The following is a 57671-nucleotide window of genomic DNA, read 5'->3' on the forward strand; positions in this document are numbered from 1 at the left end:
ACAACCTTTCTTCTATATAGTGTAACAAATCTATAGAAACTTAACTAAGTTGTGTCCATGAAACTATACTAGCATCACTAATGGACTTATAATACGTTATTACCATTAATATTAACCATTTAGTAATAATCCAATTTACTTCCTTTTCTATAGGTGTTAGGATATATAAAGTTAACTTAAAATTGTGAGGAGGGAAACAATGGAAAAAAAAGAACAAAGAATGGTCCATTTTTTTGAACAGTTAAGTACAGAAAATAAACAATTAATGCTTTCAAAAGGAACGAAAATTAAGGTGCAGTCAGGTTTTGTTCTTTTTTCCGAAGGGGATTCCCCAAAATACATGTATTTAGTGTTGTCAGGCTTGGTTCGATTAAGTAAGATGACTTCAGAGGGAAAGGAATTCTCCTTGAGCCTTCTTCAAAGAGATGAATTAGTGGGTGAGGCAGGCTTATTTAATGAATTATCTGTTGCTGTAACAGCAACAGTAGAAGAAGATGCTGAATTGATACGTTACGATCGTTCGATAATCGAGAAGTTATTTATTGAGAATGGAGAACTAGCTGTAGCGTTTATGAAGTGGTCAGCCATCCAAAATCAATCAACACAGTCAAAGTTTCGTGATCTTATTTTGTGTGGTAAAAAGGGTGGTTTGTACTCAACGCTCATCCGTTTTAGTAACTCTTATGGAGTAGAGCATGATGAAGGTGTCTTAATCAATGTAAATTTAACTAATATTGAAATTGCCAATTATATCGGTACTACCCGTGAAGGGGTAAACCGCATGATGAATGAGTTAAAAAAAGAAGAAATCATTTTTTATGAGAACAATCACATTGTTATCCGTGATATTCAGTATTTAAAAGACTTTTTGCAATGTGGCGATTGCCCAGTTGAAATTTGTACGATTTAGAGAAGCAGTTAGTTAGGGTTACCTTGCTAACTGTTTTTTCTATTATATAAACTTCGGATTCGGAAAAAAACTATAAAAGGATTGCTTTTATGTGTGTTATAGAAGTTAACATACGTATTAAACTTCTCTATAAATTAAAAATCAAACCCTAGAAAGAACAAGCTTTATACGGTTTTAAATTGGTATTAAGTTAATAACTCCAAATTAAATAGTTTGTAATAATATCTGACAATATAATAGATAATTTAGAATTTTTAAACTAGACTTTACTCTATGCTAATCATAAACATATAAATCAAATATTTCTTTAAACAGCTAGAGGAGGGTTTTAGGTGCAAGCTCGTGGACAAACAGCTGCATTAGTATTATCAACCGTTGCAATGGTGATTTCATTTGCCGTTTGGTCGGTATTTTCACCAATTGCTTCGACTTTACAAGAACAATATCAATTAACCGAGACCCAAAGAAGTTTTATTATTGTCATACCAATTTTATTAGGATCTGTTATGCGTATTCCAATGGGAATTATTGCAGATAAATACGGGGCAAGAAAAGTATATACGTTAACAATGCTTTTTAGTGTGCTTCCGATGTTTGCTGCTGGCTTTGCAAACTCCTATGGTGCTTTACTCTTTTGGGCGTTTTTAATCGGGATGGCAGGTACAACTTTTACAATAGCGATAACGTATGTGACAAAATGGTTTCCAGCTGAGAAACAGGGATTGGTTTTAGGGATTATTGGTATTGGTAATTTAGGAACTGCCGTTGCATCCTTTACAGTTCCTTCAATCGTGAATCTTTTTGGATTACAATGGGCATTTTGGGGACTGGCGTTTGCCCTTAGTATCATGACCGTCGTTTTTTGGCTAGGAACAAAAGAATTACCAAAACCAAAAGAAGTCAAGACATTAAAAGATGCACTTTCTGTTACAAAATATAAGGCTACTTGGGTATTATCCTTATATTACTTTTTAACTTTTGGTGGTTTTGTCGCATTTAGTTTTTATTTACCTACTTTATTGCAAGAAACATTTCATTTTTCACCAGTAGATGCGGGTTTAAATGTAGCTGTGTTTGTGGTTGCAGCTACCCTTATCAGACCAATAGGTGGGTATTTGGCGGATAAATTAGGAGCTAATCAAGTCATCATTTTTCTCTTTAGCGGAATCATTCTAAGTGCCTCTATCATGGCAATTAACTTGGATAATTTCTCTGTTTTTAGTATCAGCTGTATAGTGATGGCTCTTTTATTGGGAGCAGGGAATGGTGCAGTTTTCAAACTTGTTCCGGCTGTTTCTCCTAATAACACAGGAGCTGTCACTGGAATTATTAGTGCGATCGGTGGGATTGGAGGTTTTTTTCCGCCACTTGTTATGGGGATGGTAAAAGAAGTGACGGGAACATATAGTTCAGGTTTTATCTTGTTAGCTCTTTTTGCAGCAGGTTGTTTACTGATTAATGTTTTTTCTATTATTCGTACAAGTACGACTACTTTTCGAGCGAACAACGTAAATGAAAACTAGTCGATTTAGAGGGCACTGGTAATAACCTTTCTAGTGCCCTCTTTTCAATATAAAGTTGAGAAATAACTTAACAGCTAGAATCAAGATAATGCTGCTTCCTTCATCCATTGAATTTAAGTTTGATGAGTAGTCCCTTCATCTTTTGGCGTTTCTACAATAAAGGGGATATTAGTTAGCAAGCTTGATGTGAGAAGTTCACGAAGTTGCTCGACTTTTATTTGGCCAGATAATAGGTTTGCGTGTCGATCCTTTCGAGAAGAGAAAGAGTATTTTGAGTTATTAAAGTGAATGGCTTTTAAATGTGGGAAGTATTCTAAATCCATTCCCTTTTTCTCGAGTTCTTTCCAATTATCCCCGTTCCATATCCCACTTGCATATGCATGGCATGTATCAAAACAGAACCCTATCTTTTCTGGATATTCAGTTAGCTTCCGAACTTGAGTTAACTCCTCTAGCGTGATTCCCATATCGGTACCAGCCCCAGCGTTATTTTCTATAAGCAACTGTGCGTCTCCACTAAAATGCGATAGCACTTGATTAAGTATATCAATCTTTTTCTTGTAACCCTCTAAGGGTGGTAGCGTTTTTGTCGTACCAAAATGAACAACTACTCCAATGGAACCACAGGCTGCAGCTATTTCTAAATCGTTAATCAATGATAAAATAATCAGCTTTTCTAGTTCTTGATCTTCGGGTATCAGTTTAGTCGGATAAGGAGTATGTATAATAGACTTTATGTTATGCTTAGAACAAAAAGTTGCACACTGATGTGCATCGTCTTTATCATAGTCTTTAACGGTAATGCTCCGTGGATTTTTAGGGAAAAATTGAAAGGCCGTGGCTCCAAGACTATGAGCGGTTTTTGCAGCAGAATAATAACCATTTCGAATACTGACATGACTTCCAAAGTACATAACTTCTCACCTGCTTACTAACAATAGATTCATTTAGTATGAGAGGAACAATGTACATTCATTCATAAAACAAAGGAAAATGAGGTGTAAAGATGAACGAAGGTCAATTTTCTCGAAACGCTCCTATTGTTGAAACCATAACTCTTGGAATGGGTTGATTTTGGGGACCTGATGCTCGGTTCGGGCATCTTTCAGGCGTCATTCAAACACGTGTTGGTTATGCAGGAGGAACGAAAAATAACCCAACGTACAGACAAATGGGCGACCACACAGAAACTGTTGAAATAGACTTTGACCCTGCTTTGGTAAGCTTTGAACAATTATTAGATGTATTTTGGAGTCACCACCGTCCGAGGAAAGATGGGTATGGGGGACGTCAATACATGTCTCTTGTATTGTATCGGAACGAAAAACAAAAAAACCAAGCGACTTTTGTGAAAAATAGGATCGAGGAACGTCTCAAAACAGAAATAGAGACAGAGTTGAAACCCTTTGATCAATTTTTTCTTGCGGAGGAAAAACATCAAAAATATTACCTGAAACGTTATAAACAAGCTTATGAATCCGTTCTTCAATTATTTCAATCGCATGATGCATTCGTAAAATCAACCATTGCTGCTCGCCTAAATGGGTTTGTTCGTGAATTTGGAACATTAGGAGAACTAAATGAAGAGATTCAATATTGGGGTCTTGATGATCATGATATTGGATTATTAAAAGAAACCATCAATAAATTAAAGTGGTAAAGGTGAAAATTGTATGGAAGAATGTGCAATATTTGCAGGGGGACACTTTGGGTTTATGATGCAGCCTTTTGCTGAGTTGCCGGGAGTCGCGGAAATAACAGCAGGATATTCTGGAGGAGAGACAGAAGATCCATCTTATAACGACGTGATGTCAGGAGAAGCTGGTCACAGGCTTGTTGTTCGCATTTATTTTGATAAGGAAGTCCTACCGTATTCTAAATTACTAGATGTATTTTGGAGGGCTATTGATCCTACAGATGCGACTGGGCAATTCAAGGATCGAGGAAAACCATTTCAAACAGCTATTTTTTACCATAACCTAAAACAAAAAACACAAGCTCAACAGTCTAAAGAAAAATTAAAAAATAGCGATATATTCGATAAACCCATTGTGACCTGTTTGTTGGAAGCTAAACCGTTCTATCGTGCTGAAGAAAAGCATCAGTTTTATTATAAAAAGATACCATTTCACTATCATCACCTTTACAAATGCTCTGGCAGAAATGCTTTTTTCACCCGATATTGGCAAGTGAAAAAAGAAGATCCTCGTCTTAAAAAATTAACACCTATTCAGTATGACGTTACACAAAAAAATGCTACGGAATCTCCGTTTGAAAACAAGTATGACCAGTTTAAAAAAGATGGGATCTTCGTTGATATTATTTCAGGTGAACCACTGTTTTCTTCAACGGATAAGTATGACTGTGGGTGCGGTTGGCCAACATTTTCCAAACCGCTTGCATCTTTTCATTTAATAGAACGGCTAGATCAGTCACACAGAATGATCAGGACCGAAGTAAGAAGCAAAATAGGGAACTCGCACCTTGGGCATGTGTTTGAGGACGGACCAAAAGAACTAGGGGGAAGAAGATATTGTATTAATTCTGCAGCCTTGCGTTTTATAGCAAAGGAAAATTTTAAAAATGAGGGGTATGGAGAATATACGGTTCTATTTATCTCAAACTGACATATTTTCGAACATGAAAGAGGGAGTCTCAAAAGGTCAAAATCAGACCTTTGAGACTCCGCTTTGTTTCTTATGCTGCATTTTGTTTCACGTTTTTTCTAAAATACCATTTTAAAAATGGGGGGACGAACGTAATAATGAGGAGGATTCTAACAAGTTGAAAGGCACTGACAATGGCCGGATCTGCTCCTACAATGGATGCAGTTAACACCATTTCAATTAACCCTCCTGGAGCAATGCTTAATATCGCTGTCGCAAGATCTAAAGATGTCAATTGAGCTAATAAGATACCTAATCCAAAAGATATAGTAATCAGACTGATAGACACCCCAAAATAAACAAGGCTATATTTACCGCCCATTTTTAAATCAGAAAAGGAGATGTTTTTACCAAGGCCGATTCCTACAGCCATTTGAGCAAGGATTAAAAAGGTGTTAGGAACAGATGGTAAGTCAATCGTACTTATATTTAGAATTGCAGTTAATGCAAGGGGACCTATTACGATTCCAGCTGGAATTTTATTTCGGCATAACCATCCAGCAAGAACAGGAAGGATAAACCAAGCATAGCTCCAACCACCAACCGCAGGTTCGGTTGATTCGAAGAGGCCTGAAGCAGATGACCCAACTTGAGTAAAATAGAAAATAATCGTTGTTGGAACAACAAATAAGACCGTAATCAAACGTACGGTTTGAAAAATAACAACTAATGAAGATCTTGCATTCAGGGATTCACTAGCAATAACCATTTCGGTTAAACCCCCAGGAATAGAGCCGAATGCGCTAGTTACTTTATCAACATCGATCCACTTTGTAATAACAGAACTAATAAAGATACTTGCAGCGATAAGAGCAACGGTTAACACAACAAAGGTTACCAGATAAGGACCTATAGATGAGAAAGTTTGGACAGTAAAGTACATTCCAAAATAAATACCAAGAACAATTAATCCACTATTTTTAACTGTACTTGGCCAATAGGCTTGCCGTTTTGTGAACCCTTGCCAAAGCATAACAAAGGTTAATGGCCCTAACACCCAAGGCAGAGGGAGATTACCTAGATTAAATAAGTAGCCGCCTATAAGACCGATAAAAAATGTTTCCATTAAACGTAAAAACTTTGTTGTATACATATAAAAACCCCTTTATAAACAAACAAGGATATACAAATTATACCATACTCTCAGCCATTTCGCCTTTCGAAATAATCGGTTTTTTGTTAATCGGTATAGAGTCGAGTATATCCAAAGCATGATTATTGCATCTGTACCAGTTGTTCGTTAAAATATAGTTTGGTAAATAAATGAAAAGCAGGAAGAAGGAATTAGTATGATTAATCGTACCGTTTTAGTGAAATTTGGAGACGCAACAACTCCAGAGCAATTACAAGAAGTAGTAGACCGTTTTAAAGCGTTAAAGAACCATTTAACAGGGATTGTCGACCTTCAAGCTGGGCTAAATATTGCTGAGAAAAGCAAGGAATATCAAGTTGTGCTCACTGTTCGATTTGAGGACAAAGCTGCACTTGATGCATATGTGGAAAACGCCGAACACCAAGCTGTAGCAGCCTTTATTAGAGAAGTTGGAAGAGTGGACAGCATTGGCGTTGATTTCGAAATATAACTAGTACATACGTTACGCCAGCTATGAATGTTTCTCATAGCTGGCGTTTTCCATAATATCAACTCTCACATCATGACTTAAATGGCAACCAAGGAAAGAATAATCAAAGAACTGAAGCAAAGACTATAAAAGCTAACCTTAAACAGGTAAATCATACGGCAAAAGATAAAGTTTTTTAAAGGAGATATAATGACAGATACAGCGAATAATTCAAACAATGAAACAGGATGGAATTTAGATAATAGTTATGCTCAGCTTCCTAAAGTGTTTTTTTCTACAATTGATTTAAACCCAGTACGTTCCCCAGAATTAGTGATTTTTAACGAACGTTTAGCGGAATCGTTAGGAATGAACAGCAAGGACCTTCGGAGTGATACGGGTGTCGAAGTTTTCGCTGGCAATCAGGCTCCAAATCATTCTATTCCACTCGCCCAAGCTTATGGAGGGCATCAATTTGGGCATTTTACCATGTTAGGTGATGGTAGAGCTCTCTTAATAGGTGAACAAATGACTCCTCAAGGGGCGCGTTTTGATATCCAACTAAAGGGTTCAGGAAGAACGCCTTACTCTCGCGGAGGTGATGGACGAGCGACTTTAGGACCGATGCTTCGGGAATATATTATGAGTGAAGCGATGCACGCATTAGGCATTCCTACAACTCGGAGCCTAGCGGTAGTGACAACTGGTGAGTCTGTATATCGGGAAACCGAACTCCCTGGTGCCATTCTTACTCGTGTCGGAGCGAGTCACATTCGTATTGGTACGTTTCAATATGCCGCAAAATGGGGCTCCGTCGATGAACTAAAAACGTTAGCCGATTATACACTACAACGGCACTTTCCAGACGTTGAAATGGATGATAACCGTTATCTTTCTCTTTTGAAGGAGGTAATAAAACTTCAGGCTTCACTTATTGCTAAATGGCAGCTCGTTGGCTTTATTCACGGGGTGATGAACACAGATAACATGACAATAAGCGGTGAGACGATTGACTATGGCCCTTGTGCTTTCATGGATACGTATGATCCGGAAACCGTATTTAGTTCGATAGATATTCACGGCCGTTATGCGTATGGCAATCAATCCAAAATAGGTGCATGGAATTTGGCAAGATTTGCTGAATCATTATTACCGTTGTTACATGACGATCAAGAGCGGGCTGTCGAAATAGCTCAAGATGCCATTTCAGAATTTGCTAATTTGTATCGCACTCATTGGCTCAATGGAATGAGAGCAAAACTGGGGCTATTTACTGAAGAGGAACAGGATGAGTCTCTAATTGATGAACTCCTTAGCATCATGGATACGTATCGCGTTGACTATACGAATACATTTGTTGCTTTAACTTTTGAAAAGTTCGGGGATTCGATTCTATCTGGAAAAGAGGAATTTAATGAATGGTATAACAGACTGCAGGAAAGACGAAGCAGACAAGAGGAATCAAAAGAAGATTCTCAACAATTGATGAAACGAAGCAACCCTGCGATCATTCCTAGAAACCACCGAGTAGAAGAAGCACTAGATGCCGCGGTGGAAAAAAGAGATTATGGTGTAATGGAGAGACTTCTTAATGTTCTTTCAGATCCGTATGCTCACTCCCCTGAACAAGTTGAATATTCAAAGCTGCCTGAGCCTTCAAATCGGCCTTACCGTACGTTTTGTGGTACATGAAAAATAGTTTGTAATGAAATAAGACTCCGTCTGTTCTCTATTTCCTTTTGAGAGAAGAAACCAATTCCTTTCATTGATTGTCCTAAAAGGAAACTACGTCTTTTAGGACAATCCCTATTCCTTTTTGTAAGATAGTTGAAACTTTTCTTTTGCTTGTACGTAAAAAAGAAATATGAATCTACGATAACTTCAAAATAATGGTAGAATTGCTATAGCTATTAATGGGAAAGGATTGGGTAAGGATGACTTTATTATTAAAAAACGTCACAAAACGATTTGGCACCTTCACCGCAGTGAATGATTTATCACTTGAAGTACCAGCCAAAGAGATGTTTGGTTTCTTAGGTGCAAATGGTGCCGGAAAGACCACTACATTTCGTATGATATTAGGTTTGTTAGATCAGACTGAGGGGAAGATTACGTGGGATGGGAAAGAAATTAATTATTCCACAACACCAGAGATCGGTTATCTCCCTGAAGAACGCGGATTATATCCAAAAATGAAAGTAATTGACCAAATTATTTATCTTGCTCGCTTACGAGGAATGAAAAAACAAGAGATAGTAAAAGAGTTGGACCTTTGGCTAGAGCGTTTTAATGTACCGGAATACAAGAACAAAAAAGTTGAAGAACTTTCAAAAGGGAATCAGCAAAAAATTCAATTTATTGCAGCCGTTATACATAAACCAAAACTTCTCATTTTAGATGAACCATTCAGTGGCTTAGATCCTGTTAATGTAGAACTATTAAAAGAAGCGGTAAAAGAAATAAAAGAAAGTGGAACGACAATTGTTTTCTCAAGTCATCGAATGGAGCATGTTGAAGAATTATGTGAAAACCTTTGTATTATGCATCACGGTGTACCTGTTGTTCATGGCGAATTAAGGTCTATTAAACGTTCATTTGGGAAGAAAAATATTTCTATCCATGCTGATTTCGACTTATCCATGTTAGAGGCAATACCTGGTGTCTTAAAGTCGAAAAAAACAACAGAAGGTATCCACTTACAAGTTGAATCAGAATCTATAGCAGAAGATGTGTTTAAAAAAGTCGTTTCAAAAGGCTTTGTCAGGAAGTTTGAACTAGAGGAACCTTCTTTGCATGATATTTTCATTGAAAAGGTGGGGACTTCTTATGAGTAATTTTTGGATCATGCTTGGACATGCGTATCTTTCTAAACTAAAGGCTAAATCTTTCATTGTGACAACGATATTATTAGCGGTAGGAATCGCTATTATGGCGAATATTGGATTAATCATAGATTCATTTCAGGGTGAAGACAGAACGGATCAAGTTGCCATTATTGATGAAACGGGTCAATTATTTCCAGTTCTTGAAGATGAAATGAATATGTTAAATGAGAATATAGATTTGGTATTAACAACAGCTTCACGAGTAGAATTAGAAACGGAAGTAGAAGCAGGAACGTATGCAGGACTTTTAATCTTATCGTTTGGTTCAGATCAATTACCAACAGCGGTCTATATATCTCCTTCATTATCTGGAAATCTAATTACTTCTACTCTCCAAGCTGCACTTGGGCATATCCAATCAACTATTGCCGCTTCGCAACTGGATCTTTCAATGGAGGAATTAGCGCTTCTTAATGCTCCTGTAATGTTTACCCAAGAGTCACTCAATGAAGGAGCTAGGTCAGCAGAGGAATTAAATCAGGCAAGAGGGATTGTATACATTCTATTATTCTTTATTTATTTCTCAGTCATCATGTACGCAAACATGATTGCTACTGAAGTTGCTACGGAAAAATCTTCACGAGTCATGGAAATCTTGATTTCAAGTGTCTCACCTGTTAAGCAAATGTTTGCAAAAATTATTGGGATTGGTTTTGTTGGGTTAACACAGTTAACGGTATTGCTTCTAGTTGGCTACTTATCCATAATGAGAAACCAAGAAGCACTTGTTGGAGGATTCTTTGATGTGTTTGGATTCGGTGATCTATCAGCTGCGATTATAATTTATGCTATTGTCTTCTTTTTGTTGGGATATTTTCTATATGCTACTCTTGCAGCATTATTAGGCTCACTTGTTAGTCGAATTGAAGATGTACAGCAAATGATTTTACCGATGACGTTCTTAGTTATGATTGGATTCTTTATCGCCATGTTTGGATTAGGTATGCCTGAGTCGACATTCGTTACAGTTACCTCTTATATACCATTCTTTACACCAATGGTTATGTTCCTTCGGGTTGGCATGTTAAACATTCCTCCTGTTGAACCAATTTTAGGCATTGTTGTGTTGCTTGTATCAATCGTCATCCTTGCTATTTTCGGTGCCAGAATCTATCGTGGCGGGGTATTAATGTATGGAAAATCAAATTCATTTAAAGATATTAAAAAAGCAATTGAATTAACGAAAAAATAAAGCTTATAAAGAACGAATATTAGTAAGAGCGGTGGAATAAGTTCATATTTCCATTGCTCTTTTTTCAAAAGGAAAGGAAGAGAAAAGATGCAACCATTTACTGAGCGTGTACTTGACATAATCGTGCACATTCCAAAAGGTAAAGTGATGACATATGGGCAAATTGCCAAACTAGCTGGTAATCCAAGAGCAGCTAGACAGGTTGCTCGCATTCTTCATTCAATGAGTAAGAAGTATAAACTGCCATGGCACAGGGTGATAAACGCAAAAGGAGAAATAAGCCTTCTAGATGAAGAGTTACAAATAAATCAAACGATGGCACTAGAAGGAGAAGGGGTTCCGGTTATTAACAACAAGGTCGATTTAAATCAATTTCAATATAACCAAAAATAGATCAAAAAGGCCAAGCTATGCACCTTTTTGATCTGGCATGTTAAAGTTCCCTACGAAATTTTTCGATAAAACGAGTTGGATATTCTGAAGGTAAGGCACTCACTTCATTAAGTTCATTAAAATGTTCTTCTGAAAGCCTCCATCCGGTTGCACCAATATTTTCTTTATATTGTTCAAGTGTACGAGCACCAAATATTGGAGACGTAACACCTTCTTTCATTAATAGCCAATTTAACGAGACTTGTGCTGGCGTTTTTCCTATTTGTTTTGCAATTTCTTTTACTTTGTTAACAATATGAAAGTTACGAGCAAGTCCTTTGTTTTCCCAGCTTGATTCCCCTTGGAGCCCTTGCGACAATCGACCAAATGTTGGAGTTTCCAACCCTTCGTATTTTCCTGATAAAAAGCCACTTCCAAGAGGTCCCCACGGAAGAACACCAATGCCTTCTTCAATACATAATGACATGACTTCTCGATCCATTTCGCGATTGACTAGGCTATATTGCGGCTGTATGGAGATGAATTTAGCAAAGCCTTTTTGTTCACTGACAGACAAAGATTTCATTAGTTGCCAAGCTAAGAAGTTAGAACAACCAATATACCGTACTTTTCCAGATGAAATTAAATCATCAAGTGTTCGCAATGTTTCTTCAATAGGCGTTAATTGATCCCAAACATGAAGCTGGTACAAGTCGACATAATCTGTTTGTAATCGTTTTAAACTTGCTTCAATTCCATCCATTACTCGTTTACGTGAATAACCAACGTCATTAGGACGGTCTCCTACTTTCATACGTACTTTTGTAGCTAATATAACATCATGGCGCTTTTCTTTAATTGCCTTACCGACGATCTCTTCAGATGTTCCACCAACATAAACATCCGCTGTATCAATGAAGTTCCCGCCATCTTCTAGAAATTGATCAATCATTGTAATAGACTCATCTTCCGGTGTAGCTTTTCCGAATGTCATAGTACCAAGACATAATTCGGATACAACTAACCCACTTTTTCCAACCGTTTTATATTGCATGCGTCACCACTCCCTCAGAAAAGGTATGTATCGTTCATATTGTAGCAGTCTTTTTACTTCTTTGACAAAAATTACCCTTCTAAATTAGTTGGCAGTTTTATGGTGGATGATTCAAAAAGCTAGTCATAGACAATTTTTACGTGGAGGAGTCAATTACTTTTGTAGGAGGGATACTTATGATGAGCATTATTTGGTTCATTTTGGTCGGGGCACTTCTTTTCATTCTTATAGTTGGGAGTGGAATAGCATTTTTTATTTATAAAAGACGCTATAAAACAGCAAGTTCGAATCAATCATTAATTATTACAGGGCCTAAGTTAGGTGACCCAAAAGAGGATACCCGCATCTTTGGTGATGAAAACGGTCGTAGTTTAAAGATTGTTCGTGGCGGAGGAATCAGGTTAAAGTTATTCCAGACATGTATGGGGCTGCAAAAATTACGAACAATATTACAAAGACAATGCTTGGCTTGCAAGAAAGCCTGAAAGAAAGTACGGGAATGGATTTAAAGAGTATGCTTGAAACATTTATGTCATGAGGAAATACTCATACTGTAAATAAAGAAAGTGAAGGATTTACTAAAAGTGAAAGTGAGCTAGACATAAAGCCTGAGGGAGACCATCCTGATCATACTCAAATCGTAATTAAATCTATAGGGAAGTCTCAAAAGTCCGGAACAGAGCTGACAATGGTTTTGGGGATGTGCTAAAAGGTCAAAAGCAGAACCTTTGGAACATCCCCATTTTCTTTTTCAAGGGGTAGGACTTACAGTTTGTCCAATTACTGATATAATATTAAACATTACATAGAATTTGCCAAGGGAGTGGAATGAATCATGGCGATTGCTTTATCTAAAAAGATGAATGCTTTTCAGACGAGTATTTTTAATGAGCTAAACACATATAAAAGTAAAAAAATACAAGAGGGGCAACAAATGATTGACTTAAGTATTGGTAGCCCCGACTTGCCGCCTCCTAGTTTTGTAATAGAAGAGCTAGCTTCAAAAGTAAAGGACCCGAATTTGTACCGTTATTCTCTAGAAGGAACATCAGAATTTCTTACTGCTGTAGCAAACTATTACCACAGACAATATGAGGTCTCTATTCAACATAAAAAAGAAGCCTTGATGGTCATGGGGTCACAAGATGGACTCGTACATCTCCCATCAGTCATTACAGACCCGGGGGATATAATCCTAGTTCCAAATCCAGGTTATACAGCGTATGCTGCAGGAATTTCATTAGCAGAAGCTGTTCCATATTCGATGCCAGTTCGTCAGGAAAATCAATTTTTACCAGACTTGGATTCAATTCCAGAAGAAGTTCGCCAAAAAGCAAAAATGATGATCGTAAACTTCCCAGGAAATCCAGTACCAGCTATGGCGACGAAGGGATTTTTTGAAAAGGTCGTTGATTTTGCTAGGAAATATAACATTATTGTCCTTCATGATTTTGCTTACTCTGAGTTATATTACGATAGAAAACCAATTAGTTTCTTATCTGTTAATGGAGCTAAAGAGGTAGGAATTGAATTTAACTCTTTATCAAAAAGCTTTAATATGGCGGGATGTAGAATCGGATATGTTGTAGGGAATGAATATGTCATTCAAGGATTAAATCGGTTGAAATCAAACCTTGATTTCGGTGTATTTTTACCAATTCAATATGCAGCTATTCGGGCATTAGAAAACACCAATAATTTTAGCAACGAACTTAGGGAGATTTACAAACAACGACGTGACATTCTTGTCGATGGCTTACATTCTTTAGGCTGGAATGTTGATCGACCAAGTGCTTCCATGTTTATTTGGGCGAAGACTCCGAAAAACTATAGCTCAAAAGAATTTAGTTATAAATTAATGGATAAAACCGGAATTGTAACGATACCTGGAGTCGCTTTTGGATCTGAAGGTGAGGGCTATACACGCATTTCTCTTGTTCAACAAGAAGACGTGTTGAGATTGGCCGTAGATAGACTAAAAGAAAGTGGAATGTTTTAATGTATATATACAAGGTGTTCTTTCATATTATGGGAGAACACCTTTAGTTTTATTGGGCTCACGAAGCATAAAGAGGGTATAAATAAAACGAAATAATAAAACCTAATAATCTGAAGATGATTATTTACAAAAAGAAGAGAGGTCATTTGATGAATCAAGATTACGATAAAATCAGTAAAATTCAAGAAAAGCATAAGACTCCATATCTTGGAGGTACGAAAAAACCAAAGTTAGGTGTAGAAGATCAAAATGTATCAACGAACTCAGGCATCTCTGTTGGAGCAGAAGGCAGAGAGGTTAGAGAGAGGAAATAACATGATAGGGATTTTTCTTATGGGGTTGTTCATAAAGTGGAACAATCCCTTTCTCTTTTTTGCAACAAATCCCTAATGTAGAGCTGGATGTAGGACAAAATATTGAACCAAATGAATTAGCTTAGATAGTGGTTAATTATGGAGGGAATTTAAAAGTAAAACCGAATTAAAATTAGAGCTTTTATAAAAACGCATAAAAATTAGGTTTTCTATCAAGAAACTATGAAATTAAATAAATCCTAATAGGTTCATAAACTTTGGCTTGTTTCAAAATTTGTTACGACAAGAAGGATACCATGATGGATGCGTTTACAATCGGATATGATCAATAATTAGATGCTACAAATTAATAAAAATCGAATGTCTATTTATTCTATTCGAGGATTACGAATGGTTTCATCCTAGATCGCTTAAACTAACACAAAATAATTACAAAATGGGAGAAGATTTACAATTGAGAAACTCCAAACCAATTATTGGTATAACCAGTACTGTAGTAAATCATAATCAAATTCGCAGTATAAATTTACATGAAAAGTTTATTCGTGCGGTAATAAACGGAGGTGGGGTGCCTATTGTCATTCCAATAGCCAAGGATGAGTTAGCAGAAGAGTGGGTATCTGTATGTGATGGCATTATATTAAGCAATGGTGAAGATGTTGATCCGCATTCGTACGGTGCAGTCCCTGACCCTAAAATCCAAAAAACATATGGAAGACGTGACCAGTTGGAAATAGCGATTGTAAGACAAGCTCTAAACTATAACAGACCTATTTTAGGAATTTGTAGAGGTATCACTATGTTAAATGTCGCATTAGGCGGGACTGTTATTCAAGATATCGAAAAATTTAATCTAACTGCATTGAATCACTACCAACAAGCTGAACGGTCAGAGCCGACTCACGAAGTTTCAATTTCTGAAAGTAGCAGGTTATATAAAATGATCAACGCTAAAAACATTCGGGTTAACAGTATGCATCATCAGTCAATCGATCAACTATCAACCGATCTTAAACAAGTAGCTATGGCACCAGATGGTGTCATTGAAGCAGTAGAGGGAGTAAGAAAACATCCTTTTCTATTAGGGATTCAATGGCATCCGGAAGAAATGGCGACTGAAGATGTAAGAATGCAACAAATTTTCACAGACTTTATCGCTGAGTGCTGGATTGCAAACAGTGATTTATAACAGGAAGTGATGGAAGTGAGTAATGGTAAGAAATATGTTTGGTACGCTAGTTATGGTTCTAATTTAAGTAGAGAACGATTTTTATGTTATATCTTAGGCGGCAAACCTGAAGGCTCAGAAAAAGTGGAAGTGGGGTGTAGAGACAAGTCACTTCCACTAGATGAGGCAACATTTATTATGAATTACCCTTTATATTTTGCTAAGAATTCTAAGCGGTGGCAAAATCAAGGGGTTGGATTTATTGGATTAACAAAAGTCCCACAACACAAAACATATAGTAGAAAGTATTTAATTACTGAAGAGCAATTTATGGATGTGGTAAAGCAAGAAAATAACGGCTTTGAATTTGACATTAACCTAGAAAGAGTAGAATCAAATAAATATGAAACACTTCGAGATTCTTGGTACGGGACAATCCTATTTCTCGGAAAAGAAGACGGGATACCTATTTATACTTTTACAGCTGATTGGGATTTAGACGTTCCATTTTCCAAACCTTCTAATGAATACCTAAGTATGATTATTGAAGGGTTAAAACAATTTGTTGAATTAAGCAATGAAGAAATCATAGATTATTTACTATTTAAACCCGGAGTAGACGGAAACTACTCTAAAGAGGAAATTGAAAAACTGATTACCTAACTAAAAGTTGAATCATTTTTTAAGGCTGCCCAAAGTCCGGAACAGACGTGGGGGGGTGTCTCAAAAGGTCAAAAATAGACCTTTTGAGACACCCCTTTTTTGTGTTTTTGAAAAGTTGTTCATTCATCCTATTTCTTATCATAAGTATAAATAAGATTTCCTTTCCCTTAACAGAGGTTTTATAAAAACGATGTCATGGGAGGTGCAAATATGAAGGTCAAAAAATGTTTGAATTTCATCTATGAGAGCGAAAATTACTTACAGAGTCAATTTAAGATCTCTAAAAAACATGCACATCATGGATTAGAAGGAGTATGTGAAACCATTCGATGGTTAAATTCTTCTATCTTCAAAGAAGCCGTGACTGATTTAACCTGCTATATTACCGATGAGCCAATTAATTTTCCTGGAGAATTAGCCATTAATGATGTAGGATACTTTGAACCCGTTATTTATATTAACATTATGTCAGTAACAGAGTGTTTTCAGAATAAGGAATACGTTATTGATTTGAAGAAAAATCGTACAACCTGTTTTGAATATGCTGCATTTGTGCTCTTACACGAAGTCGGACACTATATTCATGCTCTTATCGGAGGCAATGGTAAAAATAAGAAAGAACGCTTATTTGATTACTTTGATCGAGGAGAGCATCATTATGAGCGATTTATCAATAACATGATAGACGGAAATACGTATAAAGAGAAAAAAAAGTATCGAAACATCCCTCATGAAAAAGCAGCTGATAATTTTGCCAGACAATATGTAGATTATGTTTGTGATCAATGATATATCAGCCGACCTCGGTTGATTTTTTTCATTTTTTTTTTGCAAATATCTAAAAAATAACAGATCAAGAATAGGGTACACTAATTTCAAAATAAATGATTCATTTTTCTACGATAAGTTTTTTTAATGATTGAGATAACAAAATCCAATTTGACTTATAGGAATTATACAGATACGATAAAATAAATCATTTTATACAGTGAAATTTGTTGAATTGAGTCATTCATACTAAAATGATCTATAATTTTAAGATATATTTGTGAGGTGGGTATTGTTGCAACTTCAGGTAATGAATAGTCCGTTTAATCAGGAGCAGGCAGATCTCCTTAACCGTCTTCTGCCGACATTAACAGAATCTCAAAAAGTATGGTTGACAGGGTATCTTGCAGCCAGTCAATCAATTGCTGCTACTACAGGGACAGAACAGCAGTTGGTTGCGCCAACAGCAGCTCCATCAGTAGCGCCCGTTGTAGAGCAAACCATTTCTAAGGAAGTAACCATTCTTTATGGATCGCAAACAGGAAACGCTCAAGGACTGGCAGAAAATGCAGGGAAAACACTTGAAGGACGTGGGTTTGATGTTACTGTCGCATCGATGAATGATTTCAAACCAAACAATTTAAAGAAACTACATAATTTGCTTATCGTCGTAAGTACTCACGGAGAAGGGGATCCTCCAGATAATGCATTGTCGTTTCATGAATTCCTTCACGGTAGAAGGGCCCCGAAGTTAGAGAACCTTCGCTATTCAGTGTTATCACTTGGTGACAGTTCTTATGAATTTTTCTGTCAAACAGGGAAAGAATTCGACCAAAAGTTAGAGGAGCTTGGTGGTACGCGCCTAAATGATCGTGTTGATTGTGATCTTGATTTTGACGAGCCTGCAGCTGAATGGTTAGAAGGTGTAATCGCAGGTTTAAGTCAAGCACAAGCTGGAGGGACTGAAGCGGTTTTACCTACAACAGCTGTAGCTCAGGAAACAGATACGGTCTATTCAAGAACTAATCCATTCCGAGCGGAAGTCCTTGAAAATATTAACTTGAATGGACGAGGATCGAATAAAGAAACACGTCACCTTGAATTATCGTTAGAAGGATCTGGATTAACATTCGAACCTGGTGATAGTCTTGGTGTTTACCCTGAAAATGATCCAACTCTTGTAGACAGACTTATTAACGAATTAAATCTAAACCCTACTGAAGAAGTACAGATTAATAAACAAGGCGAAAGCCGCTCAGTAAAAGAGGCTCTCACTACAAATTTCGAAATTACAGTTTTAACGAAAGCTCTTCTTGAAAAAGCATCTGCATTTCTCAAGAATAACGACTTAAAAGAGCTTTTAGCAAATGATGAGAAAGTGAAAGAATATATTGATGGTCGCGATATGCTTGATTTGGTTTCCGATTTTGGACCATGGAATGGATCAGCTCAAGATTTTATTTCAATTTTAAGAAAGCTACCATCTCGTCTTTATTCAATTGCTAGTAGTTTATCAGCAAATGAAGAAGAAGTGCATTTAACGATTGGTGCTGTTCGATATGAGGCACATGGAAGAGAAAGAAATGGTGTATGTTCAATCTTGTGTGCAGATCGACTTCAGCCTGGTGATACACTTCCTGTCTACATTCAACATAACCAAAACTTTAAGTTACCAGAAAATCCTGATACCCCAATCATCATGGTTGGACCTGGAACAGGTATCGCCCCATTCCGTTCATTTATACAAGAACGAGAAGAACAAGGTGCAGAAGGGAAGTCTTGGCTCTTCTTTGGTGACCAGCATTTTGTCACGGATTTCTTATATCAAACAGAATGGCAAAATTGGTTAAAGGATGGAGTATTAACGAGAATGGATGTTGCCTTCTCACGTGATACAGATGAAAAAGTGTATGTACAGAATCGTATGTTAGAAAACAGCAAGGAATTATTTGAATGGCTCCAAGAAGGTGCTGCATTCTACATTTGTGGTGACGAGAAAAAAATGGCGCATGATGTTCATAACACGTTACTTGATATTATTGAAAAAGAAGGCGGCATGAGTCGTGAGGATGCAGAAAAGTATCTTTCTGACATGCAGCAACAAAAACGTTATCAGCGTGATGTATACTGATTTAGGTATTGGAAGGAGTTTATGATAGATGGTGAATAAATTAATATTAAAAGCGCCGGACGGTCCTCCAAGTGATGTCGAACGCATCAAAGAGGAAAGCAATTATTTACGTGGTACTCTTGCAGAAACGATGTTAGATCGAATCAGTGCGGGAATTTCAGATGATGACAATCGATTAATGAAGTTCCACGGAAGCTATTTACAAGATGACCGCGATCTTCGAAATGAAAGACAAAAACAAAAGCTAGAACCTGCATATCAATTTATGTTACGCGTTCGTACTCCAGGTGGGGTTTCAACACCGGAGCAATGGTTAGTTATGGATGAGCTTGCTCAAAAATATGGCAATGGAACATTAAAGCTAACAACACGTCAAGCATTTCAAATGCACGGAATTTTAAAATGGAATATGAAGAACACGATACAAGAAATCCATGCATCTATGCTAGATACGATTGCCGCTTGTGGTGACGTCAACCGAAACGTTATGTGTAATCCAAACCCTGATCAATCTGAGGTTCATGAGGAAGTATTCAAATGGTCCAAACAGTTGAGTGACGATTTACTACCTCGCACAAGAGCGTATCATGAACTTTGGCTTGATGAAGAAAAAGTTGCTGGCACACCAGATGTAGATGAAGTAGAACCAATGTATGGACCACTTTATTTACCGCGTAAATTTAAAATTGGTGTAGCGGTTCCACCATCTAATGATGTTGATATTTTCTCACAAGATCTTGGTTACATTGCTATTGTAGAAGATAACAAATTAGTTGGTTTTAACGTAACCATTGGTGGCGGTATGGGAATGTCACACGGTGATAAGGAAACGTATCCACAGCTAGCTAAAGTCATCGGCTTCTGTAAACCTGAACAAGTATATGATGTAGCTGAAAAAATCATTATGATCCAGCGTGACTATGGTAACCGTTCTGAACGGAAAAATGCTCGTTTTAAATATACGGTTGATCGACTTGGCCTGGATGCAGTGAAAGAAGAATTAGAAAATCGCCTTGGATGGAAGCTTGAAGAAGCAAAGCCATATCACTTTGACCATAATGGTGACCGTTACGGTTGGGTGAAAGGGTCAAAAGGCACGTGGCACTTTACGTTGTTCGTTCAAGGTGGGCGAATCACAGATCTTGACGATTATAAATTAATGACAGGTTTACGCGAAATTGCCAAAATCCATAAAGGTGATTTCCGCCTAACAGCAAACCAAAACTTAGTCATTGCCAATGTATCAAGCCAAAAGAAGAAGAAGGTTAACGAACTAATTGAAGAATACGGATTAACAGACGGCAAGCATTATTCTGCTATTCGTCGTAGCTCGCTAGCCTGTGTTGCGCTTCCAACATGTGGCTTAGCGATGGCAGAAGCAGAGCGCTATTTGCCTGAATTAATCGATAAGATTGATGAGATTATCGATGAGAGCGGCTTAAATGATAAAGAGATTACGATCCGTATGACAGGCTGTCCAAACAGCTGTGCTCGTCCAACACTGGGCGAAATCGGCTTCATTGGAAAAGCTCCTGGTAAGTACAATATGTATTTAGGGGCAGCGTTTGACGGCAGTCGCTTAAGTAAAATGTATCGTGAAAACATTGGAGAAGAAGAAATTTTAAATGAATTAAAAGTACTTCTTCCTCGTTATGCGAAAGAACGTGAGGAAGGCGAACACTTTGGTGATTTTGTAGTTCGTGCAGGGATTATCAAAGCTACTACAGATGGAACAAACTTCCATAATTAAATGTTTAAGTTGAGGCAGGAATTTACTCCTGTCTCTTTTTCTATACATTATCTTCAAAGTTAAACATATGATCTTTATCAAATCACAGTAGGTATTTAAAAACGGGCTAGAAAGGTCGGTGTGTGTGTGGTGAATGATGAATTTACTTGCTCCAATAAGTGTCCGATCTGTAAGAATGATAATCATTGTGGCTATCACTCTTGTTGGTGTACGAAAGAATGGTTTCCACATGAGATTTTTGAATTAGTTCCTAAAGAACTTAAGAATAAGTCGTGTATATGTAAAGCATGCCTAGATTCATTTAACAAATGATCATCAACTGAAATTTTAAACAAAAAATAATCCCTTGAACATACATAAATCAGGGGATTATTTTATATGTTATTTCTCACTATTCATGATCCTTACTGTATATTCCTGATAACCCGCCTCTTCATAAGCTTTTGCTAGACCTACTTTAATAATATCCTCTTTCATAATTTCTTTATATTTGATCTTAATTTCGAACTCACCTTTAAAAGGGAATGGGGCTATAGAAAGTTGCTTAGTATTTATCCAATATGCAGTGATTTTCTTACCATTTGTACATGGAATTAGGTCTGAATTATTAAATTGGTAACTTTTCTGTTTTCCAGGTTTATTCATACATAAATATAGTGACAAATGATCACAAAATTGAAGTAAGTAAAAATGAGAAGTTAGCAAACTTTCGTGGCATTCAGGGTTGATTTCGAGTTGATTTTTTAAATTTTCTTGTCTTTCTTCTTCATGAGATAAAAACCACTGGTATTCATTGTCATTAGAACTTAATAAAGCACAAAAATGGAGACTGCAAAGCAAAGCTGCGTATGAATTTTCTTGTTCCACTTCATCAATCCCATGTTTATAGTGCACTAGTTTAGGTACAAGAGGAAAGTCGATAAACGAATACGGCTTCTTATGCAAATCATTCCAAAACGGTGTGTGATCTAAGGCAATCCATCCACGGTCATGCTGATATACACTGTATATAACGTCTTCTCTCTTATTTTCATCCTGAAAAATGTCCTCATTCCAATTTTCAGCTAGTTGACCAGAAATAACTGCATGGTCATGCTGCTTTACCAAAACAAAGCTATTTACTTTTTCACGAACGATCACCAGCGTTCCCCCTCACCCTGCGATTTTTAACTATTTCCACATTAATATGTTTATCCCTTTTTTATCTGATATGTGATTATTTCTTTGGTGCTTATAATACAGTTCTTTTATTTTTCTTGTTTGCCTATTATTCCGTAAAAAAAGATATTCGTTATATCTTCAGTTAATGGAAGGATCTTTTGATAAACGTCTTCACTTTGAATATAATCTTTTAACATTTGAACATAAAATAGGATCGCTTCTTCTGATAAGTTCGGATCGATAAACCCTTGTTCTTTTCCTTCTTTAAACAAAACTGTAAAATAAGGAACTGCTTTTTCAACGTAAATCTTCTCAATATAATTTCCTTCGGTTGAATATTCTTTCATTAGATATTGATAGAATTCTTCATTTATCTGTTTCGCTACTTCTTTCTTATTAAAAATAATTCTTTTGATTTTATCAGGAAAAGGAGTGTCGCTATAGACAATCTTTTCAAAATCACTCGATGCTTTGTCTACGTAATAAATAAATACATCGTGAATTAATTGATGTTTGCTTTCAAAATAATTATATATGGTCACTTGTGATACATTGGCTTCCTTAGCTATTTCTGAAATGGACACTTTTGAAATGCCGTATTCCATGAACAACGTTAATGCAGCCTCAAGGATATTCCGTTTCTTTTGTTCTTTCCGTCGTTGAAAACCATCCATTCCATTCACCTCTATAAAGATTGTAATAAAAAATATGAAATAAAACAAACGATAAAGTTCATAACATCTTGTCAGAAAGATATATTATGTATATTATGAAATGTATAAGTAAATTTATTTCATATTTTTTATAGATATAATAGAAAGGGGAATCTTAATTCCCATGAGGAGGCCCAAAAAATGACCATTATAAAAACAACGAATTTAACAAAGAAGTTTGGCAAATTTACAGCATTACAAGGTGTGAATTTGGAAGTGAAGCCTGGAGAAGTGTTTGGCTTTATCGGTCCTAACGGAGCTGGAAAGTCAACAACTATTCGAGTTTTGCTAGGTATTTTGAAAGCATCTGAAGGGGAAACAAAGATTTTTGGAAAAGATGCATGGAAAGATGCAGTAGCGATTCATCAACACCTTGCATATGTACCTGGAGATGTGAATCTTTGGCCAAATTTAACAGGTGGGGAAGTCATTGATTTATTTATGAAATTACGAGGCAGCCATCATAAAAATCGCAGAGACGAATTTATTGAAAGATTCAAACTAGATCCATCAAAGAAGTGCCGTACTTATTCAAAAGGAAATCGCCAAAAGGTTGCGTTAATATCTGCTTTTGCATCAGAGGCAGATTTGTATATCCTCGATGAACCAACATCTGGGCTTGATCCGTTAATGGAAAAGGTGTTCCAAGATTGTGTAATGGAAGCAAAGAGGGCCGGAAAGAGTGTATTGCTATCAAGTCACATTTTATCGGAAGTAGAGCGCTTATGCGATAGAGTCGGAATTATTCGCCAAGGTGAAATAATTGAAACGGGTACATTACAGGAAATGCGTCACTTAACAAGAACGAACTTGCTTATTGAAACAAAGCTTCCAATCACTGGACTGTACGAAGTTAAGGGGGTCCATAATTTTCAAGAAAAGGAACAGACACTCTCTTTCCAAGTGGACTCTGAGTATTTAGACGAAGTCATGAAATATGTTACTCAGTATGGCCTGATAAAACTAGAAAGTTCACCACCTACATTAGAAGATTTATTCATGCGTCATTATGAAAGTCCAGGAAAGAATTCTCGTTTAGGAGCAGGAGGTAATTCGTAATGTGGAAGCAGCTAACTAAACAAACAGGAAAAATGGCTCGCTTTATCATTCGACGTGATCGAATTCGTTTTCCAATATGGATTACATCTCTTGCCTTAATTACTATTGTAACAGCATCATCTTTTACGAATTTATACCAAACAGATCAAGAGAGACAGGCCATTGCCGAAACAATGAAAAATCCAGCTATGACAGCTATGCTTGGACCTGGCTATGGATTAGATAACTACACGGCAGGTCCAATGATGGCACACCAAATGTTGCTTTTTACAGCAATCGTTGTAGCGATCATGAGCATTTTACTCGTAACACGTCATACACGAGCAGATGAAGAAGAAGGACGGATTGAATTAATCAGGTCCCTCTCTGTTGGCCGCTTATCAAACCTTTCAGCAGCCGTTGGGGTAGTAAGTAGTTTAAATGTACTATTAGCTATTGTAATTGGGATCGGATTATATAGTTTACAAATTGAAAGTATGAATCTAGAAGGTTCACTTTTATATGGAGCAGCATTGGGGGTAACCGGAATTTTTTTTACAGCTGTCACAGCTTTATTTGCTCAGCTTTCAGAGAATTCAAGAGGAACCATTGGCTTATCATTTACTATATTAGGAATTGCTTATCTCATTCGAGCAGTTGGTGATGTAAGTAACGCAACGCTTTCTTGGTTTTCACCGCTTGGTTGGATTTTAGGAACAGAAGTATATGTAAACAATTTTTGGTGGCCGATTATTCTAACAATTTGTGTTGCGATCGTGGTGAATGCACTCGCTTTTTATTTGAATACAATTCGGGACTTGGATTCAGGGTTTCTGCCTTCAAAACCAGGGAGAAAGTATGCTTCACCGTTTTTACAAAGTCCTCTTGGATTAGCGTTTAGGCTTCAACGAACAGGGATCATCACATGGGCGATTGGCATGTATGTGTTAGGTCTTTCTTATGGTTCTGTTTTTGGCGACCTAGAATCTTTCTTTTTAAATAACGAAATGATGAGTCAAATATTACCACCGGTAGAAGGTTTATCGTTAACGGAACAATTCTTAACGATGTTAATGTCTGTAATTACGATGGTTTGTACTATTCCTGCATTGATGTTTATGATGAAGCTTAAAGGAGAGGAAAAAAAAGATCTTACTGAACATTTAATATCTCGCTCTGTATCTCGAACGAAAGTGATGGGGAGTTATTTTGTATTAGCTTTCTCTTTTGGCTTTGCTATGGTATTTTTAGCCGTACTTGGATTATGGTCTGCATCCGTTTCTGTAATGGAGGAACCCATTTCGTTTATGGTCATGTTTAATGCAGCGATGGTTTATTTGCCAGCTATTTGGATTATGATAGGATTTTCAGTACTGTTAATCGGTTATAAGCCGCAGTTTACAGGCTTATCCTGGCTTTATTTAGGTTACTCATTTCTAGTCGTTTATCTAGGTGAATTACTACAATTTCCTGAATGGTTAGGCAAGCTTTCACCATTTGGTCATATCCCACAGCTACCTGTTGAAGAAATGAATATTGTTATATTATTCGTGTTGAGTAGCATTGCTGTGGTATTTATCATTATTGGATTTATTGGATACAAGAACCGTGATTTATCTGGTTAACTAGCTTTAAACACTAATTGCTTATGGGCTTTGCGGATTCTAACATATTAGTTATTTTTTACTTGTAGGGCATGTGATTTAGTATAAGAGAGATTCTTTTGAAGTTTAGAAGTACATCTGTTAAATGATGTACTTCTTTTTTTGTACTTTTGGATAAATAACGCCGTTGTAATTGATTACAGACATTCAATTCCGGCTAGACTGTTAATATTCGGTAACAAAGTGTACATTTAATATAAGGAGTTACTATGAACAACGAAACCAATAATTTAACAAATAGACAGCTATACTCAAAGCGTAATCTATGGTCAGGGATATTATTTGGACTAGGCCTGATTGCTTTTTTTGATGAGGTGGTATTTCATCAATTGCTAAGATGGCATCATTTTTACGACAGATCAACGACTGATATTGGTTTAATTTCTGACGGATTGTTTCACGCGTTCAGTTGGTTTGCTACAATCGGAGGTTTGTTTTTGGTTGCTGACTTGAGGAGGAGAAACGCAGCTTGGATGACACGTTGGTGGGGCGGCGTCTTCTTTGGGGCAGGAGTATTCCAATTATATGATGGAATCGTTCAACACAAGATTATGCGTCTACATCAAATTCGGTATGTGGAGAATGTAATTGTTTATGATCTAATCTGGAATATTGGTGCTATTGTGTTAATCATTATAGGTTGGATTCTCATTAGGAGGACGAGCCGTGACATTCAACACGGGGGGACTGTTTCAAGTGAACACGCATGAGCATATGCACCATAATACACATGTTGAACATATGATGGGAGTCGCTCCACAGCTCATTCTTGCTATCCCATTTTTGGTAGCTCTCATTATTTATATCATGGCGGTTCTTGTTTCGAATCAAAAATACAAACAATGGCCACTGTATCGGACTTTTTTATGGGTAATAGGTATTGTTTGTGCAGTCATGGCAATTGCGGGCCCATTAGCTAAGCAAGCACATGTTGATTTTACAGTACATATGATTGGACACTTATTACTCGGGATGATTGCCCCGTTGTTAATGGCTCTAGCAGCACCAATGACTCTTTTATTGCGGACTCTACATGTAACATCAGCAAGAAAGCTAACGACATTGTTAAGAACTAGACCTGTCCGTACTGTTACGGACCCTATTTTTGCATCTCTATTGAATATTGGAGGGTTATGGATTCTTTATACAACGAATCTATATCATGCTATGCACGAACAGATGGGACTTCATATTCTGATTCATGCCCATGTATTTTTAGCAGGGTATGTTTTTACCATATCCATGATCTATATTGATCCAACTCCACATCGAACTAGCTATGTGTATCGCTCGATCGTTTTAATCATAGCCCTAGCTGGTCATGGGATTTTGTCAAAATATATTTATGCGAACCCGCCAGAGGGTGTAGCAGCGTCTCAAGCAGAAACGGGGGGGATGATTATGTATTACGGTGGAGATGTTGTAGATATCATTATTATCTTTATTCTATGCTTGCAATGGTATAGATCCACTAGACCACGCACGATACATCAGTCCGGATATTCAATTGAAAATTAGTAGCTTCTCATAAAGGATATGGTTGCTTCTTACACATTCTAAGGGAGAATAAGTGTAAAGGAGGGACACTGGATGAAAGATAAAGAAAAACTGCAGAAAGATGAACCGACTATAGCAACTGGCATTGACGATGATGAAGAATTAAGCGAAAAGGCAACACAGGAAGAAATTGAAAGAGGAGACTCAACGAGGGTCGTTACCCTGTCTTGGGATGAGGATCCTCGTTAATGGAATAATGACTAAAACGAGAGGTTGTAAATCATATGACAAACCTCTCTTTATTATTTCAGTTAGCGATATCATGCCTTAGTATAAAGTAAGCGCAAGAGGATTAGTTTGCTCCCGTGAAGTAATTCTAGTTATAATGAGAATGGCAGTACTTTACAGTGAAGAACGGAGTGGAAACATATGGAACAAAATCTTTATGAAAGACTTGGTGGAGAAGAAGCGATTGCAAAAGTTGTAGATTATTTTTATAACGAGTTGGTTTTAAAAGATGAGAGCGTACATCACTTTTTCAAAAATACTGATATGGAAAAACAACTGCTTCATCAAACGAAATTTATTAGTTATGCTTTAGGTGGTCCACCAACATATAAAGGCAAGTCAATGGAAAAAGCGCACGGAGGATTGAACATTCAACCTTCTCATTTTGATACGATTGCTAAACATCTACATGATGCTCTTGCTCATTTTGGTGTAGCGGAAGGTGATATAACAGAAGCTTTGGAAAGAGTAGCTTCGTTAAAGGAAGATATAGTACATAAATAGTGTTACATGCAGGTGAGCGTTTCTAATTTTCTTAGGAACGCTCATTCATCATTGATGACGTTAGGACAGCATTCGTATTTGTACAATTGAAACCATTCTTTTTCAAATACGTATACGATATGAATAAATAATAAAGGAGAAATCATCTTTGTATTTTCCATCAAAAAAAGACTTATGGTTAGGAATGATCATCTGGGTGACCATTCTTTTTTGTACTATCCCTCCAATTATTGAAAGAGAAGTAGTTACGGGATTAATACCTTTCCGTTAGCTATTTTTGTTGCATGGATTTGGTATTCAACTGGCTATAAAATAGAAAATGATCGTTTAAAAATTGCATTCGGCCCTTTTACTAAGATGACATCAATTAATGAAATTAAGAGCGTGAGGAAGACTAGAAGTTGGATTTCAGCACTAGCTAATTCACTTGATCGTCTGGAAATTATGTATGGCAAATTTTAAAATTTGGAAGGTGAATTAAAACACCTTAATAAAGGTGAGAAGCGCGCTCAAATAAAGAGTTCTCTGTAGGTAAGATTCTAGGAATGTAGACATTAAATTACGTTCAATAAACTGAATAACCATTGCACATCATTAACGAAATAAAATAAGTACAATGGTTATTTTTAAGCTTCTTATTGCTTAAAGGTTTGAAGTTCTTTCGAGGAACGTACGTTCTGTACTAATGGTTATTCTTTGATTGATCATTTTGAGTTCTTTGTGAAATCATATCAGAAGTAGCATCATTGACGATATCAGCTGCCGTCTTTGCTTCTTTCTCATCATCTTTTGCTTTTTTTATAATTTGACGAATATCATCTGAGGTATTTTGAGACATTGTTATCACTTCCTTTTAATTTTTTTTTATAATTCCTTGAAATCAAACGAATATTGCTGGCAAATATTGCTGAAAACCGTTTATGAAACACCAAATACTGATAGTTTAGAAAATCTTCCTTTTAGCCATAATAATCCAAAAGGAGGAATCTAAATGGATAAAAAAATATTATCATCAACAGTTATAGCAATACTGTTCTTAGCTGTGACCGCCTGTGGGATAGACGATCAGGCAACAAACCCAGCTAATATAAGAGGGCAAGGGTATGATTCTGAGACGACCGAAAACGATGAGATGAGAAGAGCTGGTATTGACAAACTTGTTAATCAAGAAGAAAAAAGACATACAATTCAAAAAATAGAAAAACAGGTTGAAAATATTATTGGGATAGATGACGCCTGCGTTGTCATTCAAGATGATAATGTATTAATTGGATTACAAACTACGGAAGAAAACAATGAAGTGAATGCAAGAGTTCAGCGTATGGTTAAAGCATCCAATGTTGAAAAACATGTCCATGTTGCAGCTGATGAGCATATTGTGCAACGTATTTACGCATTTGATAACCAGTTACGTAATGGGATGACTTTCGATCAAATTGGTGCAAATTTCACAGATATTCTTAACGATATAGCAAGAGGGACGCAACATCATTACCAACTTCCAAGATGATTAAATAATTATAAATATATTTTTTTAAAGGCTACTTATTTAATTAGCCTTTTTTTATTGTTGAAAATATAGAAAATTTGAAACTTTTGACCGCTCTTATACGTCTATATTTATAGAAAGAAATGAAAAATAGTGTTATTTTAATAGGGAGGTACACATTGATAATAAGAAGATTACGTTTTATTGTTATTTTTTTGTTCCTTTTTCTAGTTGGTTGCTCTTTTGGAAAGATATCTTTAGATCATGCGGAAACGATCGCTATTCAATTCGCCGAAGAATACATAGTTGTAAATCATTTAGATATTGCTATTGCAGATGTAAAAGTGTTTGACGCAGCAAGAAGTGATGAGGAAAATAAGTGGGACGTTTATTTAGAAGTTGAAAAAGATTCAAATGAATTTGACTTGTCTGCTTTAGGGTGGATTTCTGTATCTGATGAGGAAGAAGTTATTGAATATTATTTGTGGACAGAGTAAATGTTTAGATGATGATCTGATACATAATTTTAAGTTAGTCGAAGCCGCATTTTTCTTCGGCTTTAATTTTTTATTCTTGAAGTAATTAACGGAATTTGATTAGTAAGATTGAAATAAAAGAGAGTATTAACACCCAAACATTATTACGTAAAATATAAATTTGACGTAATAATGTTTGGGTGTTATAATGATTATATAGAACATTATGTTTTGAGGTGTTTTTCATGGCAAATCAACAACAGTATTTTCAAAAGCTTAATACGTTACTTGATCAATTACCATGGTATGTCGGTGAATACATAAGTCATAAACAAAGGAAATTGTCTGCGGCTTCATTATTAAACTACGCTCATGATTATAAGATCTTCTTTAACTGGCTTAAAAATGAAAGATTACATACTGGTGAGATAAAAAATGTTCCCCTTGAACTGTTAGAGTCCTTAACGACCCAGCAAGTTGAAGGTTTCTTAGGATTTTTGCAATATCAATTAAATAATAAAGAAATTACGGTTAACCGAAAATTATCGGCCTTGAAATCTCTTTTTAATTACTTACAGAACATTGCAGAAACACGTGAATTAAAACCGTACTTACAAAGAAATGTTATGGCTAAAATTGAGTTTAATGAAATTAAAGAAAGCATGGAAACGATCGCTAATAAAATGGAAGGCAAAATTTTAATTGGTGATGAATATGAAAAGTTTAGGCAATTTATAGCGTCAGACTATGGTTTGCTCAATAAGGATAATAAAAAACTGTATAATTTTCATCTATTAAATCGAGAACGTGATACTGCTATTGTCTCCCTCATCTTAGGATCTGGACTACGTCTTTCAGAAGTCGTGAATTTGAATATAGATGACATTGATTACAGTAAATATACTGCACGAGTGATAAGGAAAGGTAACAAAGAGCAATTTGTTTTCTTTAGTAAATTAGCAATGGATGACCTTCAGGATTACTTACAAATTCGAGAAAAACGCTATAAAGTTGATAAGTCTAATAAGGCACTATTTGTCGCAGCTCCAATGGGTCCAAAAGGAAAACCTAGAAGATTAACAGCACGGTCCATTGAGAAATTAATTGAGAAATATGCTGCGGCTTTCGGAAAACCATCATTATCCGTCCACAAACTAAGACATTCATTTGCTACCAGGTATCATACTGAAATAAACGATGTACCAAAATTACGAAGACAACTCGGACATTCTTCTATTCAAACGACAATGATTTATACTCATATTAACAATGATGATCTAAAACAAGCTGTTGATAAAATGGATATACCTAAGGGTGATTAAGACCTTTAGGTATTTTTATCAGTGCACATTTTATTACGTAAAATATTATTTATTAGTTAACATAACATTTATTATCAGAAGTTATTTTCTGGCTCGCCTTTATATCTCATTTCCTAAGTTTACTCTTAATTTTGAGACGAAAGGTGATTTTTCCTTTTGAATTTTAACGAACTTAATTAAACATATTCAGCTTAATTCATATCAAATTCAACAAAAATCGATACCTATTACTCCTCCCTTCTCCTACACACAAATCATGTCCTAATTACTATTTAGTTAACATAAGCTTGTATCATATAGGTTTTACTTTTAGATTGGGTGGTGATTCGAATCCATTACTCAAACCTTCAGTGGATTGGTCTTTATCTTGGTCCGATATTTGCTTTAATATTGTATTTCATTCCGGGGATAACTAGATTGGCAAATGAGCCTAGAGCAGTTTTATCTATAACTGTTTTGATCACTATATGGTGGATGACAGAACCATTACCAATTGCCGTCACTTCCCTCCTCCCTCTTATTCTCTTGCCTATAAGTGGTGCTGTGAATTATGAAGTAACGTCCGCCGCTTACTTTAACCCGATCATATTAATGTTTTTAGGGGGATTTACAATTGCTCTGGCTATAGAAAAGTGGAATTTACATAAGCGAATAGCTATGACGATTTTACTTTTTATTGGGACAAGTACGAAGAGAATTATATTAGGGATCATGTTAGCAACCGCCTTCCTCTCTATGTGGATCTCAAATGCAGCAACGGCCTTAATGATGTTCCCTGTCGTAATGGCATTAATTTCAGAAGTGAAAAACAAAAAATTATTTGATCCAAATTCTACAGAGTCTTTCACGAAAGGATTATTGCTAACCGTTGCTTATTCAGCTTCCATTGGCGGACTTGCCACACTAATTGGTTCTGTACCTAACGCTATTTTTGCAGGGGTTGCAGATTCCGTACTTCACCAAAAGATTTCGTTTGCTGATTGGTTTGTGTTTGCTTTTCCAATTTCAACTATATTGTTACTTCTACTTTATGTTTTAATTCTATTTCGTTTCCCTGTCCCATCAGGTACTCATATTCCAGACAGCATCGTCAAGCAACAGTTAAAAAATTTAGGTAATATCACACACGAGGAGAAATCTATATTATTTATTTTTTTAAGCACAGTTGCTCTTTGGATTTTCAGTGGCTTTTTACCCTTTCAAATAACAGATACGACTATTGCGTTAATTGGAGCTCTCGTCCTCTTTCTTGTACCTAGTCAATCACAGAAAGGGATGCTAATGAACTGGAATGATATGAAGAAACTACCTTGGGGAATATTGTTACTATTTGGCGGTGGGTTATCCCTTGCGGCTGCTTTTGTTGAGACGAATGTAACAGGTTGGATTGGAATGCATTTATCTAGCATAGAGACACTACCTTATGTATTGCTTTTATTTGTCTTTGCTACGTCTTTACTGTTTATGACCGAGTTCCTATCTAATACAGCAATTGCTAATATGTTTATTCCTATCTCAATTGGAATTGCTTCTGGTATTGGAATAGATCCCTATGCATTAATGGCTATCGTTGCCTTATCTTCCACTTGTGCATTTATGCTGCCTGTTTCAACTCCTCCAAACGCCGTCGTTTTTGGATCGAACTTTATTTCCATTCAAGACATGTTAAAAACCGGCTTCCGATTAAATGTCATTGCTATCATTGTTATTGTCGCAGCTGTATATTTTTGGCTACCATACTTCTTTCATTAATAATTTAGTAAAAGAGCAAAGGGGAAGAAACTTTGGTCCCCCACCCTTTGTTCTTTTTATATTTTTAACTCTTCCCCCATTACTTGTTTCATAAGGGTATTGTTATTTGTTTATTGCGCTTATAAGTGGTGTGCCTCTCTCATATTTTCCTTTACTAGAGAAATGACAAGGAATTTCCTGGGCAAGCGCATAATATTACAAAAAAGTCAAGACCTCCACAAATAAACTCGATTTTTGTCGAGGTTTGATTTGTGAGCTTCATTTTAAACTTAATCAAACGTTTGTTTAAGACTTGGGCGCTTGCTTGTTCAGGTGAAGCGAAAAGTACGTCATGAGGGTGAAGGTGGTGGAGTGTTACTGTAGACTCGCAGCAGTCTATAGAGTTACACTACAATAGATTTATATTTTGCTAATAAGTAGGGTAACGTTGCTATATGCTGTAGTGAAAGAACCTTAAAAAGAAGAGATAAGAAAAAGTTACATTCCATTTGATTTTCTTGAACTGAGAACGTATACTAAAAATATATATGCATACAATAGAAAAAAACCGACGGTGCTGGTAACACCATCGGTTTACACAATAGACTGCCCTTCAAGGGGGCGGCAGATCACACAATTCAATGGATCCACCCTGCTTCTCTAGAGCAAGGGTGGATTATTTTTCTTTTGACGTAAGGATCACAACTACCAATGTTGCAAATGCAACCATAAGCATAAGTGATTCAAAAACAGTCACCGGCCTCACCCCCTTTCATTTGGGGATGATATACCGTCCACCCTTAAGAAGCGATATTCTATTGCCTTATCATTATAGCATAAGAAATTGGTAGATTTAAACACAAAACAAACGTACGTTCCGAAATCTCCAATTTTATGACTAAATCCAATTTCCTTAGCTAGTAAGCGATAGGAGTTAACCCTATCTTCATGGTCATGCGTGATTGATATGATCATTAATTCATCAAATACATATTTTTCTCTAAGGCTTATAATTTGTTCTCTAACTTTTCCTGGATCTCCAATGATCATATTTTCTTTCATTTTTGCAACTGATTGACGGTCTTGCTCTGTTAATGGATATTCTTTTGCTGTATTGATAGAAGGAACTCCCTCTTTTCCTTCTCCCTTTTCGGTTTGAATTTTCCATACTAGGGAACTAAGAGCTATTTCTTCTGCTTTTTCATTTGATTCTGCACAAATAATTGAAACGGTTAGAATGATTTCTGCACGATTCCCAATCTTTTTTGGTTTGAAGTTATGCCTATACGTATCTATAATCATACGTCCATCATTGTCACTCATAAATAAACCAAAGGCATAAGCCATTCCGTATTCGGCAGCTAGTAAGGCACTTTTTTTACTAGTACCTAGAAGCCATGGTTTAGGAGGAATGTTTGGTATCGGTGCTGCCTTAACATTTACATATTTATGTTCCGGGAGAAAATCTTGATCTAAAAAATGGAGAAGTTCTTTCACTGACGTGGGCATCTGAAATACTTGTTGTAAAAAATTGTCTGACAACGCATTTGTCACCTCTGCAGAACCTCCTGGAGCTCGACCAATTCCTAAATCGATTCGCCCAGGAAACAATGTAGCTAAAGTGTTATATACTTCTGCTACTTTATAAGGTTTATAATGAGGCAATAAAACCGCTCCGCAACCAATTCGAATAGTTTCTGTATTCGCGCCAATATAGCCTAGAAGTACTTCAGGTGCTGAGCAGGCTAGTCCTGGAAGATCGTGATGTTCAGCTATCCAATAGCGCGTATATCCTATATCCTAAACGTTCACCAGCTTTTGCAAGTTCCATTGACTTTTTGAGAGCCATACCTGCTGTTTGATTTTCTGAAATTGGTGCTTGGTCCAAAATACTTAATTTCAACACATTCCCCTCCTTCACCGGAAAAATTATTAGTGAGTAGAAATGTTGCTATTCATAGGATTGACGTCTCGTTGTCTGTCCTCTTCATGCTGTGTCAAATTAGTGATCACTACATTTACCACAATAAATGCAACAATTATTGCTCCTATTATTAACCATCTTTTGTTGTAATTCATGTATTTCTCCTTCTTTTAATCCTAGTTTCGATTATGAATAATACTAACATTTTGTGCAAATAGTATGAATTGAAAAAGACGAATGGAGGAACTTATAATGAATAAGCTACGAGCTCAAGAAATCGCCGCTTCACCTGTTATGGCAAATGTCACTTATAATGGCACACCGATTTATATTCAGAACGTCAGCAATGACCACGATATTGCCCGAATCTTTCCTCTTGATGATCCAGAAAATGAACAGGAAGTAAATTTATCAAGTTTAGTTGAACATTAAAGGAGGGGGTGTCTCAAAAGGTCAAAACAGACCTTTTGAGATACCCCTTTTACTACTATTTAAGAATTATTAATGATCTGAGCGATTTCTTCTTCTGCTAAATCTTCGTTAGCTCTTTCTAATTCTTTGTGCTCATTCACTGAATCACCAGCATAACGATCGATCGTATGTTCCGGATGAGCTGGATCTACTTCTGTTCTTATTCCCATTTCACCACTTGTATTAGCCTCTGTCGGTATGTTAAATTCAGCTTTCTTAGTTGATTTCATATAATCACCTCAATCTTATCTTTCACTGTAAAGCTCTTTTCATTCAATTTGTATGATCGATTTTGATTTGTGCTTTGAGGCTTATTCTTTTGGGTGCGATGTTTACCTAAAATAAAGACAATTATAATAACAATAAAGTATTTTTCTTATATCCGTCCCCTACATGGACTTAATACATAAAAAATTATCCAATTTCACAAAAAAACTCTTTGTTTTTATCACCATTTTTTAAATTCTTTGCTTCTACCTTCTCCTAATTTTTTTAGTTTATTCTAATTCAATATATAAAATTTAGAAAAAGAGACCAAAACTCTCACAAAAGCTTTATAATAATTTGTAAAATATTACCTGAGGTGATTGTGATGAAGGTCGAACAAATCTATAGCAGCTTACCGATTTTAACAACAGACCGATTAATCTTAAGAAAGATCTCTCTAAATGACTTAGAAGCTATGTATGATTATGGCTCAAATGAAGAAGTGACTAAATTCGTAACATGGAACACCCATCAAACTTTGGCAGATACAAGAGAATTTATTGATTTTGTACTTCAAAATTATGAGAATCAACAGGTCGCTCCATGGGGGATTGAATTAAAGGACGAACAAAAATTTATTGGAACCATTGATTTTGTATGGTGGAAACCAACTCATAAGACAGCTGAAATTGGCTATGTTATTTCACAGGATTATTGGGGAAAAGGAATTATGTCTGAAGCGGCAACGAAAGTAGTAGAATTTGGATTTGAACAAATGGATTTAGTTCGAATTCAGGCAAGATGTTTTGTTGAGAATATGGGATCGCAACGAGTGATGGAAAAGATTGGAATGTCTTTTGAAGGAATAAACAGAAAAGACATGCTCGTTAAGGGCAAACACCGTGATCTGAAAATATTTTCTATATTAAAAGAAGAATTCAAACGATAAAACCAAACAGAACAGGACTAGGGCGTTCCTTCCCTGTTCTGTTTGGTTGTTATTATTCGTTCTCTTTGGGGTCTTCTTGATAATGTTCGTTCAAATATGCGTTTTCAGTCGTTGCAAAATTCACAGACAACAAACTTTCTGCAGGATTTAGGCCGTATAATCCTTTTCTTACATCCGATACATCTTCTCCGCTTTCAAATTGCGGCTCTTTTCTCTTAGTCATTAAATACACCTCTTGTTCTTAACTATCCTTCCTCATCATTATTTGAAAAAAAACATTTTTTATTTGTCAAAAAGTATTATTCCTCTACATATTTTGCTTGTAAATCGGCGAAGATAATATTTGTACCACGATCAATATCACTTTCCTAGGAGGTTTTCATAATGGGCTTTTTTGATTTGTTTAACGAAGAAGAAGAAACTCAAAAGGAAATCCGTAAAGAGGCACGTGAAGTAGATCGAGCTGCAGATACAGAATTTGCACAAGAAAGTGCACATTTAGATCTGCGTGAAGAAGAATTAGATATAGATAAATACCGTGTAGAAACTGGTGATGTGACTCTTCATAAAGATATCGTTGAAGAGGAAAAAGCAGTCAATGTTCCTGTCTCTCATGATCAAGTCGTTATTGAACAAAGAGCAGTTGATCATGAGCCAACAGATGATCCTATCACCGAAGAAGAAACGATTCATATTCCAGTCACAGCAGAAAAGGTTGATGTGGATAAACATACTGTTGTTACCGGTGAAGTTTCCGCTCATAAGCGTTCTGTCCAAGAAACAGAACAAGTACGAGATGTCCTTCATAAAGAAGTGGCAGAGATTGAGGAACATGGTGATACAGATATCATCAGAGAAGATTAATATTATTTGGCCCCTACTTACTATTGTAAGTAGGGTTTTTCATAAATACAAGAGGTCGGGGAAAGCTATAAAAAAATTAATCAGGAGGTTCCTATGGGAAAGTATATCCTTGTTGGTGTCATAATTGGAATACTTTTAGGATGGCTAATAAATTTTTCACTTTTAACAGGTGGAATTATTGGAGGGGTTTTTGGGATCATCAGTTATATGCTAATCACTAGAAGACATACGAAAACTTCAAATGTGGAAACGGAACGTTCAGAAACGTTACAACTTCGCGAAGAGGAACTAGAGCTAACAAAAAAACGAGTACAAACAGGAGAAGTAAAAATACATCATGAAGTTGTAGAAGATAAAAAGACAATTACCGTTCCAATAAAGCGCCAGGAAATGGTAATCGAAGCAGCAAATGAAGAAGAAATACGAATTCCAATTAAAGAAGAAGAAATTGAAATTCATAAGCATCCTGTTAAGGTGAATGAAGTATCTGTTGAAAACCGGCAAATTAAAGAAAATGTAACCGTAACTGAAAAGCTAAAAAAAGAAGTAGCCCATATAGACGTAAAAGGTGAGGCAGATGTCAAAGAGGAAGAACACTAGAGCTCCTTCATAACGCTTTACAATAAGCGTTATGATATTTTTACTCTTTGCTATTGGTAATATTTACAAAACGTTTCACTACATATAAAAAGCATGTTTTAACATACTAATCTCAAAACTAAGAAAGAGGTGTTTTAACATGGCAAGTAACAACAATAATTCAAATCAATTATTAGTTCCAGGTGTACAGCAAGCATTGGATCAGATGAAGTACGAAATTGCATCAGAATTTGGGGTTCAACTAGGAGCTGACACGACTTCCCGTGCAAACGGCTCTGTTGGTGGAGAAATTACAAAAAGATTAGTTCAAATGGCTGAGCAACAAATGGGTGGCTCTCAGTTTTAAGAGTTATTACGAACAAGATAAAATTTAAAAATAAAAAGTGCGCTGATGTTTATGAATCAGTGCACTTTTTGTTTTTAGGAAGTTGCTCTCCACCATCCCCTCTATGTGGGGACACTTCTATTTTTCGTATAACATTTATCGCCAATGGCCAATGAGATTACCCAGTAGTACTGATTCTATGCTTTTACTCTTGAAATTGTCATCCCGCCACTGATGGGAATGAGTCAGGTTTCTATCGCTAAACACTATTTTAGATTTGATTCATTCATCTAACTTATTAATTTTTCCCTTATGTGCTATATACAGGATCTAACATATTGGCATATAACTAGTGGGAAAAGAGAAATATATCAATGGGCTTAACAGTCCTAAAAATTATTTCTGGAGGTAGTGCCTTATGAATCAACAAAACCAAACAAACCAACAAGTTCAACAAGCCCAACAATCCTTACAGCAAGCAGAACAAGCTTTATCATCAGCCCAATCATCTGGAGATCCTCAACAAATTCAACAGGCTCAACAGTCTTTAATGCAAGCTCAGCAACAATTCCAAACCGGGAACCAAGAGCTACAACAGGCTAACGACCAGCTTCAACAAGTTACACAACAATTACAAAATAACGCATCACCACAACAAACAACAACTACCACAACTACTAAGATTACAAAAACAAATAATTAAAGTTAAAGCGAATGAATTCGTAACTACAACGGGTGTCAACTATTCGGTTGCCACCTGTTTTGTTGAGAGCACTAATTCTATAATCATAAACAAAATTATGATTCCACTTTGTTTTTTATTTCTGTTTTACTCCCACAACACATTTGCATAGTCAACAATCTCTAACTCTTCTGGAATTTTTAAATACAACACTTCTGGCGCGATATGTGTATGATGTCCATTATTTAATCTTTTTTGTTCCGAAAATTGAGTGATGGTAAACTCTTGTATAAATTGAGCAAAGTGCCGTTCAACCACTTCAGGTCGCATAAGCTCAAGCGTACTTCCATCAAGTTCTAAGTCGACCCTGCTTACAGCATTGGAAATATCAATGTTTCCTGCTGTGGATACACCTGTGTAGTAATATGCTTCAATCGTACCATCGTTCGTTGACTTTCGTTCCGTTACGACCGAGACAGAAATATGGTTGCTATATTTAGTTCTTAGATGTAGCTTAGGTTGATCATAGTCAAACACCCATTCTGCCGTTTTTATACTCCCCTCAAGTGAGTCTAACTCACCTTTTATTGCTGCATTATGAAAATCGTTATAGAACTGATTCATCTCTTCTTGTGTGATTTCTGGTTTAAGAACTTCATCAGTCTTCGGAATCAATTGATAGATCAAGACAGAAGCAAGTAAAAAAAGCGCATACCCTGCAATAAACCACTTTGTACTACTCCCAGAAAACCATTGTGACTGTTTTCTTGCCCCCGATCCTTTTACGACACCTGCAATCACAATAGCAATAATGGCTAATAGGATAATACTCATCATCATTGTCTAACCTCCAATCGATTCAGTAGATAAAACGAACTTACGAAAAAGATTCCGCTGAAAATGATGATTTTACTAATGAAAATAAAAAAAGATGTTTCGCTAAATAGAAATTCATTGATCCAAACAATCACATTTCCTAAACCAGACTGGTCACCAATAAACAAAGACCCAAAGATGACACCTGGTACTGAAACAGCGAAAAACCTGTGAAGTTGAACAAGCGTGCCGATAAAATAACCAGCTGAACTAAACAAAATTACATATAAAATGGTTGCAATCGTTCCTATGATAAACTCACCTGGTGCAGCCTGAGGCAAACCTCCTGCTAGCGTTATATCAGTAAAAAAGAAGTAAATAATGTTCTTCAATAAAAAACTCGATAACATCGCTGAAATTCCTGCAGCAGCACATGCAAATAGGAGGAAAAGTACCGTAGAAAGACTACCGCTAAGACGATTAGTCACAAAAGAAAAATCATCATATCGATATGCTCTTGTTGTCAGCAAAATCGCTGTAATAAACGCCCATAGGAACGTAAAAGTGATCACCATATTAGCTGAATAACGACTAACCGTAACAGAAAAGCTATCCGAGCCACTTCCGAACGAGCTGACACCATTAAAGGAAAAAATAATCGCAATGAGCTGCAAGATCATCAATGATACAAACACCCCTAAATATGCTTTTACTTTATAGCGAAACTGACTTTTGACCACACTTGCAAAGCTAACCTCGGTTAAAGACATCTTCAATCCCTCCTTTTGTTTTATTCGTTAGGAATACATATAAGTCACTAGAAGAAACAGGAGAAACGTCAACCCCTTTTACCTTAGCTTCATGAAGCTCTGCTTCTGTGAAGTTATTTTCCACAACAACATACGTCCGCTTGATTCCATTTTCTTCTAAATGGTACACTTCCTTATCTGAGATTAATGGATTCACGATACTTAAATCTCCACTCAACCCAATTGCCATTTCTTTAAAGTCCGTTAATGGCACGTGGAGAAGGGTTTTCCCTTCCTTAATAATAAAAACATCTTCTAAAAGGTCTTCCACTTCATGTAAGTGATGACTAGATAACAAAATCGTTCTCGGATAAGCGATGTAATCTTTAAGTAAAGCACGATAGAAGTCTTTCCGTACTGCTTCATCCATGCCGATTGTCGGCTCATCGAATATCGTAACTGCACAACGAGCCGCTAAGCCTATAATCATATTAAAGGTGCTTTTCATTCCTTTTGAAAGGTTGTTGTGACGCTGCTTAGGATGAAAAGAGAAATAATCAAATAACCTATTTGCAAGTTCCTTATCCCAATTCCGGTAAAAATCGCCAGCACATTCTAATATATCGCTTAAAGTTAACGATGTAGGTAAGCTCATTTGATCATCTACATAAATTAAATTCGCTGACACCTTTAAATTATTAAATGGACGCTCGGACAAAACATGCACTTCTCCTGAAGTTTCTTTTAGAAACCCAGCAAGTATTTTTAACATCGTTGATTTCCCGGCCCCGTTTCGACCAATTACACCGGTTATCTTGTTTTCTTCAATTGCAAATGATACACCTTTTAACGCCGCTATGTTCCTATAGACTTTTGTGACATCTTTGCATTCGATCACGCTCATTGTACTTCCCCCTTACGCTTTATTGATTTAATCATTTCGACTAATTCTTCTTCATCTACATCAAGATACTCAGCCTCCAGAACTAGCTCAAAAATGAGTTTCTTTAGCGTTTGATTTTTCCGCTTGTTTTTAATTCTCTCTCTCGCATCTTCAGCTACAAACATTCCTAGCCCTCTTTTTTTGTAAAGAATATTATCTTCTACAAGTAAAGTTAGCCCTTTACCAGCCGTGGCAGGATTAATATTAAATCTGTCAGCAAGCTGATATTGAGAATAAACTTTTTGATCGGTTGTAAAATGTCCGCGTAAAATCTCAGCCTCGATCCATTCAGAAATTTGCACATAAATCGGTTTTGAGCTGTCTGAATCTAAAATCAAATGTTCCCCTCCTCTCAGGAGTAGTGCATTAGTGTTGTAATGTAGTATATAATATGATGCAATTTTTCACAAGGTGTGGATTCGTACAGAATGATCTTCGAATGAAAAGAAGCGGCATTTGTTGGAGGGTGGCACGGTGCAGAGGATTTGCCAATAAATCGATTTTTCATAGGAGCGACATTTATACATGTGTATATTTTTATGGAAGTGAAAATAAGGTCAACGCTACATGCATCCAGAAAAACAGAAATAAGCAACCGACATAATAATAATCGGTTGCTACTAATGGAGTGTTAATTATTGAAAAACAATATTTATCTCTAGGTAATTAAAGTTAAATCGTTTTTCTTAATTTAGCGTTCTTATTCATGTTACCATGAAAGCCATTATATTTCTTGTTTACTTCTTCTATTTTTTTCTTTAACTTTTCCTCGTCTAAATCTGGCTCTACGAACTCTTCGTAGATGACCTTCTTTTGCCATTCAGTCCACTTTCTGTCCACTTTTTTAAACATCTTTTCATCCACCTCTGTCATATGTTTTATTTTATGTTACGGAATTCATAAATCTTAAATATAAATCAGAATATTCAAACTATTATTCACGCAGTAATCTTATCGGCCTGCTTACTTTTCTAACAAAACGATCGATGATCGATCTAAATTGTTTCTACTTGTATTTTAATTTTGTAAATCAATCTTATCAATACGGATAAAAGATAGGATTAATATCAAAATGATATGAAATAGTAAAAGCGGGGAAATTCAAATAACAAAAGCGATGCCCTCTTTATTTAAGCATCGCACTCTTGAGCAAAACAATTTATTGTATAACAATTTATAGAAAAAGTTAATAGACTGTTAGAACGTTAATCGGAGAGGAGAACATACGATCCGATTAAATGCTATTTTTGTATAGTTAAAGATAACGAAAAAAGTAGGCTAATACCAAAAAACATTCCAAGAAGATAATACGTCCCCATTTATGATAACGCCAACAGAAATAGCCACAACTGGCTCGATAGTTGAAAGAATGGCTGCCTTACTTGATTCCACGTATTTCTCTATCCGATAGTATACACAATATAAGCTAACACTGTTGCAAAAAATATAAGTCCAATACCATATATCAAGACTTGACTCTCAAGAAATAATTCTTTTTTCACATAATGAACTTGACCTTCAAAATCATTTCTTAATTAGACCTTGATCATCCTTATACAACTTTTGTCTTTCATTCACAACATATCCCCTCCTTTGAAAAAGTTTATGAGAAACTCATAAAATAACTTTTCTGTAGGTAATAACTGTCGTTCACTTGGTACAAGAATACCCACTGTACGAGTTACAGCCGGTTTATTAACAGGTATTTTCACGGTTGCATGTGGTACACTGTCAACTAATGTAATTTCAGGTATTAACGTAATACCCAAACCTGCCGATACCAGCCCCTTTAGCGCATCTATATCATCTCCCTCGAATGCAATCTTTGGATTAAACCCTGACTGCGAGCAAGCCTCCACTATTAGATCCCTCAAAACAAAACCTTTTGGTAATAAAATAAATGACTCGCCTTGTAGTTCATTTAACGTTAGCGATTGTCTATCAGCTAAATGGTGATTTTGAGGCAATAGCGCAACAACCCTCTCTGTAAATAGAATTTTGCTTTTCACCTTTTTGTTTTCCTCTGGTAGAGGACCGATCATTGCCATATTAAAATCGCCATTAATAACACCAAAAATTAAATTCTGATATGTAGCTTGTTTAAGTTGAAATTTTGCCTTTGGATACTTCTCTCGGAAAGCAACAATTGCACTAGGTAGTGTATATGCTGCCATACTAATAGGGTATGCAATTCGAATCGTCCCTTGTTCTGGGTCTAAGTACTCTTCCACTTCTATACGTGCATTATCAATGACATTTATTGCTTGCTTCATTCTCTCTAGAAACATTTCTCCAATGGGTGTTACCTTTACTCTTCTTCCTTTTCTTATAAATAAATCAACTCCTAATTCTGATTCTAAGTTGGATATTTGTCGACTAACAGCTGATTGAGCAACGTGAAGAGCATCTGCGGCCTCTGTAACATGCTCTCGTTTAGCAACTTCCATAAAATATCTAATTTGTCTCAATTCCATTTCGGTCCTCACCTTTCATCTCATTTCGGCATTAATTTTATCTCTTTTCTATATTGTTCAGAACATTTATAAATAATAAGATAAACCATAACAGAAAAATTAACAAACAATCGTAAAGTATTTTGTAATCTGCTTTATGATTTTGTAATATAACTATTTTTTAGCTTGGGGGTAAAACATGTCTACATTAATACAACACCAGAATCAAGAAACACAATTCGCAAAATGTTACGTCGACGATGTTTATAACTTAGTAAAGAAGCGTAATCCAAATGAAAGCGAATTTCATCAAGCAGTAAAGGAAGTTTTTGACTCTTTAGTTCCAGTACTAGCTTCTAATCCAAAATATATTGAACACGGGATTCTCGAAAGAATGGTAGAGCCAGAACGTGTTATAAGCTTTCAAGTTCCTTGGGTCGATGATCAAGGCATGGTACAAGTAAACCGAGGGTTTCGTGTCCAATTTAATAGTGCAATCGGACCGTACAAAGGTGGCCTTCGTTTCCACCCATCAGTAAATGCAAGTATTATTAAATTCCTTGGTTTTGAGCAAATTTTTAAAAATTCCTTAACTGGTCAGCCAATTGGCGGTGGAAAAGGGGGATCTGATTTCGATCCAAAAGGAAAATCTGACAAAGAAATTATGCGATTTACCCAAAGCTTCATGAGTGAACTCTCAAAATATATTGGTCCTGACGTCGATGTGCCTGCTGGAGATATCGGGGTAGGTGCTAGAGAAATTGGGTATATGTTTGGCCAATATAAAAAGATGCGTGGTGGTTTTCAAGCTGGTGTCTTAACAGGGAAAGGTTTGGCTTATGGTGGCAGTTTAGGAAGAAAAGAAGCAACAGGTTATGGAACTGTTTATTTTGTGGAAGAAATGCTAAAAGATAAAGGATTTAACTTCAAAGGTAGCACAGTAGTCGTATCCGGTTCTGGTAATGTATCTATCTATGCTATCGAAAAAGTGCAACAGCTTGGCGGGAATGTAGTTGCTTGTAGTGATTCAAGTGGGTATATTTTTGATCCTCAAGGTATAAATGTTGATACTGTTAAACAATTAAAAGAAGTTGAAGGTAAACGAATTAGTGAGTACGTGCAAGAACACACTCACGCACAGTATTATCCAGGATGCTCAGGTATTTGGTCGATTCCTTGTGATATCGCTTTACCTTGTGCCACACAAAATGAAATCGATGAAATAGCTGCAAACTTATTAGTATCCAATGGAGTAATTGCTGTCGGGGAAGGTGCTAATATGCCTTCAACGCTAGACGCAATAGATATATTCCATGCTAATAAAGTACTATTCGGTCCGGCTAAGGCTGTAAATGCTGGTGGAGTTGCTGTTTCAGCATTAGAAATGGCGCAAAATAGTATGAGACTTTCTTGGACGCTTGAAGAAGTTGATGAGAAGCTCCAAGACATAATGAAAAACATTTATAGAAATAGTATTAAAGCTGCACAAGAGTATAATGCACCTGGAAACCTTGTTGTTGGTGCAAATATTGCTGGTTTCAAAAAGGTTGCAGACGCCATGATTTCACAGGGAGTTATCTAGTTTCATAAAAAAAATAGGACTTACACTAGTAAGCCCTATTTTTTTATGGTTTAATCAGAAGGATTTCTAAGCCGAATCATTTGCCGATACTGAGTTTAATGTTTTCTAATATATAAGTTATATGAGTTAGAATTAGGGGGTGTCTCAAAAGGTCTTTTTTTGACCTTTTGAGACACCCCTCCACTCTACTTAAAAATTTCCTTGTGCTCTTCTTTTATAGTATTTAGAGTGGCACTAATGGATTTATGATCAATATCTAGCCGATAACTACATATTTTCTGTAACAGATCCCCTTTACCGTACCCATGAAAAATGTATATGATTTCTTCCGTACCTTGATTTCTTTCTTCAATTCTGTTCTCCTTAATCAAAGCCTCAATGTTTTCAAATTTTTCATAGACAACATAGTAATTTACTTTTGTCTCATTAACAAAATATTGTTTTGACTCAATTAAATTATGAATTTCCACTCATAATCCACCTCTCTATTATTAGGAGTATACTACAATAAAAAATTACCATAGAGAGTAACTTGAGTATAGATTACATAAATAAATTGACTATTTTGTATTAAAATCATTTTGTTTATTCTTTTCACATAATTACATCATTACAAATGGTATCAAAAAACTCTACATTAATTTTCGATATTATTTCAACTATGATAAAGCTTTTCATTTTTTTGGATATCCCTACTTTAATCGGAATAAAATAAATGTATTGTAAGTAGGAGGTAAATATGAATACAAATTTTATTTATCTAACAATTGAATTAACGATTGGTTTTTTTGCTTTACTTTTAGTTACAAAGATCCTCGGGAAAACGCAAATTACACAACTTAGCCCATTTTATTTTATATCTGCTCTAGTACTTGGAGAACTAGTAGGAAACGCAATTTATGATAAAGAAATAGGCCTACAATATGTTCTTTATGCTCTAACTTTATGGGGGACACTTATTTTTTTCATTGAGATTCTGACTCAAAAATTTAGACAAACAAGATCACTTCTTGAAGGAAATCCATCAATAATTATTCGAATTGGTATCATAGATTTTCAAGAGTTAAAGAAGAGTCGCCTGGACATTAATCAGTTGCAAATTCTTCTAAGGAAAAAGGATATTTTTTCTGTTCGTGAAGTAGAGTATGCAATTTTAGAACCTGATGGCTCTGTCAGTATATTGAAAAAATCCTTATATGATACTGCTACAAAACAAGATATCAACATGAAACCACAACCTGTTTTTTTACCTACTATGGTTATCTCAGATGGAGAAATTTTATATGATAATTTAGCAACGGCTGGTTACAACGAAGAGTGGCTATTTAATGAGCTCAATAAAGCAGGAATTTCAAATGTAAAACAAGTTTTTATGCAGAGTGGCTTGAAGGAGATAAACTATTTATTAATAATTACAATTAATATCCGTAGCTTAATTTATATTAGTCCTAGCTATTATCAATTCTTCCACTATAAGCTTTTTAGAACTACTAAATTAAATTTAAGTGTGACTAGTGACCTGATATTTATTGTTTATCTAAACAGAAACAGTTGGTTCAAGAACAGTTAATGTATTATCTATTGTATTGAGATTAACAGATGCACCTATTGGAATAGCAGCTTTAAAATTGCCATGTCCTGTAGCAAGATTGACCATGAGAGGTTTTCCTAAGGGTACTAACCAATCCCTTATCAAATCTGCATACGTAGTACCATAAGCCACAGGACAAGTGGTGCATTCTCCCATTATAATACCAATACAATCTTGAAATTTGCCTGACATTGATAACTGAGTAAGATAGCGAAATATACTTGTCGTGGGAGAATTGATTTCTTCTAAGAAAATTATTTTCCCCTTAGTATCAATTTCATATGGTGTACCCAGAGTATTGACAAGCGAAGTCATATTTCCACCTACTATCGGGCCCGTTACATTACCTTGTACTAAACTCATCAGTGGTATATTCGGTGGGTTTTGGATAGACCTAGGAGAAATTGCGGTAGAAGTAGCTTGAAAGAATTGATTGTAATTATAAGATGGAGTATCTGCTCTAAAATCACCAAGCATTAGGCTGTGAAACGTAATTAAGTTACTAAATTGATTCAAAATATTAAGTAGTACGGTAATGTCACTATAACCAGAAATGATTTTAGGGTTATCTCTTATTACATCGTAGTCTAGATACGGGAGAATGGTCTGAACCCCAGTCCCTCCACGTGTTGCTAGTATCATCTTGACACTTGGATCAGTGAACATGCTCCATAACATCTTCGGCTCTTTTTTCTGCCGATGAAGCTACGATTCCCTCAAATGAATAAACGTTTCTGCCAAAAGCAATATTAAAACCCATATCTCTAATTGTTTGAGCTCTAGTATTTATTATATTAGCATCAAGAGGGCTGCCAGCTGTAACTAATCCAATCGTATCTCCTCTTTGTAACACTGGTGGTCTTCTAGCCATTTTATTCCTCCCTTGTCTTCGCTTTTAAGACAGTTAGAGTTATTATGTGCGTATATATAAATGTATGAAAACAAATTTGTTTTATAAACATTTTTTAAAATCGACCATGTATTCGGCTCTGTACAAACGAGTTACACCTGAAGGCTGGTAGTTATGATCGTGCAAGAAGTGATTCATTCTTCCCCTTAACAACCAGCCATTTCAAATATTATTTACTTTTCATGCTAAAACGATTATGTTGCTTTCCATCAGCCGTCTATTACCATTTGTAAAAACCTTACTAAGAATGAGACTTATTATGATATTAACTTGATATCTTTCCCTGTATCATTATGTTCAAACACCGGAATGATTTCTGTGATCATTTCATCTTTAAAAACTTGTATTAGCTGGTTTTTCTTTTGTTTGGCTATCTTTAATTGGCTAAAATTAGTAAAGAAAATATAAGATTGATTCTTGCATTCCTGACCATTTTTAATTGTTGGGTTATGCAAATCAAAAAACAAATCTAATAATTCATTATAGGATACTTTCCAAGGATCAAACCAAATTTCTACAATATCTACATTCTTTTCTTTTAATTGTTTAATTTGAATATACTCAATACCACGAAAATCTGTAATAAAAGCCTTTTGACTGAAAAATTCACTTGCTCCAAACACTGCTCTTTCCATTAATGTTCGCTCCTTTTGAGCGATAATTCTTCTATCCATCAAAAAACCTCTCTAATAATTTTATAGAGAGGTTAGTATGTATTATTTAAATACATTCCTCTCATCTTTCAAAGGTTATACCTTTGCAGGAATTAGCACCGTTCAAGTCATTTATTTGACATGAGGTTGCCGGGTTTCATAGGGCCTGTCCCTCTACCACTCTGGATAAGAAGTTTATCGCTATTTATTTTTTAAAATATCTAACAACTTTATTGTTTCTAATAATATCAATCTCTAATACAAAATTCAAGTAATATTTTTAAAAGTATTATAAATTTCACCTCTGATTGAGAAATGCTCCTAGGTGAGGCCTTAATACCAATACGTTTTTTAAAATTATAAATATATTATCAACTGTTGCTGAACCAATGCCAATATAAAATAAATAAAAAAAGCTGTCTCTTAAGATCATTGTCTAGAGACAGCTTTTATCAATAATTAACGATTTAACGTTACATCACGTAAGAAGAAATAACCACTTGGATATTGCCAAAATCCTTCAACATCGGAACGTACTGCTGAGATGTTATCAGGGAAGTATAAATATGCATATGGAGATTCTTCAGCTAGTTTGTTTTGAACTTGTGCATATAAATCAATTCGAGTTTCTGGATCTATTTCTTGTCTAGCTGCATCAAGAAGTTCATCCAAATCTTCGTTTACAATACGAGAGCGATTTCCTGGTGGTCCAATATTTTTGGAATGGAATACTGCGTATAGACCATAGTCAGCATCTATAGTCACTGTTCCCCAGCTTCCTAAGAAAATTTCCATTTGGCCTAAACCCGCACGTTCTATATAGGTTCCGAACTCATACGTATCAATGTTAACATTTACACCGATTTCTGCTAGTTGAGATTGAAGTGCAACAGCTAAGTCTTGGCGCTCACGCTCATCATCTGTTAACAACGTAACATCAAAACCATCAGGATATCCAGCTTCTGCAAGAAGTTCTTTTGCTTGTTCAATATCATACTCAATAGTATCGACACCTTCACTATAACCGTATACACCTGGAGCAATTGGAGTATCTGCTGGAATTCCAACACCATCTAAAATTCCTTCAACTAAGGCATTTTTATCTACAGCCATGTGTAGCGCACGACGAACGTTTACATCGTTTAACGGTTCTACTTCAGTATTGAAACCAAGGTAAACCATTCTCGTGCTATTAACTTGTTCAACAATAGTATCAGGATTGCTCTCGACACGCGAAACATCACTAGGAGAAACAGTAAAATTAATATCAATTTCCCCTGTTTCTAGCTCAGCAATACGCGTTAAGCTTTCAGGAATAACCTTGAAAGTCACTGTGTCCACTTTCGCTTGTTCTTCATGCCAGTAATCTTCGTTTTTAGAAAGAGTTACTGAGTTTCCAGGCTGTTGGCTCTCAAATTTGAAATAACCTGTACCTGATGGTTGTTCATTTGCTGCAGCAAATGGATTTTCTCCATTTGCAAGGTCTTCATATGATTGCTCAATTAATTGCGGACTAATAATACTACCAGCAGTATGAGCTAAATGAGCTGGAAGTGGAGCAAATGGAAATTCCGTCTCAATATGTACAGTGAATTCATCAACTACACGTACATCCGTTACCATTCCAAATAAAAATGCAACAGGCGCTGCAACTTCTGGATCACGCACACGGTCAAGGCTTAACTTAACAGCTTCCGCATTTAGTTCCGTTCCGTCATGAAACGTAACACCTTCACGGATTTTCGCCTCCCAAACCGTATCTTCAATTTGTTCGAGCGATTCAGCTAACCCTGGTTGAATTTCTGAATTTTGATCCATGTAAACAAGGCGATCATAAATAGTTGCATTGATTGTGTTAGCAACTGTTTCGTTCGCACCATGTGGATCTAATGAAACAGGATCAGATACAACACCAATATTTAGGTCCCCCCCAATTGTAAGAGTTGATTCGTTATCAGTGTTAGAACCCTCATTTGTTGAATCATTGCTACAAGCAGCAACAAAACCGACAACTAGAGCGAGCATGATGATGAGAAACTTCGTTGAAATGCGCTTCATGTAAATCCCCCTTTTTTATTATTAAACCACAAAAAATTATATTCTAATAGTTTATCACCTGTCAATTTGATGCAGGAAATAACAGAGATTTACATGTAATATTATTTTAAATTAATTTACTGTTTCAAAAGTGAATCTATATTAATCCTTTATACTTATTCCTATACCTTCTATTTATAATACATTTAATAAATGGAAAAAAAGTTTTCACTATAAAAGACGTTTACACGGTTGCTTTTCTTTTCGCTAAAAGAGCACTATGCTCTTTTAGGAAACTCTGATTCTACATGAAGCCTGATAAATGGAAGTTTTTCTTGAGCTTTTTGAGAACTGATATTTACTTCCCGTGCCCCTGAAAAAACGTATTCTAAACAAAGCTCTCCAAAGCAATTGCTAGGATTGCTATTTTTGATGCTTGATTATATCCCTTGCCCCAATAATCATATCCAATCCATGTACCAATGTGACAGGACTTCTTTTTTTGATCTATAAACATTAAAATTGTTATTGCAATAACATCGGAGTATTCATCAAAAATGACACGGGATACGGGTTTACCTGCACGTTCTTCGTTAATCACTTTTTTGACGTAATTCTCCGTATCTTTAACTTTACCGTCTGGCAAACCTAAGGCATTTTGGACTTGTGGAGACGAGCAGCCTTCCTTCTTTTTTCTTTCTTTATTATGAGAGCACTCGCTCTATTACAAGTACTATTAAATATGACAAAAGGCTTTGGAGACCTTTCCAAAACCTTTTTGTCTTTATTTCTATGTTAAGTTTTATTATTCAATAAGTCGACTCGATTTTGACTTTTGAACTGTTTTTTCGATTCTACCAGCAAGGATTGGTTTTAACAAGAAACCTATTGTTACTGCAAGGAGCCAGAAACTAGCAAGCACGCATAAGTTTTTCCACACTAAGGCAGGGATGATACCACCAACAGCTTCACGTAACAGATTTATTGCGTAAGCAAATGGCATAAACGGATGTACAACCTGATAAAACGGTGGAGCTACTTCAATTGGAAACGTTCCACCTCCGCTCGATAACTGTAAGACAAGAAGAACAATAGCTAACGCTTTCCCAATATTCCCCAAGATTGATGTTAGAGTATAAACAATTGTCATAAAAACAACGGCAATAATGATCGAAAATAAAACTAAAAGGAATGGATGTGCCGCATAAATACCTAACAAAGTTAAATTTCCTACACTAACGATAATCCCTTGGAGAATTCCAACTATAAGAAATAGAATCATTCTTCCAAAGTAAATTTGTCGGAGAGTATAACTTTCCACACGATCGCCCGAATGTAGATTCGTACTAATTAAGTTTGATAAGAGTAAGGCCCCAACCCAGAGACTTAATGTTGTATAAAAAGGTACATTAGCTGAACCATAATTCGGAATAGGAAATAATTCCTCTTCAATTAAGGTAACTGGATTAGCAAAAAATTCACTTTCTTCATCTAAATCATTTCGTAGAATTGAAATAAGGTCACTTATCCACTCATCATCTTCTATCACTTTAATTCGCTCTGCTGCTGCTTTAATGTTCGCTTCGACTTCAGGAAGGTGTTCACGACTAAATTCAGCTAGTTCATTGATTGACTGCTGAACATCAGGTAAGCTTTCTTCCATTATTTTAGTTAGTTTCAGATAATTAGATTCTATCTTAGGAAGATCTTCCCTGATAAAAACGGTTACTTGGTTTAATTGTTCTTCAATTACGGGTAAATCATTTTTTATAAACTCACTCAATGTTTTAATAAGCTCAATGACAGCCGGTAGATCCTTTTGGATTTTGTCTGTTATTTCATTTATTCTTACTTCTATTTCAGGTAACCTCTCGATTAATTCCTTGATGTTTTCTTCTCCTGTTACAGTTATCATCTCTGCATGAATCAATACTTCTTCCATTGATTCCAGTTGAGAATAAGCTTCTTCAAAGGCCCCATCCGCCTGATTTAATTGTGAATGGGTAGCTTCAATTGCTTTTTCAATACTTTCAGCTCCTTCACTCTTTATGAACGTATGAAGTTCATTCGATCTTTTTTCTACTATTTTAGTCTTTTCTCTCATTGAACCAACTTGATCCTGTCCAAGATTATTGCCTTCTTCAAGTTGCGTTATAACTACAACTTTTTTTTGAAGTGTTTCAAGCATTTCTTTTATTCTCGATAATTGATCTATTACCGGAAGAAGCCCCTCACCCTTTGACGTCTCATATAAAATAATATACATATTCAATCCGTTCTCTAACACACGGATATGTGAGCTTAACTCTTTATTAACTCTATTCAAGGACTCTTTAGCATGTGCTTGGGTTTGTTCATTATCAAGCATCGCAAGTGATTGGTCTATCGCTGAAGTCGTCTGGCTGATAAAGAGTACCTGCTGAGCTAACGTATCAATAACAGGATTAGCTGTTGCCTGTGCATCTTCAAAAAAGGTTGTAAATGCATTCCCATATTCCTGCACCGTCTTGCCTTTTGATTGTAGAGCTAAAAGGCTTTCTTTTGCAGATCGAATCGTCGTTTGAGCATTTTTTGTCCCTTCTAATGCCTCTTGTAAGTTGTCATTAATCTTAGAGAATTGAAGCGTAATATGCTCCATTTCATCTTCGACTTTCTTAATTTCAGGTATTTTTTCTTCAAGTAATAAAATTTCATCAGTAAACTTATAAATTTGAGGAAATTGTTTTTCAAGTTCTAAGATTTGCTCTGCTATTAGATTAATTTGTGGAATGTGCTCTTCCATAGCTATAATTCTATCTGCATGACTTTCAATTTTATACCAATTTTCATCAATTTCGATAAGCCAGTTAGCAAACTCATTTACTTCAGGGAAACGATGTTCTAAGTCATAGATTACTTGCTTTAATTTGCGAAGAGTAGGAAGCTCCTCCTCAATCTTTATGCCTATTCTATCAAACTCTTGAAACAATGCTTTAGATGCTTCCTCTACAAATTGATCATTGATCTCTTTTACAATCGTTGAAGCACCAGCTGACGTCATCTTTGGAGCAATTGCATTAATCTTTTCATTTACCTGATAAAAAATCTCTGCCTGAACAGGCTCATTTGATAATACTTGTACTAAGTCTTCTGTAAAGTTATGGTGTATATATATACCACTATAATAATCGCCATGTTTGACTCCTTTTTCAGCTTCGTCTCTTGAAACAAAAGTCCAACCTAAATTTTCGTTATTTGCCAAGTTTTCAACTAGTTCTTCTCCTATATTAATATACTCTCCATTAATCTCTGTGCCATGATCTTCATTTACAAGAGCAACCTGAATCCCTTTTGTATTACCATAAGGATCCCAAGCGGCACCTAAATTAAACCAAGCATAAGTAGCTGGTAATATTGCCAATCCAATTAGCAAAATAGCAACAAGTGGGACACGCTTAAGATTTAGAAGATCTTGTTTGAAAATGCTCCATATATTTCTCATTACTCTCCTCCAAAATTTAAAAGAACTGAAATTATATTATAAAAAATTGACGATAAAGCACTAATGACTATATCGGTTTTTAGGTCATTAGCTTTTGAAAAGAAAAGCTAAACTTTACTTACTTGTGTTTAGCTAGCCCTTCCATAAAATACATATTAATTAAATTTGATACTTCTTCTTTCGGTAATGGTTCGTAGCGATCCTTCCAGTCATTAACAAGGTTTATATACATTTTAAACATAAGAAATGCTGTAATTTTTGGATTGCATTCACGTATTTCTCCACGTTCAATAGCATTAATTATTTTCGACTCAATAAAATCGCATATTTCAATTTCTAAGGATTGAAGTGCATCAACTACTGCAGGGGTACCAAGTTCCTTCACCTCTTGAAACAGCTTGATCGTTAATTCATGTTTTTCACGGAATTCAACAATTCCCGATAAAGCAGCATTAAAATTGGTTATAAAAGAATGATCAGGTATGATGGATTCATTTGCAACATCTCTCATTTTCTGAGCAATATCATTAATAATCCCTTTTAAGATATCTTCTTTTGTAGTGAAGTATAAATAAATCGTACCTTTGCCTACTTTTGCTATCTTAGCAATTTGATCTATTGTCGTTGCTTTGTACCCAAAAATAGCAAAAGATCTCGTGGCAGCTTCCATAATTTTTCGCTTCTTTTCACTTTCCATTCAATTCCCCCCTAAAAAAATGACCAAAATACATTTATGGTCATCTTGTCCTGGGAATTAACATAACATAAATACTACACCATTACAACACGTAGGTTTTTTTGTATCATCAAAAACACACGCTATTTTTTATTAAATAACGTGTGTTTTAAGAGTTATTTACATACATTTTTTCGTTCGAATTTCCTAGCCTATTATCTACCTATTACCTTAATTTCATTTTCAGTAACATCAACCGTGAACATAGTAATCTTCTCATCGCTGTTAATTAAAATCGACGTTATTTGATCTTCAACATGTTCTTGAATTGCCCTGCGCAGTGGACGAGCTCCAAATGCTTGATGGTACCCTAGCTCAGCTATTCTTTCTTTAGCTGCTTCTGTAACAGTCACTGATAATCCTTGCTCCGTAAGTGTCTCTTGTAAATCCTCTAGCATAATATCAATAATCTTAATGAGATTTTCTTGTTCTAGGTGGTTAAATTCAATAATTGAATCAATACGGTTTAAAAATTCAGGCTTAAAGTAATCTCGTAAGCTTTCAAGAATGCTTTGAGTTTTGAGGACACTTTCACCTTCAGGTTCATTAAAACCGATGGCACCTAATTTCTTGTCACTCACACCCGCATTTGACGTCATAATGATAACAGTTTCATTAAAGTTGACCACTCTTCCTTGACTGTCAGTTAAGCGGCCATCTTCCATAATTTGTAGGAACATATTCATAACATCCGGGTGAGCTTTTTCAATTTCATCAAGAAGAATTATTGAATATGGGTTTCTTCTCACTTGCTCTGTTAATTGACCTGCTTCATCATGTCCTATATATCCAGGAGGTGAACCGATTAATTTAGAAACGGAGTGCTTTTCCATATATTCACTCATATCAAGGCGAATCATCGAATCTTTGCTTCCAAATAATTCAGCAGCAAGAGTTTTTGTTAACTCTGTTTTTCCTGTACCAGTGGGTCCGACAAATAAGAATGAAGCAGTTGGACGAGTTTTGGGCTTCAGTCCTACACGAGCACGAAGAATTGCTTTTGCTACTTTTTCAATTGCTTTTTCCTGTCCAATTACTCTCTTAGATAAATTTCCTGATAGATTCTTCATTTTTGACTGTTCAGATTTCTGAAGTCTCTTCACAGGAATACCTGTGCTTTTTTCGATGATATCTTGAATGTGTTCAATGGTTACTTCTGTCACAGGTTCAATAACATCATTATCTAATTTCTTTTTAAGTTCGAGTTCTTCATCTCGCAAGCGTGCTGCTTTCTCATAATTTTCTTGTTTTGTTGCAGATTCCTTTTCACGAGTGAGGTCGTCCAATCGTTTTTCTAACCTGCCTTTGTCTGTTATACCTTGCGTAAGGTTTAATTTTGAACCAGCTTCATCTAATAGATCAATCGCTTTATCTGGTAAGAAGCGATCTTGGATGTAACGGTCTGATAATGATACACATGCTTTTAATACATCATCAGAGTATTTTACATTGTGATAGTTTTCGTAAATAGGACGTATCCCTTTTAAAATTTCAAAAGCTTCTTCTGAAGTCGGTTCTTTGACGACAACAGGTTGGAAGCGACGTTCTAGTGCTGGATCTTTCTCAATCATTCGATATTCTTTTAATGTTGTTGCACCAATGATTTGGAACTCTCCTCTTGCTAATGATGGCTTTAGAATGTTCCCTGCATCCATTGAACCTTCTGATGAGCTACCTGCTCCCACCAGCATATGAAGTTCGTCAATAAAGAGAATCACATTCTCTCGTTGTTTTAATTCTGTCACTAGTTGTTGCATTTTCTCTTCAAATTGACCACGGTAGCTTGTACCTGCAACAAGAGAACTAATATCTAGAACGTATACTTCTTTATTTAAAAGCTTAGCTGGAACTTCCCCTTTTACAATCTTTAAGGCAAAGCCTTCTGCAATTGCTGTCTTTCCGACACCTGCTTCTCCAATTAAGACAGGATTGTTTTTTGAACGACGATTAAGTACTTCAATTACACGTTCTATTTCTTTTTCTCGCCCAATTACAGCATCAATTCGACCTTGTCTTGCTTCATCTGATAAGTTGCGTCCATGTTGATCTAGGAATCCATCTCCGTTATGGCCCGGATCTGCCTCTTTTACTTGTTGTTGGGTAAAACCGTGATTAGATCCTGACATACTTTCTTGCAAGAACCCTTTAAAGAAGTCATCTAAATGAAATGATGACCTTCCAAATTGTTTTTGTGATTGTTGATAACAGTCAGAACATAATTCAAGTTGCTTTTTCATTTGATTAATCATTACGTTTACTTTTACGTTTGCTTGTTTACTTTGACATTTGTCACATAAAATCATTTTTAGTTCCTCCTTTTTGACTTTGACTATTTTTGACCAATTATATAAAAAGAAAAGCCGTTTATGGCTGTAATGTATTGACGATCTATGGTTATTATATTTGACCTTCTTTGACTTTTCAAGTGAGAAGTTTGATCTTTTTTGACTAAATAAAGATTTTACGACTATTAACGTTTAAATATTAATTAAAATTCCTCGTAAAAAAATACTTTGTAATAGCTAAATATTCTCTTAAATAAGATTGCAGCAAAACAGCTCTTGGTGTTTTAGCTGGCAGTCCGGTAATGTCTAATTGTTGATCTTGTGCAATCATTGTCGCTCGGTAAACATGGTAACGGTTCGTAACAACGAGTCCTTTTCTAGATATATCAGGAATGTGTTTTTTCGATAAACGGATGTTTTCCACTGTAGTAGTAGACTCATCCTCTAAGAAAATACGCGCTTCTTCAATTCCTTTCCTCATCAATTCCGTTTTAATAGCCTCAGCCTCTGTTATGTCCTCACCAGCCCCTTGTCCACCGGTTGCTATTACTACCACTTCTTCGTTTTCTAATA

General features: G+C 35.9%; 58 protein-coding genes, 4 pseudogenes and 1 riboswitch (1 of these 63 running past the window's edge). Of the genes and pseudogenes, 37 read left to right on the top strand and 25 right to left on the bottom strand.

Going from position 1 to position 57671, the window contains the following annotated elements:
- Nucleotides 1–199 precede the first annotated feature (199 nt).
- Both SAY88_RS01215 and SAY88_RS01220 read left to right on the top strand, forming a co-directional pair.
- Nucleotides 200–910: a Crp/Fnr family transcriptional regulator gene (locus SAY88_RS01215; protein ID WP_332628656.1), complete on the top strand. Its 711-nt coding sequence runs from the start codon at nt 200–202 to the stop codon at nt 908–910.
- Between the two features lie 332 nt (nt 911–1242).
- A complete protein-coding gene (locus SAY88_RS01220) occupies nt 1243–2433 on the top strand; it encodes an MFS transporter (RefSeq protein ID WP_431308825.1) in 1191 nt (396 codons plus the stop codon).
- A 113-nt stretch (nt 2434–2546) separates the two neighbouring features.
- On the opposite strand, the gene SAY88_RS01225 is transcribed toward SAY88_RS01220, so the two are convergent.
- Nucleotides 2547–3347 (bottom strand): deoxyribonuclease IV, encoded by an 801-nt coding sequence (locus tag SAY88_RS01225; RefSeq protein WP_332628657.1) that lies wholly within the window; start codon nt 3345–3347, stop codon nt 2547–2549.
- Between the two features lie 170 nt (nt 3348–3517).
- Here SAY88_RS01225 and SAY88_RS01230 point away from each other — a divergent pair.
- Both SAY88_RS01230 and msrB read left to right on the top strand, forming a co-directional pair.
- Nucleotides 3518–4093: pseudogene (locus tag SAY88_RS01230) on the top strand (peptide-methionine (S)-S-oxide reductase MsrA); the annotation flags it as partial.
- 13 nt (nt 4094–4106) lie between these two features.
- Nucleotides 4107–5060, top strand: a complete 954-nt coding sequence (gene msrB, locus SAY88_RS01235) for a peptide-methionine (R)-S-oxide reductase MsrB (protein ID WP_332628658.1) — start codon at nt 4107–4109, stop codon at nt 5058–5060.
- Between the two features lie 70 nt (nt 5061–5130).
- On the opposite strand, the gene SAY88_RS01240 is transcribed toward msrB, so the two are convergent.
- Nucleotides 5131–6192, bottom strand: a complete 1062-nt coding sequence (locus SAY88_RS01240; RefSeq protein ID WP_332628659.1) for an AbrB family transcriptional regulator — start codon at nt 6190–6192, stop codon at nt 5131–5133.
- A 196-nt stretch (nt 6193–6388) separates the two neighbouring features.
- Between SAY88_RS01240 and SAY88_RS01245 the strand changes: the two genes are divergently transcribed.
- The 5 genes from SAY88_RS01245 to SAY88_RS01265 all read left to right on the top strand — a co-directional run bounded on the left by SAY88_RS01245 (nt 6389) and on the right by SAY88_RS01265 (nt 11131).
- Nucleotides 6389–6682, top strand: coding sequence for a Dabb family protein (locus SAY88_RS01245; protein WP_332628660.1), 294 nt, complete (start codon nt 6389–6391; stop codon nt 6680–6682).
- A 189-nt stretch (nt 6683–6871) separates the two neighbouring features.
- The gene (locus tag SAY88_RS01250) at nt 6872–8353 is read left to right on the top strand and encodes a protein adenylyltransferase SelO (RefSeq protein ID WP_332628661.1); all 1482 of its coding nucleotides are present in this window, start codon (nt 6872–6874) and stop codon (nt 8351–8353) included.
- Nucleotides 8354–8595: 242 nt separating this feature from the next.
- Entirely contained in the window at nt 8596–9495 is a 900-nt protein-coding gene (locus SAY88_RS01255; RefSeq protein WP_250097613.1) for an ABC transporter ATP-binding protein, read from the top strand.
- Nucleotides 9488–10738 carry an ABC transporter permease gene (locus SAY88_RS01260; protein ID WP_332628662.1) on the top strand — a complete coding sequence of 417 codons (1251 nt, stop codon included), beginning with the start codon at nt 9488–9490 and terminating at the stop codon, nt 10736–10738. Before SAY88_RS01255 ends, SAY88_RS01260 begins: the two co-directional genes overlap by 8 nt.
- Nucleotides 10739–10825: 87 nt before the next feature.
- A complete protein-coding gene (locus tag SAY88_RS01265; protein WP_332628663.1) occupies nt 10826–11131 on the top strand; it encodes an MGMT family protein in 306 nt (101 codons plus the stop codon).
- A 40-nt stretch (nt 11132–11171) separates the two neighbouring features.
- Here the strand turns inward: SAY88_RS01265 and SAY88_RS01270 are convergent, their stop codons facing one another.
- Nucleotides 11172–12164, bottom strand: coding sequence for an aldo/keto reductase (locus SAY88_RS01270; protein ID WP_332628664.1), 993 nt, complete (start codon nt 12162–12164; stop codon nt 11172–11174).
- A 176-nt stretch (nt 12165–12340) separates the two neighbouring features.
- Between SAY88_RS01270 and SAY88_RS01275 the strand changes: the two genes are divergently transcribed.
- From SAY88_RS01275 to SAY88_RS01315, 9 genes are all read left to right on the top strand, one after another.
- A complete protein-coding gene (locus tag SAY88_RS01275) occupies nt 12341–12649 on the top strand; it encodes a hypothetical protein (protein ID WP_332628665.1) in 309 nt (102 codons plus the stop codon).
- A 350-nt stretch (nt 12650–12999) separates the two neighbouring features.
- Nucleotides 13000–14163, top strand: coding sequence for an LL-diaminopimelate aminotransferase (locus tag SAY88_RS01280; RefSeq protein WP_332628666.1), 1164 nt, complete (start codon nt 13000–13002; stop codon nt 14161–14163).
- 149 nt (nt 14164–14312) lie between these two features.
- Nucleotides 14313–14477: a hypothetical protein gene (locus tag SAY88_RS01285; RefSeq protein ID WP_332628667.1), complete on the top strand. Its 165-nt coding sequence runs from the start codon at nt 14313–14315 to the stop codon at nt 14475–14477.
- 454 nt (nt 14478–14931) lie between these two features.
- On the top strand, nt 14932–15666 hold the full coding sequence (locus tag SAY88_RS01290) for a gamma-glutamyl-gamma-aminobutyrate hydrolase family protein (protein ID WP_332628668.1): 735 nt from the start codon (nt 14932–14934) through the stop codon (nt 15664–15666).
- Between the two features lie 9 nt (nt 15667–15675).
- Nucleotides 15676–16308 carry a hypothetical protein gene (locus SAY88_RS01295; protein WP_431308826.1) on the top strand — a complete coding sequence of 211 codons (633 nt, stop codon included), beginning with the start codon at nt 15676–15678 and terminating at the stop codon, nt 16306–16308.
- A gap of 210 nt (nt 16309–16518) precedes the next feature.
- Entirely contained in the window at nt 16519–17097 is a 579-nt protein-coding gene (locus SAY88_RS01300; protein WP_332628670.1) for a hypothetical protein, read from the top strand.
- Between the two features lie 274 nt (nt 17098–17371).
- Nucleotides 17372–19207, top strand: coding sequence for an assimilatory sulfite reductase (NADPH) flavoprotein subunit (locus SAY88_RS01305; RefSeq protein WP_332628671.1), 1836 nt, complete (start codon nt 17372–17374; stop codon nt 19205–19207).
- A 28-nt stretch (nt 19208–19235) separates the two neighbouring features.
- A complete protein-coding gene (cysI, locus tag SAY88_RS01310; RefSeq protein ID WP_332628672.1) occupies nt 19236–20957 on the top strand; it encodes an assimilatory sulfite reductase (NADPH) hemoprotein subunit in 1722 nt (573 codons plus the stop codon).
- Between the two features lie 129 nt (nt 20958–21086).
- Nucleotides 21087–21269, top strand: coding sequence for a cysteine-rich CWC family protein (locus tag SAY88_RS01315; protein ID WP_332629019.1), 183 nt, complete (start codon nt 21087–21089; stop codon nt 21267–21269).
- A gap of 69 nt (nt 21270–21338) precedes the next feature.
- Here SAY88_RS01315 and SAY88_RS01320 read toward each other — a convergent pair whose 3' ends face one another.
- On the bottom strand, nt 21339–22097 hold the full coding sequence (locus SAY88_RS01320) for a DUF3891 family protein (RefSeq protein ID WP_332628673.1): 759 nt from the start codon (nt 22095–22097) through the stop codon (nt 21339–21341).
- Nucleotides 22098–22204: 107 nt separating this feature from the next.
- Nucleotides 22205–22792 carry a TetR/AcrR family transcriptional regulator gene (locus SAY88_RS01325; protein WP_332628674.1) on the bottom strand — a complete coding sequence of 196 codons (588 nt, stop codon included), beginning with the start codon at nt 22790–22792 and terminating at the stop codon, nt 22205–22207.
- A gap of 180 nt (nt 22793–22972) precedes the next feature.
- Between SAY88_RS01325 and SAY88_RS01330 the strand changes: the two genes are divergently transcribed.
- The 7 genes from SAY88_RS01330 (at nt 22973) to SAY88_RS25900 (ending at nt 28284) form a co-directional block, all read left to right on the top strand.
- On the top strand, nt 22973–23890 hold the full coding sequence (locus tag SAY88_RS01330) for an ABC transporter ATP-binding protein (RefSeq protein ID WP_332628675.1): 918 nt from the start codon (nt 22973–22975) through the stop codon (nt 23888–23890).
- Nucleotides 23890–25494 carry an ABC transporter permease gene (locus SAY88_RS01335; RefSeq protein ID WP_332628676.1) on the top strand — a complete coding sequence of 535 codons (1605 nt, stop codon included), beginning with the start codon at nt 23890–23892 and terminating at the stop codon, nt 25492–25494. The genes SAY88_RS01330 and SAY88_RS01335 overlap by 1 nt, the downstream gene beginning before the upstream one ends.
- Nucleotides 25495–25742: 248 nt before the next feature.
- The gene (locus SAY88_RS01340) at nt 25743–26243 is read left to right on the top strand and encodes a DUF2243 domain-containing protein (RefSeq protein WP_332628677.1); all 501 of its coding nucleotides are present in this window, start codon (nt 25743–25745) and stop codon (nt 26241–26243) included.
- Nucleotides 26244–26247: 4 nt separating this feature from the next.
- On the top strand, nt 26248–27051 hold the full coding sequence (locus SAY88_RS01345) for a cytochrome c oxidase assembly protein (protein WP_332629021.1): 804 nt from the start codon (nt 26248–26250) through the stop codon (nt 27049–27051).
- A 72-nt stretch (nt 27052–27123) separates the two neighbouring features.
- On the top strand, nt 27124–27279 hold the full coding sequence (locus tag SAY88_RS01350; protein ID WP_332628678.1) for a hypothetical protein: 156 nt from the start codon (nt 27124–27126) through the stop codon (nt 27277–27279).
- Between the two features lie 180 nt (nt 27280–27459).
- Nucleotides 27460–27822, top strand: coding sequence for a group I truncated hemoglobin (locus tag SAY88_RS01355; RefSeq protein WP_332628679.1), 363 nt, complete (start codon nt 27460–27462; stop codon nt 27820–27822).
- 312 nt (nt 27823–28134) lie between these two features.
- Nucleotides 28135–28284: a PH domain-containing protein gene (locus tag SAY88_RS25900; protein WP_431308831.1), complete on the top strand. Its 150-nt coding sequence runs from the start codon at nt 28135–28137 to the stop codon at nt 28282–28284.
- 220 nt (nt 28285–28504) lie between these two features.
- On the opposite strand, the gene SAY88_RS01360 is transcribed toward SAY88_RS25900, so the two are convergent.
- Nucleotides 28505–28660 carry a hypothetical protein gene (locus tag SAY88_RS01360; protein WP_332628680.1) on the bottom strand — a complete coding sequence of 52 codons (156 nt, stop codon included), beginning with the start codon at nt 28658–28660 and terminating at the stop codon, nt 28505–28507.
- A 153-nt stretch (nt 28661–28813) separates the two neighbouring features.
- On the opposite strand from SAY88_RS01360, the gene SAY88_RS01365 reads away from it, so the two are divergent.
- The 4 genes from SAY88_RS01365 to SAY88_RS01380 all read left to right on the top strand — a co-directional run bounded on the left by SAY88_RS01365 (nt 28814) and on the right by SAY88_RS01380 (nt 32861).
- Entirely contained in the window at nt 28814–29332 is a 519-nt protein-coding gene (locus SAY88_RS01365; RefSeq protein WP_332628681.1) for a YhcN/YlaJ family sporulation lipoprotein, read from the top strand.
- Nucleotides 29333–29490: 158 nt separating this feature from the next.
- Nucleotides 29491–29808 carry a hypothetical protein gene (locus SAY88_RS01370; protein ID WP_332628682.1) on the top strand — a complete coding sequence of 106 codons (318 nt, stop codon included), beginning with the start codon at nt 29491–29493 and terminating at the stop codon, nt 29806–29808.
- A gap of 224 nt (nt 29809–30032) precedes the next feature.
- Entirely contained in the window at nt 30033–31109 is a 1077-nt protein-coding gene (xerS, locus tag SAY88_RS01375; protein WP_332628683.1) for a tyrosine recombinase XerS, read from the top strand.
- Between the two features lie 324 nt (nt 31110–31433).
- Complete coding sequence (locus tag SAY88_RS01380; protein WP_332629023.1) at nt 31434–32861, top strand: SLC13 family permease; 1428 nt, start codon at nt 31434–31436, stop codon at nt 32859–32861.
- Between the two features lie 655 nt (nt 32862–33516).
- On the opposite strand, the gene SAY88_RS25905 is transcribed toward SAY88_RS01380, so the two are convergent.
- Complete coding sequence (locus tag SAY88_RS25905) at nt 33517–33606, bottom strand: putative holin-like toxin (RefSeq protein ID WP_431308827.1); 90 nt, start codon at nt 33604–33606, stop codon at nt 33517–33519.
- Nucleotides 33607–33746: 140 nt separating this feature from the next.
- Nucleotides 33747–34743: pseudogene (locus tag SAY88_RS01385) on the bottom strand (LLM class flavin-dependent oxidoreductase); the annotation flags it as partial.
- 273 nt (nt 34744–35016) lie between these two features.
- On the opposite strand from SAY88_RS01385, the gene SAY88_RS01390 reads away from it, so the two are divergent.
- On the top strand, nt 35017–35196 hold the full coding sequence (locus SAY88_RS01390; protein WP_250098309.1) for a small acid-soluble spore protein H: 180 nt from the start codon (nt 35017–35019) through the stop codon (nt 35194–35196).
- Nucleotides 35197–35255: 59 nt separating this feature from the next.
- Here the strand turns inward: SAY88_RS01390 and SAY88_RS01395 are convergent, their stop codons facing one another.
- Nucleotides 35256–35465, bottom strand: coding sequence for a hypothetical protein (locus tag SAY88_RS01395; RefSeq protein WP_332628684.1), 210 nt, complete (start codon nt 35463–35465; stop codon nt 35256–35258).
- Nucleotides 35466–35827: 362 nt separating this feature from the next.
- Here SAY88_RS01395 and SAY88_RS01400 point away from each other — a divergent pair, with 362 nt between their 5' ends.
- Nucleotides 35828–36391: a GNAT family N-acetyltransferase gene (locus SAY88_RS01400; RefSeq protein WP_332628685.1), complete on the top strand. Its 564-nt coding sequence runs from the start codon at nt 35828–35830 to the stop codon at nt 36389–36391.
- 52 nt (nt 36392–36443) lie between these two features.
- On the opposite strand, the gene SAY88_RS01405 is transcribed toward SAY88_RS01400, so the two are convergent.
- Entirely contained in the window at nt 36444–36614 is a 171-nt protein-coding gene (locus SAY88_RS01405) for a hypothetical protein (RefSeq protein WP_332628686.1), read from the bottom strand.
- 161 nt (nt 36615–36775) lie between these two features.
- Here SAY88_RS01405 and SAY88_RS01410 point away from each other — a divergent pair, with 161 nt between their 5' ends.
- The 4 genes from SAY88_RS01410 to SAY88_RS01425 all read left to right on the top strand — a co-directional run bounded on the left by SAY88_RS01410 (nt 36776) and on the right by SAY88_RS01425 (nt 38883).
- Nucleotides 36776–37255 (top strand): YsnF/AvaK domain-containing protein, encoded by a 480-nt coding sequence (locus SAY88_RS01410; RefSeq protein ID WP_332628687.1) that lies wholly within the window; start codon nt 36776–36778, stop codon nt 37253–37255.
- Between the two features lie 93 nt (nt 37256–37348).
- Nucleotides 37349–37855 carry a YsnF/AvaK domain-containing protein gene (locus SAY88_RS01415; protein WP_332628688.1) on the top strand — a complete coding sequence of 169 codons (507 nt, stop codon included), beginning with the start codon at nt 37349–37351 and terminating at the stop codon, nt 37853–37855.
- Nucleotides 37856–37994: 139 nt separating this feature from the next.
- On the top strand, nt 37995–38201 hold the full coding sequence (locus tag SAY88_RS01420; protein ID WP_034742580.1) for an alpha/beta-type small acid-soluble spore protein: 207 nt from the start codon (nt 37995–37997) through the stop codon (nt 38199–38201).
- A gap of 397 nt (nt 38202–38598) precedes the next feature.
- Nucleotides 38599–38883, top strand: a complete 285-nt coding sequence (locus tag SAY88_RS01425; protein WP_332628689.1) for a hypothetical protein — start codon at nt 38599–38601, stop codon at nt 38881–38883.
- A 126-nt stretch (nt 38884–39009) separates the two neighbouring features.
- On the opposite strand, the gene SAY88_RS01430 is transcribed toward SAY88_RS01425, so the two are convergent.
- The 6 genes from SAY88_RS01430 to gltC form a co-directional block, all read right to left on the bottom strand.
- Nucleotides 39010–39702 (bottom strand): hypothetical protein, encoded by a 693-nt coding sequence (locus SAY88_RS01430; RefSeq protein ID WP_332628690.1) that lies wholly within the window; start codon nt 39700–39702, stop codon nt 39010–39012.
- Nucleotides 39699–40448, bottom strand: coding sequence for a hypothetical protein (locus SAY88_RS01435; RefSeq protein ID WP_332628691.1), 750 nt, complete (start codon nt 40446–40448; stop codon nt 39699–39701). Before SAY88_RS01435 ends, SAY88_RS01430 begins: the two co-directional genes overlap by 4 nt.
- Entirely contained in the window at nt 40429–41331 is a 903-nt protein-coding gene (locus SAY88_RS01440) for an ABC transporter ATP-binding protein (RefSeq protein WP_332628692.1), read from the bottom strand. The genes SAY88_RS01435 and SAY88_RS01440 overlap by 20 nt, the downstream gene beginning before the upstream one ends.
- Nucleotides 41328–41708, bottom strand: a complete 381-nt coding sequence (locus tag SAY88_RS01445) for a GntR family transcriptional regulator (protein ID WP_332628693.1) — start codon at nt 41706–41708, stop codon at nt 41328–41330. Before SAY88_RS01445 ends, SAY88_RS01440 begins: the two co-directional genes overlap by 4 nt.
- 334 nt (nt 41709–42042) lie before the next feature.
- Nucleotides 42043–42222: a hypothetical protein gene (locus SAY88_RS01450; protein WP_332628694.1), complete on the bottom strand. Its 180-nt coding sequence runs from the start codon at nt 42220–42222 to the stop codon at nt 42043–42045.
- Nucleotides 42223–42944: 722 nt separating this feature from the next.
- On the bottom strand, nt 42945–43844 hold the full coding sequence (gene gltC, locus SAY88_RS01455) for a glutamate biosynthesis transcriptional regulator GltC (RefSeq protein WP_332628695.1): 900 nt from the start codon (nt 43842–43844) through the stop codon (nt 42945–42947).
- Nucleotides 43845–44022: 178 nt separating this feature from the next.
- Here gltC and gdhA point away from each other — a divergent pair, with 178 nt between their 5' ends.
- On the top strand, nt 44023–45405 hold the full coding sequence (gene gdhA, locus SAY88_RS01460) for an NADP-specific glutamate dehydrogenase (protein ID WP_332628696.1): 1383 nt from the start codon (nt 44023–44025) through the stop codon (nt 45403–45405).
- Between the two features lie 185 nt (nt 45406–45590).
- On the opposite strand, the gene SAY88_RS01465 is transcribed toward gdhA, so the two are convergent.
- Complete coding sequence (locus tag SAY88_RS01465; protein WP_332628697.1) at nt 45591–45875, bottom strand: hypothetical protein; 285 nt, start codon at nt 45873–45875, stop codon at nt 45591–45593.
- A 269-nt stretch (nt 45876–46144) separates the two neighbouring features.
- On the opposite strand from SAY88_RS01465, the pseudogene SAY88_RS01470 reads away from it, so the two are divergent.
- Nucleotides 46145–46827: pseudogene (locus tag SAY88_RS01470) on the top strand (YetF domain-containing protein).
- Between the two features lie 115 nt (nt 46828–46942).
- Here the strand turns inward: SAY88_RS01470 and SAY88_RS01475 are convergent.
- From SAY88_RS01475 to SAY88_RS01510, 8 genes and pseudogenes are all read right to left on the bottom strand, one after another.
- Nucleotides 46943–47867, bottom strand: a pseudogene (locus SAY88_RS01475) (S66 peptidase family protein).
- A gap of 296 nt (nt 47868–48163) precedes the next feature.
- Nucleotides 48164–48580, bottom strand: a complete 417-nt coding sequence (locus SAY88_RS01480; protein ID WP_332628698.1) for a peptide-methionine (S)-S-oxide reductase — start codon at nt 48578–48580, stop codon at nt 48164–48166.
- A gap of 58 nt (nt 48581–48638) precedes the next feature.
- A riboswitch (SAM riboswitch) is annotated at nt 48639–48752 on the bottom strand.
- Between the two features lie 266 nt (nt 48753–49018).
- A complete protein-coding gene (locus SAY88_RS01485) occupies nt 49019–50617 on the bottom strand; it encodes a glutathione ABC transporter substrate-binding protein (RefSeq protein WP_332628699.1) in 1599 nt (532 codons plus the stop codon).
- Between the two features lie 367 nt (nt 50618–50984).
- The gene (locus tag SAY88_RS01490; protein ID WP_332628700.1) at nt 50985–51242 is read right to left on the bottom strand and encodes a GNAT family N-acetyltransferase; all 258 of its coding nucleotides are present in this window, start codon (nt 51240–51242) and stop codon (nt 50985–50987) included.
- Between the two features lie 159 nt (nt 51243–51401).
- The gene (locus SAY88_RS01495) at nt 51402–54077 is read right to left on the bottom strand and encodes a YhgE/Pip domain-containing protein (RefSeq protein ID WP_332628701.1); all 2676 of its coding nucleotides are present in this window, start codon (nt 54075–54077) and stop codon (nt 51402–51404) included.
- A 118-nt stretch (nt 54078–54195) separates the two neighbouring features.
- Complete coding sequence (locus tag SAY88_RS01500; RefSeq protein WP_332628703.1) at nt 54196–54774, bottom strand: TetR/AcrR family transcriptional regulator; 579 nt, start codon at nt 54772–54774, stop codon at nt 54196–54198.
- Nucleotides 54775–54968: 194 nt separating this feature from the next.
- Complete coding sequence (locus tag SAY88_RS01505) at nt 54969–57113, bottom strand: ATP-dependent Clp protease ATP-binding subunit (RefSeq protein ID WP_332629025.1); 2145 nt, start codon at nt 57111–57113, stop codon at nt 54969–54971.
- Nucleotides 57114–57297: 184 nt separating this feature from the next.
- Nucleotides 57298–57671, bottom strand: the 3' portion of a protein-coding gene (locus SAY88_RS01510) for a YdcF family protein (protein ID WP_332628704.1). Its footprint extends 205 nt past the window's final position; only the last 374 of its 579 coding nucleotides appear in the window; the start codon falls outside the window, past its right edge; the stop codon is at nt 57298–57300.

Source organism: Halalkalibacter flavus, assembly GCF_036663575.1.
GTDB classification, from domain to species: Bacteria; Bacillota; Bacilli; order Bacillales; family Bacillaceae_D; genus Halalkalibacter; species Halalkalibacter flavus.

What these genes read in the sequence shown, in the direction of transcription:
- SAY88_RS01270 (WP_332628664.1), bottom strand. Translation starts at nt 12,164, where the DNA reads ATGCAATATAAAACGGTTGGAAAAAGTGGGTTAGTTGTATCCGAATTA.
- xerS (WP_332628683.1), top strand. Translation starts at nt 30,033, where the DNA reads ATGGCAAATCAACAACAGTATTTTCAAAAGCTTAATACGTTACTTGAT.
- SAY88_RS01450 (WP_332628694.1), bottom strand. Translation starts at nt 42,222, where the DNA reads ATGTTTAAAAAAGTGGACAGAAAGTGGACTGAATGGCAAAAGAAGGTC.
- SAY88_RS01425 (WP_332628689.1), top strand. Translation starts at nt 38,599, where the DNA reads ATGAATCAACAAAACCAAACAAACCAACAAGTTCAACAAGCCCAACAA.
- SAY88_RS01300 (WP_332628670.1), top strand. Translation starts at nt 16,519, where the DNA reads ATGAAGGTCAAAAAATGTTTGAATTTCATCTATGAGAGCGAAAATTAC.
- SAY88_RS01350 (WP_332628678.1), top strand. Translation starts at nt 27,124, where the DNA reads ATGAAAGATAAAGAAAAACTGCAGAAAGATGAACCGACTATAGCAACT.
- SAY88_RS01260 (WP_332628662.1), top strand. Translation starts at nt 9,488, where the DNA reads ATGAGTAATTTTTGGATCATGCTTGGACATGCGTATCTTTCTAAACTA.
- SAY88_RS01480 (WP_332628698.1), bottom strand. Translation starts at nt 48,580, where the DNA reads ATGGATAGAAGAATTATCGCTCAAAAGGAGCGAACATTAATGGAAAGA.
- SAY88_RS01430 (WP_332628690.1), bottom strand. Translation starts at nt 39,702, where the DNA reads ATGATGATGAGTATTATCCTATTAGCCATTATTGCTATTGTGATTGCA.
- SAY88_RS01330 (WP_332628675.1), top strand. Translation starts at nt 22,973, where the DNA reads ATGACCATTATAAAAACAACGAATTTAACAAAGAAGTTTGGCAAATTT.
- gltC (WP_332628695.1), bottom strand. Translation starts at nt 43,844, where the DNA reads ATGGAATTGAGACAAATTAGATATTTTATGGAAGTTGCTAAACGAGAG.
- SAY88_RS01325 (WP_332628674.1), bottom strand. Translation starts at nt 22,792, where the DNA reads ATGGATGGTTTTCAACGACGGAAAGAACAAAAGAAACGGAATATCCTT.
- SAY88_RS01390 (WP_250098309.1), top strand. Translation starts at nt 35,017, where the DNA reads ATGAATAAGCTACGAGCTCAAGAAATCGCCGCTTCACCTGTTATGGCA.
- SAY88_RS01485 (WP_332628699.1), bottom strand. Translation starts at nt 50,617, where the DNA reads ATGAAGCGCATTTCAACGAAGTTTCTCATCATCATGCTCGCTCTAGTT.
- SAY88_RS01215 (WP_332628656.1), top strand. Translation starts at nt 200, where the DNA reads ATGGAAAAAAAAGAACAAAGAATGGTCCATTTTTTTGAACAGTTAAGT.
- SAY88_RS01340 (WP_332628677.1), top strand. Translation starts at nt 25,743, where the DNA reads ATGAACAACGAAACCAATAATTTAACAAATAGACAGCTATACTCAAAG.
- SAY88_RS01395 (WP_332628684.1), bottom strand. Translation starts at nt 35,465, where the DNA reads ATGAAATCAACTAAGAAAGCTGAATTTAACATACCGACAGAGGCTAAT.
- SAY88_RS01500 (WP_332628703.1), bottom strand. Translation starts at nt 54,774, where the DNA reads ATGGAAAGTGAAAAGAAGCGAAAAATTATGGAAGCTGCCACGAGATCT.
- SAY88_RS01275 (WP_332628665.1), top strand. Translation starts at nt 12,341, where the DNA reads ATGATGAGCATTATTTGGTTCATTTTGGTCGGGGCACTTCTTTTCATT.
- msrB (WP_332628658.1), top strand. Translation starts at nt 4,107, where the DNA reads ATGGAAGAATGTGCAATATTTGCAGGGGGACACTTTGGGTTTATGATG.
- SAY88_RS01285 (WP_332628667.1), top strand. Translation starts at nt 14,313, where the DNA reads ATGAATCAAGATTACGATAAAATCAGTAAAATTCAAGAAAAGCATAAG.
- SAY88_RS01495 (WP_332628701.1), bottom strand. Translation starts at nt 54,077, where the DNA reads ATGAGAAATATATGGAGCATTTTCAAACAAGATCTTCTAAATCTTAAG.
- gdhA (WP_332628696.1), top strand. Translation starts at nt 44,023, where the DNA reads ATGTCTACATTAATACAACACCAGAATCAAGAAACACAATTCGCAAAA.
- SAY88_RS01225 (WP_332628657.1), bottom strand. Translation starts at nt 3,347, where the DNA reads ATGTACTTTGGAAGTCATGTCAGTATTCGAAATGGTTATTATTCTGCT.
- SAY88_RS01250 (WP_332628661.1), top strand. Translation starts at nt 6,872, where the DNA reads ATGACAGATACAGCGAATAATTCAAACAATGAAACAGGATGGAATTTA.
- SAY88_RS01255 (WP_250097613.1), top strand. Translation starts at nt 8,596, where the DNA reads ATGACTTTATTATTAAAAAACGTCACAAAACGATTTGGCACCTTCACC.
- SAY88_RS01335 (WP_332628676.1), top strand. Translation starts at nt 23,890, where the DNA reads ATGTGGAAGCAGCTAACTAAACAAACAGGAAAAATGGCTCGCTTTATC.
- SAY88_RS01415 (WP_332628688.1), top strand. Translation starts at nt 37,349, where the DNA reads ATGGGAAAGTATATCCTTGTTGGTGTCATAATTGGAATACTTTTAGGA.
- SAY88_RS01265 (WP_332628663.1), top strand. Translation starts at nt 10,826, where the DNA reads ATGCAACCATTTACTGAGCGTGTACTTGACATAATCGTGCACATTCCA.
- SAY88_RS01400 (WP_332628685.1), top strand. Translation starts at nt 35,828, where the DNA reads ATGAAGGTCGAACAAATCTATAGCAGCTTACCGATTTTAACAACAGAC.
- SAY88_RS01360 (WP_332628680.1), bottom strand. Translation starts at nt 28,660, where the DNA reads ATGTCTCAAAATACCTCAGATGATATTCGTCAAATTATAAAAAAAGCA.
- SAY88_RS01245 (WP_332628660.1), top strand. Translation starts at nt 6,389, where the DNA reads ATGATTAATCGTACCGTTTTAGTGAAATTTGGAGACGCAACAACTCCA.
- SAY88_RS01405 (WP_332628686.1), bottom strand. Translation starts at nt 36,614, where the DNA reads ATGACTAAGAGAAAAGAGCCGCAATTTGAAAGCGGAGAAGATGTATCG.
- SAY88_RS01240 (WP_332628659.1), bottom strand. Translation starts at nt 6,192, where the DNA reads ATGTATACAACAAAGTTTTTACGTTTAATGGAAACATTTTTTATCGGT.
- SAY88_RS01355 (WP_332628679.1), top strand. Translation starts at nt 27,460, where the DNA reads ATGGAACAAAATCTTTATGAAAGACTTGGTGGAGAAGAAGCGATTGCA.
- cysI (WP_332628672.1), top strand. Translation starts at nt 19,236, where the DNA reads ATGGTGAATAAATTAATATTAAAAGCGCCGGACGGTCCTCCAAGTGAT.
- SAY88_RS01280 (WP_332628666.1), top strand. Translation starts at nt 13,000, where the DNA reads ATGGCGATTGCTTTATCTAAAAAGATGAATGCTTTTCAGACGAGTATT.
- SAY88_RS01440 (WP_332628692.1), bottom strand. Translation starts at nt 41,331, where the DNA reads ATGAGCGTGATCGAATGCAAAGATGTCACAAAAGTCTATAGGAACATA.
- SAY88_RS01435 (WP_332628691.1), bottom strand. Translation starts at nt 40,448, where the DNA reads ATGTCTTTAACCGAGGTTAGCTTTGCAAGTGTGGTCAAAAGTCAGTTT.
- SAY88_RS01345 (WP_332629021.1), top strand. Translation starts at nt 26,248, where the DNA reads ATGCACCATAATACACATGTTGAACATATGATGGGAGTCGCTCCACAG.
- SAY88_RS01295 (WP_431308826.1), top strand. Translation starts at nt 15,676, where the DNA reads ATGGAAGTGAGTAATGGTAAGAAATATGTTTGGTACGCTAGTTATGGT.
- SAY88_RS01365 (WP_332628681.1), top strand. Translation starts at nt 28,814, where the DNA reads ATGGATAAAAAAATATTATCATCAACAGTTATAGCAATACTGTTCTTA.
- SAY88_RS01420 (WP_034742580.1), top strand. Translation starts at nt 37,995, where the DNA reads ATGGCAAGTAACAACAATAATTCAAATCAATTATTAGTTCCAGGTGTA.
- SAY88_RS01410 (WP_332628687.1), top strand. Translation starts at nt 36,776, where the DNA reads ATGGGCTTTTTTGATTTGTTTAACGAAGAAGAAGAAACTCAAAAGGAA.